The 57,671-nt window shown below is 28.0% G+C and carries 52 protein-coding genes, 1 other RNA gene and 1 pseudogene (2 of these 54 only partly in view); 46 read left to right on the top strand and 8 right to left on the bottom strand.

Annotated elements, in window-relative coordinates; translation table 11 throughout:
* From NT01CX_RS08045 to holA, 5 genes are all read left to right on the top strand, one after another.
* Window positions 1-616: the 3' portion of a helix-hairpin-helix domain-containing protein gene (locus NT01CX_RS08045; protein WP_011722570.1), read on the top strand. The gene continues 59 nt to the left of window position 1, outside the view; 616 of the gene's 675 nt are visible here — the last part of the coding sequence; its start codon lies beyond the left edge, outside the window; it ends in the stop codon at window positions 614-616.
* Between the two features lie 91 nt (window positions 617-707).
* On the top strand, window positions 708-944 hold the full coding sequence (locus NT01CX_RS08040) for a hypothetical protein (RefSeq protein WP_003368011.1): 237 nt from the start codon (window positions 708-710) through the stop codon (window positions 942-944).
* 125 nt (window positions 945-1,069) lie between these two features.
* A complete protein-coding gene (locus tag NT01CX_RS08035) occupies window positions 1,070-3,667 on the top strand; it encodes an HAD-IC family P-type ATPase (protein ID WP_011722569.1) in 2,598 nt (865 codons plus the stop codon).
* A gap of 85 nt (window positions 3,668-3,752) precedes the next feature.
* A complete protein-coding gene (locus NT01CX_RS08030; protein ID WP_011722568.1) occupies window positions 3,753-5,093 on the top strand; it encodes a ComEC/Rec2 family competence protein in 1,341 nt (446 codons plus the stop codon).
* Between the two features lie 27 nt (window positions 5,094-5,120).
* The gene (gene holA, locus NT01CX_RS08025; RefSeq protein WP_011722567.1) at window positions 5,121-6,143 is read left to right on the top strand and encodes a DNA polymerase III subunit delta; all 1,023 of its coding nucleotides are present in this window, start codon (window positions 5,121-5,123) and stop codon (window positions 6,141-6,143) included.
* A gap of 69 nt (window positions 6,144-6,212) precedes the next feature.
* On the opposite strand, the gene rpsT is transcribed toward holA, so the two are convergent.
* Window positions 6,213-6,479: a 30S ribosomal protein S20 gene (gene rpsT / locus NT01CX_RS08020; protein WP_011722566.1), complete on the bottom strand. Its 267-nt coding sequence runs from the start codon at window positions 6,477-6,479 to the stop codon at window positions 6,213-6,215.
* A 197-nt stretch (window positions 6,480-6,676) separates the two neighbouring features.
* On the opposite strand from rpsT, the gene gpr reads away from it, so the two are divergent.
* From gpr to NT01CX_RS07895, 25 genes are all read left to right on the top strand, one after another.
* Window positions 6,677-7,651 carry a GPR endopeptidase gene (gene gpr / locus NT01CX_RS08015; protein WP_011722565.1) on the top strand — a complete coding sequence of 325 codons (975 nt, stop codon included), beginning with the start codon at window positions 6,677-6,679 and terminating at the stop codon, window positions 7,649-7,651.
* A gap of 63 nt (window positions 7,652-7,714) precedes the next feature.
* Complete coding sequence (locus NT01CX_RS08010) at window positions 7,715-8,821, top strand: stage II sporulation protein P (protein ID WP_011722564.1); 1,107 nt, start codon at window positions 7,715-7,717, stop codon at window positions 8,819-8,821.
* Window positions 8,822-8,872: 51 nt separating this feature from the next.
* A complete protein-coding gene (locus NT01CX_RS08005) occupies window positions 8,873-9,268 on the top strand; it encodes a hypothetical protein (protein ID WP_011722563.1) in 396 nt (131 codons plus the stop codon).
* Window positions 9,269-9,365: 97 nt separating this feature from the next.
* Window positions 9,366-11,171 (top strand): translation elongation factor 4, encoded by a 1,806-nt coding sequence (gene lepA / locus NT01CX_RS08000; protein ID WP_011722562.1) that lies wholly within the window; start codon window positions 9,366-9,368, stop codon window positions 11,169-11,171.
* A 27-nt stretch (window positions 11,172-11,198) separates the two neighbouring features.
* On the top strand, window positions 11,199-12,326 hold the full coding sequence (hemW, locus tag NT01CX_RS07995; RefSeq protein WP_011722561.1) for a radical SAM family heme chaperone HemW: 1,128 nt from the start codon (window positions 11,199-11,201) through the stop codon (window positions 12,324-12,326).
* A gap of 194 nt (window positions 12,327-12,520) precedes the next feature.
* Window positions 12,521-13,585, top strand: coding sequence for a heat-inducible transcriptional repressor HrcA (gene hrcA / locus NT01CX_RS07990; RefSeq protein ID WP_011722560.1), 1,065 nt, complete (start codon window positions 12,521-12,523; stop codon window positions 13,583-13,585).
* Window positions 13,586-13,596: 11 nt separating this feature from the next.
* Window positions 13,597-14,214 (top strand): nucleotide exchange factor GrpE, encoded by a 618-nt coding sequence (gene grpE, locus NT01CX_RS07985; protein WP_011722559.1) that lies wholly within the window; start codon window positions 13,597-13,599, stop codon window positions 14,212-14,214.
* A 55-nt stretch (window positions 14,215-14,269) separates the two neighbouring features.
* Window positions 14,270-16,123 carry a molecular chaperone DnaK gene (gene dnaK / locus NT01CX_RS07980; RefSeq protein ID WP_011722558.1) on the top strand — a complete coding sequence of 618 codons (1,854 nt, stop codon included), beginning with the start codon at window positions 14,270-14,272 and terminating at the stop codon, window positions 16,121-16,123.
* A 98-nt stretch (window positions 16,124-16,221) separates the two neighbouring features.
* On the top strand, window positions 16,222-17,352 hold the full coding sequence (gene dnaJ / locus NT01CX_RS07975; RefSeq protein ID WP_011722557.1) for a molecular chaperone DnaJ: 1,131 nt from the start codon (window positions 16,222-16,224) through the stop codon (window positions 17,350-17,352).
* 126 nt (window positions 17,353-17,478) lie between these two features.
* Window positions 17,479-18,417, top strand: coding sequence for a 50S ribosomal protein L11 methyltransferase (prmA, locus tag NT01CX_RS07970; RefSeq protein WP_011722556.1), 939 nt, complete (start codon window positions 17,479-17,481; stop codon window positions 18,415-18,417).
* 15 nt (window positions 18,418-18,432) lie between these two features.
* The gene (locus NT01CX_RS07965) at window positions 18,433-19,188 is read left to right on the top strand and encodes a 16S rRNA (uracil(1498)-N(3))-methyltransferase (RefSeq protein ID WP_011722555.1); all 756 of its coding nucleotides are present in this window, start codon (window positions 18,433-18,435) and stop codon (window positions 19,186-19,188) included.
* Window positions 19,188-20,489 carry a tRNA (N(6)-L-threonylcarbamoyladenosine(37)-C(2))-methylthiotransferase MtaB gene (mtaB, locus tag NT01CX_RS07960; protein WP_011722554.1) on the top strand — a complete coding sequence of 434 codons (1,302 nt, stop codon included), beginning with the start codon at window positions 19,188-19,190 and terminating at the stop codon, window positions 20,487-20,489. Before NT01CX_RS07965 ends, mtaB begins: the two co-directional genes overlap by 1 nt.
* Window positions 20,490-20,575: 86 nt before the next feature.
* Window positions 20,576-20,920: a histidine triad nucleotide-binding protein gene (locus NT01CX_RS07955; RefSeq protein WP_011722553.1), complete on the top strand. Its 345-nt coding sequence runs from the start codon at window positions 20,576-20,578 to the stop codon at window positions 20,918-20,920.
* Between the two features lie 139 nt (window positions 20,921-21,059).
* A complete protein-coding gene (rpsU, locus tag NT01CX_RS07950) occupies window positions 21,060-21,242 on the top strand; it encodes a 30S ribosomal protein S21 (protein ID WP_003368017.1) in 183 nt (60 codons plus the stop codon).
* Between the two features lie 27 nt (window positions 21,243-21,269).
* The gene (locus NT01CX_RS07945; protein ID WP_011722552.1) at window positions 21,270-21,713 is read left to right on the top strand and encodes a GatB/YqeY domain-containing protein; all 444 of its coding nucleotides are present in this window, start codon (window positions 21,270-21,272) and stop codon (window positions 21,711-21,713) included.
* 150 nt (window positions 21,714-21,863) lie between these two features.
* Window positions 21,864-22,151, top strand: coding sequence for a sporulation protein YqfC (yqfC, locus tag NT01CX_RS07940; protein ID WP_011722551.1), 288 nt, complete (start codon window positions 21,864-21,866; stop codon window positions 22,149-22,151).
* Entirely contained in the window at window positions 22,148-23,356 is a 1,209-nt protein-coding gene (gene yqfD / locus NT01CX_RS07935) for a sporulation protein YqfD (protein ID WP_011722550.1), read from the top strand. Before yqfC ends, yqfD begins: the two co-directional genes overlap by 4 nt.
* Before the next feature lie 53 nt (window positions 23,357-23,409).
* Window positions 23,410-25,437 carry an HD family phosphohydrolase gene (locus tag NT01CX_RS07930; RefSeq protein WP_011722549.1) on the top strand — a complete coding sequence of 676 codons (2,028 nt, stop codon included), beginning with the start codon at window positions 23,410-23,412 and terminating at the stop codon, window positions 25,435-25,437.
* A 24-nt stretch (window positions 25,438-25,461) separates the two neighbouring features.
* A complete protein-coding gene (gene ybeY, locus NT01CX_RS07925; protein WP_011722548.1) occupies window positions 25,462-25,962 on the top strand; it encodes an rRNA maturation RNase YbeY in 501 nt (166 codons plus the stop codon).
* Between the two features lie 124 nt (window positions 25,963-26,086).
* The gene (locus NT01CX_RS07920) at window positions 26,087-26,767 is read left to right on the top strand and encodes a diacylglycerol kinase (protein WP_039224010.1); all 681 of its coding nucleotides are present in this window, start codon (window positions 26,087-26,089) and stop codon (window positions 26,765-26,767) included.
* Between the two features lie 99 nt (window positions 26,768-26,866).
* Window positions 26,867-27,265 (top strand): cytidine deaminase, encoded by a 399-nt coding sequence (locus NT01CX_RS07915; protein ID WP_011722546.1) that lies wholly within the window; start codon window positions 26,867-26,869, stop codon window positions 27,263-27,265.
* 9 nt (window positions 27,266-27,274) lie between these two features.
* Complete coding sequence (gene era, locus NT01CX_RS07910; protein ID WP_011722545.1) at window positions 27,275-28,159, top strand: GTPase Era; 885 nt, start codon at window positions 27,275-27,277, stop codon at window positions 28,157-28,159.
* A 20-nt stretch (window positions 28,160-28,179) separates the two neighbouring features.
* Entirely contained in the window at window positions 28,180-28,950 is a 771-nt protein-coding gene (gene recO, locus NT01CX_RS07905) for a DNA repair protein RecO (RefSeq protein WP_011722544.1), read from the top strand.
* Complete coding sequence (locus NT01CX_RS07900) at window positions 28,943-29,569, top strand: DUF4342 domain-containing protein (protein ID WP_011722543.1); 627 nt, start codon at window positions 28,943-28,945, stop codon at window positions 29,567-29,569. The genes recO and NT01CX_RS07900 overlap by 8 nt, the downstream gene beginning before the upstream one ends.
* A 157-nt stretch (window positions 29,570-29,726) precedes the next feature.
* Window positions 29,727-30,359 (top strand): helix-turn-helix transcriptional regulator, encoded by a 633-nt coding sequence (locus NT01CX_RS07895; RefSeq protein ID WP_039224004.1) that lies wholly within the window; start codon window positions 29,727-29,729, stop codon window positions 30,357-30,359.
* A 68-nt stretch (window positions 30,360-30,427) separates the two neighbouring features.
* Here the strand turns inward: NT01CX_RS07895 and NT01CX_RS07890 are convergent, their stop codons facing one another.
* Window positions 30,428-31,483 carry a CotS family spore coat protein gene (locus NT01CX_RS07890; RefSeq protein WP_011722541.1) on the bottom strand — a complete coding sequence of 352 codons (1,056 nt, stop codon included), beginning with the start codon at window positions 31,481-31,483 and terminating at the stop codon, window positions 30,428-30,430.
* Between the two features lie 376 nt (window positions 31,484-31,859).
* Here NT01CX_RS07890 and dnaG point away from each other — a divergent pair, with 376 nt between their 5' ends.
* Both dnaG and rpoD read left to right on the top strand, forming a co-directional pair.
* Entirely contained in the window at window positions 31,860-33,653 is a 1,794-nt protein-coding gene (gene dnaG, locus NT01CX_RS07885; protein ID WP_011722540.1) for a DNA primase, read from the top strand.
* Between the two features lie 5 nt (window positions 33,654-33,658).
* On the top strand, window positions 33,659-34,765 hold the full coding sequence (rpoD, locus tag NT01CX_RS07880; protein ID WP_011722539.1) for an RNA polymerase sigma factor RpoD: 1,107 nt from the start codon (window positions 33,659-33,661) through the stop codon (window positions 34,763-34,765).
* A gap of 74 nt (window positions 34,766-34,839) precedes the next feature.
* On the opposite strand, the gene NT01CX_RS07875 is transcribed toward rpoD, so the two are convergent.
* Window positions 34,840-36,279: an IS1182-like element ISCno1 family transposase gene (locus tag NT01CX_RS07875; protein WP_011721434.1), complete on the bottom strand. Its 1,440-nt coding sequence runs from the start codon at window positions 36,277-36,279 to the stop codon at window positions 34,840-34,842.
* Window positions 36,280-36,477: 198 nt separating this feature from the next.
* On the opposite strand from NT01CX_RS07875, the gene NT01CX_RS07870 reads away from it, so the two are divergent.
* The 8 genes and pseudogenes from NT01CX_RS07870 to dut all read left to right on the top strand — a co-directional run bounded on the left by NT01CX_RS07870 (window position 36,478) and on the right by dut (window position 42,975).
* Window positions 36,478-37,368 carry a PH domain-containing protein gene (locus NT01CX_RS07870; RefSeq protein ID WP_011722538.1) on the top strand — a complete coding sequence of 297 codons (891 nt, stop codon included), beginning with the start codon at window positions 36,478-36,480 and terminating at the stop codon, window positions 37,366-37,368.
* Between the two features lie 10 nt (window positions 37,369-37,378).
* Window positions 37,379-38,068 (top strand): tRNA (adenine(22)-N(1))-methyltransferase, encoded by a 690-nt coding sequence (locus NT01CX_RS07865; protein ID WP_011722537.1) that lies wholly within the window; start codon window positions 37,379-37,381, stop codon window positions 38,066-38,068.
* Complete coding sequence (locus NT01CX_RS07860) at window positions 38,059-38,874, top strand: Nif3-like dinuclear metal center hexameric protein (RefSeq protein ID WP_011722536.1); 816 nt, start codon at window positions 38,059-38,061, stop codon at window positions 38,872-38,874. Before NT01CX_RS07865 ends, NT01CX_RS07860 begins: the two co-directional genes overlap by 10 nt.
* A gap of 52 nt (window positions 38,875-38,926) precedes the next feature.
* An RNA gene (gene rnpB / locus NT01CX_RS12020) (RNase P RNA component class A) lies at window positions 38,927-39,276 on the top strand.
* 177 nt (window positions 39,277-39,453) lie between these two features.
* Complete coding sequence (locus tag NT01CX_RS12090) at window positions 39,454-40,668, top strand: zinc ribbon domain-containing protein (protein ID WP_011722535.1); 1,215 nt, start codon at window positions 39,454-39,456, stop codon at window positions 40,666-40,668.
* Window positions 40,669-40,977: 309 nt separating this feature from the next.
* Window positions 40,978-41,175, top strand: a pseudogene (locus tag NT01CX_RS07850) (YdbC family protein).
* A gap of 163 nt (window positions 41,176-41,338) precedes the next feature.
* Window positions 41,339-42,190 (top strand): hypothetical protein, encoded by an 852-nt coding sequence (locus NT01CX_RS07845; RefSeq protein ID WP_011722533.1) that lies wholly within the window; start codon window positions 41,339-41,341, stop codon window positions 42,188-42,190.
* Between the two features lie 356 nt (window positions 42,191-42,546).
* Window positions 42,547-42,975: a dUTP diphosphatase gene (gene dut / locus NT01CX_RS07840; protein ID WP_011722531.1), complete on the top strand. Its 429-nt coding sequence runs from the start codon at window positions 42,547-42,549 to the stop codon at window positions 42,973-42,975.
* Between the two features lie 316 nt (window positions 42,976-43,291).
* Here dut and NT01CX_RS07830 read toward each other — a convergent pair whose 3' ends face one another.
* Both NT01CX_RS07830 and NT01CX_RS07825 read right to left on the bottom strand, forming a co-directional pair.
* Entirely contained in the window at window positions 43,292-43,681 is a 390-nt protein-coding gene (locus tag NT01CX_RS07830) for a DUF5412 family protein (protein WP_011722530.1), read from the bottom strand.
* A gap of 110 nt (window positions 43,682-43,791) precedes the next feature.
* Window positions 43,792-45,795 (bottom strand): FAD-dependent oxidoreductase, encoded by a 2,004-nt coding sequence (locus tag NT01CX_RS07825; protein ID WP_011722529.1) that lies wholly within the window; start codon window positions 45,793-45,795, stop codon window positions 43,792-43,794.
* 251 nt (window positions 45,796-46,046) lie between these two features.
* Here NT01CX_RS07825 and NT01CX_RS07820 point away from each other — a divergent pair, with 251 nt between their 5' ends.
* Both NT01CX_RS07820 and NT01CX_RS07815 read left to right on the top strand, forming a co-directional pair.
* Window positions 46,047-46,628: a TetR/AcrR family transcriptional regulator gene (locus NT01CX_RS07820; protein ID WP_011722528.1), complete on the top strand. Its 582-nt coding sequence runs from the start codon at window positions 46,047-46,049 to the stop codon at window positions 46,626-46,628.
* Window positions 46,629-46,826: 198 nt separating this feature from the next.
* Window positions 46,827-48,821, top strand: coding sequence for a methyl-accepting chemotaxis protein (locus NT01CX_RS07815; protein WP_011722527.1), 1,995 nt, complete (start codon window positions 46,827-46,829; stop codon window positions 48,819-48,821).
* A gap of 71 nt (window positions 48,822-48,892) precedes the next feature.
* Here NT01CX_RS07815 and NT01CX_RS12305 read toward each other — a convergent pair whose 3' ends face one another.
* A complete protein-coding gene (locus NT01CX_RS12305) occupies window positions 48,893-49,045 on the bottom strand; it encodes a hypothetical protein (RefSeq protein WP_187146693.1) in 153 nt (50 codons plus the stop codon).
* Between the two features lie 175 nt (window positions 49,046-49,220).
* Here NT01CX_RS12305 and NT01CX_RS07810 point away from each other — a divergent pair, with 175 nt between their 5' ends.
* On the top strand, window positions 49,221-50,711 hold the full coding sequence (locus NT01CX_RS07810; RefSeq protein ID WP_011722525.1) for a hypothetical protein: 1,491 nt from the start codon (window positions 49,221-49,223) through the stop codon (window positions 50,709-50,711).
* Between the two features lie 51 nt (window positions 50,712-50,762).
* On the opposite strand, the gene NT01CX_RS07805 is transcribed toward NT01CX_RS07810, so the two are convergent.
* Together NT01CX_RS07805 and NT01CX_RS07800 are read right to left on the bottom strand one after the other, a co-directional pair.
* Window positions 50,763-54,305 (bottom strand): S8 family serine peptidase, encoded by a 3,543-nt coding sequence (locus tag NT01CX_RS07805; RefSeq protein ID WP_011722524.1) that lies wholly within the window; start codon window positions 54,303-54,305, stop codon window positions 50,763-50,765.
* A 225-nt stretch (window positions 54,306-54,530) separates the two neighbouring features.
* Entirely contained in the window at window positions 54,531-55,757 is a 1,227-nt protein-coding gene (locus NT01CX_RS07800; RefSeq protein ID WP_011722523.1) for a cation:proton antiporter, read from the bottom strand.
* A 456-nt stretch (window positions 55,758-56,213) separates the two neighbouring features.
* Here NT01CX_RS07800 and NT01CX_RS07795 point away from each other — a divergent pair, with 456 nt between their 5' ends.
* From NT01CX_RS07795 to NT01CX_RS07785, 3 genes are all read left to right on the top strand, one after another.
* Entirely contained in the window at window positions 56,214-56,768 is a 555-nt protein-coding gene (locus NT01CX_RS07795) for a biotin transporter BioY (RefSeq protein ID WP_011722522.1), read from the top strand.
* Entirely contained in the window at window positions 56,762-57,154 is a 393-nt protein-coding gene (locus tag NT01CX_RS07790; RefSeq protein ID WP_011722521.1) for a DUF1284 domain-containing protein, read from the top strand. The genes NT01CX_RS07795 and NT01CX_RS07790 overlap by 7 nt, the downstream gene beginning before the upstream one ends.
* A gap of 210 nt (window positions 57,155-57,364) precedes the next feature.
* Window positions 57,365-57,671, top strand: the 5' portion of a protein-coding gene (locus tag NT01CX_RS07785; protein ID WP_011722520.1) for a hypothetical protein. It continues 272 nt past the right edge of the window; 307 of the gene's 579 nt are visible here — the first part of the coding sequence; its start codon is at window positions 57,365-57,367; its stop codon lies off the right edge, out of view.

The following is a 57,671-nucleotide window of genomic DNA, read 5'->3' as shown; positions in this document are numbered from 1 at the left end:
TTTAGTAGTAGGATATATTTTGTCTAAGCCAAAAGCTTTTAATGCTAATGAAAGTATGTTTGTTCAAGAAACAAGTGATAAAAATAATAAAGATTATAATTCTAAAAAAAGTGACAATGTATTAGTTGATAAAAATGACAATAAAAATATAAACAAAAGTGAGTTAAAAAAGATAATTGTTGAAATAAAAGGAGAAGTAAAAAAGCCAGATGTATATACAATGGATTATGGAAGTAGAGTAAATGACCTAATAGAAAAAGCAGAAGGATTTACTGAAAAAGCTGATAAAATGAGTCTTAATTGTTCCATGAAATTAAAAGATGAAGATTGTATAGTTGTTTTAAATAAGGATAACCCTAGAGAAAGTAATGTAAAACAAAATAGCGTACATAATGTTACTAGAGGTACAAGTAATAATGAAAGTAAAATCAATATAAATACTGCAACGAAAGAAGAACTTATGAAGCTTCCAGGGGTTGGAGAAGTTACAGCTCAAAACATAATAGACTATAGAGAAAAAAGTGGAGGGTTTAATTCGGTAGATGATATAACTAAAGTAAATAGGATTGGAACTAAGACATTAGCTAAATTTAAAGATAAAATAGAAGTTAGTTAAATTTAGTTTTTGAATTAAAGGAGTAAAAATGATATAATACTATTTATGCTATAAATTAAGAGAGAAAATAAAGATAAAGGGGTAATAACTTATGGAAGAAATCACAAGAGAGCCTAATCCTATAAAAAAGGTAATATTTAAACAAAATACTTTTGAAGAACTAGGTGTTGAAGTTAACTTAACAAAGGGCAAAGCATATGACCTATTAAGTGTTAAAATACCAGCTCAATATGAGGTTAAGCCTTCAATGAATAATGTAGTATTATACCTAATTGAAGATGACAATGGTGAGAAAAAATATTTCTTTAAGAACTTCTTTGAAAGATAAATAGCAATTATAAAAATATTAGTGAGCCTTTTGGCTCACTAATATTTTTATATTAAAGATTTAAAGATTTTATACGAAAATTATAAATATTATGTTTATAAATAAAAATAATGAGGTAGTAATAAATGAGATATTGGTATAATTACAGTTGGAATGAGGTAATAAAAGAATTAAATAGTAGCGTAAAATATGGCTTATCACTAGATAAAGTTAATAAAAGTAGAGATGAATTTGGGGATAATAAAACTTTGAATTTAAAGGCTAAGAGTTTTATTATTTTATTTTTGAAAAATTTCATTCAACTATATTCATTAGCAGCTATTTTTACAAGTATAATGTTATTTTTTAATGGAAAAATGGGACTAGCTTTTTTTATATTATGTATATCTTTAATGTGTGTAGCTATTTACTCTGTAAAAGAATATAAAAATGAAAATAGGTTAAATCAACTTACGAAAATAGTTCCAAGTAAAGCACTAGCTCTTAGGGATGGAAAGTCTATAGAAATTAGTGCGGATGAACTAGTAATAGGAGATATAATATATTTAGAAGAAGGGGATATTATTCCAGCAGATGCAAGACTTATAAAATGTTATAATTTAAAAGTTAAAGAATCTGCCATTACAGGTGACAATAAATTAGTTGAAAAATACGAAACTAAAATAGAAGATAGAGAGATACTTCCAAGTGAAATGAAAAACATGGTTTTTAAATCATCCTTTGTTATAGAAGGTACAGCAAAAGCTATAGTAGTTGAAGTGGGAGATAATACTAAAATAGGAAGCATAACTAAAGAATTATTAAAATCTCAAAATAGAGCAGATTTCTTAGATAAAAAGGTTTATAAATTAGTAAATTTATTATCTATATTTTTTATATTGTTTTCTGCTTGTGCAGTATTATATAACTTTTTAGAAAATATTAATATAAAGGAATCTTTTAAAATAATATCTATAGGTTGGCTAATTATAGTTCCTATTCAAATAATGATTATTGTAATTATAATATCGATTATTATACATACTAAAAATAAAAAACATGGAATAATACTAGAAGATTTATCATCACTAGAAACACTATCTAGTACAGATGTGATTATTGCAAATAAAGTAGGTTCTATCACAGAAGAAAGACTATTTGTTAGAAAAATTTATACCAATGGAAACACACTAGAAGCTAGAAGTGATGAAGATGAAGATAATAAACATAATATAGATAGAATAATAAATATAGGACTTTTGTGTAATGATGCTCATACTAATAGTGATGGAAAAATAGTAAAAGGTGATTTTGTAGATAGGGCCCTTATATTGTACGGAAAAGAAAATTCAATAAATAAAAATCAATTAGAACAAACCCAAGAGAGAATTTTTAAAGTTCCTTTTGATTATGAAAGAAAAATTAAGACCACATTAAATAAAGTAGAAGATAAATACAGAGCAAATGTAATTGGTTCTGTGGATAAAATACTTGCTAACTGCACACATATAATGAAAAATGGTATTGAAGTTGAAATAACTGCTAAGGACATTATGGATATAAAAAGCAATGACTTAAAATTGTCTAAGGAATCCTTATATGTTACAGGTTTTTCTTATAGAAACTTTAATTACGAACCAAGTGTAAATGAAAATATAGAAAGTAACTTAGTATTTGTTGGACTTGTAGGTTTTGAAAATCCTTGCAAGGAAAATGTACAAGGATATATGGATTATTGTAGATCTCTTGCTATAAAACCTATAATAATTACAGAAGATAATAAAATTACAGCTCAATCTATAGGAAGTAATCTTGGAATATTAAATAAAAATGATATGGTTCTATCAGGGGTAGAAATAGATAATATGGATGATGCTGAACTTGAAAAATTTATAGAAAAAGTAAGCATGTATTCTAAAATATCTTCAAAAATAAAAAGTAAAATATGTGATCAATTTAAAAAGCTTGGATATAAATTAGCTGTTACAGGAAGCAGATTTACAGATTTGCCTAGTTTTAAAGCAGCACATATAGGAATAGCTACAGGAAAGAATTGCACTAACATAGCTAAAAAATTAGGAGATATTTTTGTAGAAGATAATGATTTTAAAGTAATTTTAGATTTAATAAAGGATAGTAGAAAGCTATTAAAAGGCATAAAAAATATTATAGTATTTAATCTTATTATAGTTGCAATAGAATTTTTGGCGGTTTTAGGTTCAATTATTTTAAATAAGAGTATAGATGTGAAGTGTTCAGAAATAATATTTTTAAATTTTGTAACTTTGATTTTAAGTTCTCTTATGATATATAGCCAATTTAAAAATATAGAAAAAAGTAATTATGAAAAGGTGAATATCGATAAAACAGTATTTAAAAACTTTTCTTCTGGAATAAAATTTTACATATTGTTTGTATTTACAGCATCAATAGGTGCTGCTAAATTAAATATGGATGTAGGTGATAACTTGTGGAATATAAGTATGTTTACAGTTATTAACCTTAGTATTATGTTATTTACTTTTTATTTTGTAAACTATAAAAAAGTATTAAAAAATAAAGTATCAATGACACTATTACTAGTAAATATAATTGCTTATTTAATATTTGTACAAGTGTTTACTGGAAATGCTATTGATGTTTTAAGAAATATATTCTGGAATTCTAAAGTTATAATTGGAATACTTATGATTGAAATTCCATTAATAAGTTTTATAAAAGAATTAGATAATGATAAAAGATAAAAGTGATTAAGCCCTTATATATTTGGATAGATTAATATATAAGGGTTTTTTATGTAAAAAAATATTTGAAAGGTTGTAATTATATATGACGAGGCCTTTAATTTATTATGCATTATCTATATATTTAGCTTCTTTTACTTTAATTATGTGTGAAAAAAATATTTTAGTAGCCATTATTTTAGTATTAATGTTTTTTAGTCTTTTATTTTTCACTATGGATATGAAGTATTTTATGGTTATAGTTTGTTTCTTTTTACTTGGATGCTTTAGTTTTTATACATATTTTAATACGAGTTTAAGTGGTTTTGAAAATAAAGTTAGAGTAATTCAGATTAAAAGGGGAAATGTTGTAGGCGATTACAAGGGAAGAAAAATATTGCTACTAGGGGATATTAATGGAGTAAAAGAAGGAAATAGAATTATTGTAGATGGAAGCTTTAAGGATAAAAAAGATTATTACAAAGGAATAATAGGAGAAGTTAAAATATATAACCACAAAAAACTAAACAGTGATTTTATAGAGAAGTTATACAGATTTAGAGAAGGGTTATATAAAAAATATACAAAAGCATTAGACAAAAAGAAAGCAGCAATTATTATGGCCTGTTGTTATGGAGATACAAAATACATAAACTTTAATGTTAAAGATAATATAAATAAACTTGGAATATCTCACATAATTAGTGTTTCAGGACTTCACATAGCTTTAGTTTATAAAATGATAGAAAGGATCTTAGGGATAAAAGGAGGAATTGTTTTATCATTTATTTATATGATATTTACAGGAGGAAAGCCAGCAACAATTAGAGCTTATATAATGATACTTGCTATGAAACTCTCAAAGTGTTTTTATAGAACTTATGACAGCTTGTCTTCACTTAGTTTAGCAGCAATTATAATACTTCTTATGAAGCCGTACTATGTTGTTGATATAGGCTTTAATCTATCTTTTTTAGCTACGCTAGGGATTATACTATATAATAAAAAGATAAGAAGAGTGCTTTATAAATTGCCAAATAAAATAAATGAAAGTTTAAGTATGACATTTAGTGCACAAGTATTTTCTATGCCTTATGCTATGTGCACTCTAAATAATATAAGTGTATTTTTTATCTTAGGTAATTTGCTTTTAGTTCCTCTATACTCAATTATAATATTACTTGGTAATTTAGTCATAGTAGTATTAAAGTTTAAAATACCTTTTAGAATCATATGCAGTTTTATATATTCTATTATGACAGCTATTGAAGGGGGAACCTATTTGCTTTTAAAAATAACTCCGAGTATGGTACAATATAATTATTTTTATGGAGTAGCCATGCTTAGTATTTTTATGAGTTATATTTTGTTAAGACATGGATATAAAAAAGCAATATATTTTCCTTGCTTTGTTATGTGTTTTGTTTTAATGCATAGCATTACATAGAGTATATTTAAGATGGGGGAATAAGCGTTGATAGATTCATTTACTTTAGAGGATAAATTAAATAAAGGAAATTTTAGTAATGTATATATTTTTTGTGGAAGTGATGAACAGAGCATAAAAAAGGCTATAGATAAAATAGTTGATAAAGTTGTAAATAAAGACTTTAAAGAGCTTAATTATGTGCAATTAGATGGTATGACTGTAGATAATGATAGTATAATAAATGCCTGTGAAACATTACCTTTTATGAGCGAAAAAAGGGTAACACTAATATATAGGGCAAACTTTTTAAAGGATAAAGTTGATAAAAGCATGGATAAAGTTTTTAAAAACTTAACTAAGTATATAGAAGATATTCCAAAAGACTCTATACTAATCATGTATTATATCTTTGAAAATGATAGAGAAAAAGAAAGTTTAAAATTAAAAAAATTAGACAAAAAAGCAGAAGTTGTTAAGTTTTCTAAATTAAAAGGCATGGCTCTTCAAAGAAAAGTAGGAGAAGTGTTTAAAAGAAAAAATAAGGCTATATCAAAATCAGACCTAGCATTGTTTTGCAATATAGTAGAAAATAATATGGATATAATAGAAAATGAAGTGGAAAAATTATGTTGTTATGTGGACGACAGGGATATAGTTACAGAGGATATAACAAAACTTATAAGTGGAAAAAATGATAATGATATTTTTAACTTAGTTGATTTTGTATCACAAAGAAAGCCACAAAAATCTTTAGATATTTTAAATGAACTTGTATTTAAAGGAGAATCTGTAACAGGTATTCTTAGAATGATCCAAAGACAATTTAAGCTTATATTTGATATTAAAATTAATATGGACAAAGGAAAAAATAAGGATGATATAGCCCGTGAACTTAGATTACATCCATTTATATGTGAAAAAATGATGAATCAAAGTAAGAAATTTTCCGTTGGACAATTAGAAAAGATATTTAAACTTTGCATGGATACTGAAAAAACTTTAAAAAGTTCATCAGTAAATCAAAAGACGGAATTAGAACTTTTAATAATAAATACAGTAATAGTATAAAGCATAAAAATTATATAAATTATATAAATAGATAAAACAAAAACCGGTGATTCACCGGTTTATTATTTATTAAGCGTTTAATCCACTTAATTTTGTAGCTAATCTTGATTTTTTTCTTGCAGCTTTGTTTTTATGTAGAATTCCTTTAGCTGCAGCCATATCTAAAGCCTTAACAACTATAGTGTAAGCAGATTTAGCCTCATTTAAATCATTATTAGCAACAGCAACTTCAAAGTTCTTTATTTTAGTCTTTAAAGCTGATTTGATCATTTTATTTCTAAGTGTTTTAGTTTCGATAACTTTGATTCTTTTCTTAGCTGATTTAATATTTGCCATTTCATTTTCACCCCCTTGTGGTAATAGTAGGGTTAAGCAGCTTCGGGGAATCTTTATACGATTGCCTTACTCAACACATGATATTATAGCATTATTTAAAAGGCACTTCAAGTATAAATTTCTAATTATTTACGAATTATTAAAAGTGAATTAGGACAAAATACAGATTATAGAATTCAAAATAGGAGGGGCATGTTGTGAAAAATATAAGAACGGATTTAGCAGTAGAAGCTAAGGAGATTTATGAAGAAGAAAATAAAAAAAATATTAAAGGTGTAGAATTTACAGAAGACTTTGATTCAGGAGTTAAGATAGTAGATGTTAAAATATTAGATGAAGATGGGGAAAGAAGTATGGGAAAGCCTATTGGAAGATATGTCACATTAGAACTACCCGAATCTTTAAATTATGATAAAGACGTAATGGAAGATGTAAGCAAGGTTTTTGCTACAACATTATCCCATATGATAAATATAGATAAAGATATGACTACACTTGTAGTTGGACTAGGAAATTGGAATATAACACCGGATGCTTTAGGTCCAAAGGTGATTTCAAAACTTATGATAACTAGACATTTAAGAGAACTTGTTCCAGACAAAATAGATGAAAATATAAGACCGGTTTGTGCATTATCACCAGGAGTTTTGGGTCTTACAGGAATCGAAACTGGTGAGATTATAAAAGCTGTTGTGGAAAAAATAAAACCTAACTTAATAATATGTATAGATGCTTTAGCTTCTAGAAGCACAGAAAGAGTAAATAAAAATATTCAAATAGGTAATACAGGAATATCTCCTGGATCAGGTATAGGAAATAAAAGAATGGAAATAAGCGAGAGGACACTTGGAATACCAGTTATAGCAATAGGAGTTCCAACAGTTGTTCATGCAATAACTCTAGCAAATGATTCAATAGATTTAGCAATAGATGCATTTATAAATCAATCAAATAGTGGAAGTGAGTTTTTTAAAATGCTTAATTCTATAAATAGAGATGAAAAGCAGTCATTACTAAATGAAATTTTATATCCTTACATAGGGGATATGTTTGTAACCCCAAAAGAAATTGATATGGATATAGATGTACTATCTAAAATCATAGCAGGAGGAATCAATATATCTCTTCAACCTGCACTTGATATAGATGAAATAAATAAATACACAAATTAGGAATATTTAGAAACAATCTCTCATATATATTAATGATAACCATAAATATAAGGAGGGATTGTAATGAACTTAAGGAAAAATGATAATTATGATATAAGAATAGTTTTTATATTTGCCTTTGTTGCATTTTTTATTTTTATAGGATTGTTGGCAATTGTAAAGAAAACTTGCTTTACTTATGAAACTCCTGTTAATAAAGTATATTCTGGAATAATAAATAATACAATGCCTGTTGTTAATAGTAGAGATAAAGATTATGCTAAAATGGATAGTTCTTTTTCAAAAATTATAGGTATGAATAGTAAAGACTATTTAAGCGTACTTGGAAAAGAAATCGCTTATTTAAGTGCAGATGAAGAATATAAAAGCTTAGAAGATGAAAAAAATTTTAAAGATAGGGATCCTGAGCATATTTTCAATGAATTCATATTAAATGACGATCAAGTTTATGTAGAAAATGCAAATGAAAACAAATCAGATGGAAATGGGAATATGGCATCGGCACCTGTATTTAGTAAGGAGCTTCAAAAGAAGATGCCATCTAAACCAGAAGTGTTAATCTATCATACTCATACTTGTGAAAGTTACATGCCTTATGGTACATCTATTAATAGATGGAATACAACTGATCAAAGTAATAGTATTGTTGCAGTGGGGGAAGAAATAAAAAAAGAGCTAAATAAATATGGTATATCAGTAATACATGATACTACTGTCCATGATGTTAAAGATTATAATAATGCCTATAAATATTCTAGATTAACTTTAAAAAAATATCTAAAACAATATGGAGATTTTAAATTAATAATAGACTTACATAGAGATTCCGTTGTAAATAAGGAGAGGGTAACTACCACAATAAATGGTGAAAATGTTGCTAGATTTCAATTTGTATTAGTAAGAAAAAATCCTCATTCAGCTAAAAATATACAACTTGCAGAAACACTACAGGGTATATCAAATAAACTTTACCCTGGAAATAAGACGACTAAAAGCTATAATAGAGGTACATGGTTCTATGATTACGGAAAAAATTTATATAGTCAAGACCTTAGTAACAATGCACTTCTAATTGAAATGGGTTCACATGTTAATACATTACAAGAGGCAAAAGCTTCTTCAAAATATTTATCTAGAATAATTGCACAATATATAAATGGAAAGAATTGAATAAAATAATATAAAAAAGTACATCCTTAATACTAAGGAGGTATTTTTTTTATGAAAAAATATAAGATATCTTTTATAGCAATGTTTTTAGTTATATTAGTTGGTCTTTGTAAAATAAATATTAATTTAAACAGACAAATATACGAAAGCATAATGAAAGATATGAATACCAATAAAAGTATAAATCAAAGATATGAAAACAATAATTTAGATAACGTGGTGGACGTACTAAGTTATCCAGAAAAGTATGATATAAAAAGTGATATTAATATACCTAAAGTGAGAATTTTATTTGAAAAGAAACCATTTGATTTTAGAATTGATACAAATAAATACGAGTTTTTTATAAATAGTAATTCCATAGTAAATTTTAAAAGAGAAGTTAAGAATGAAGTTGTAGGTGTTAAGGAGTATATTTTAAAGTTGGTAAAAAAACAAAAAATATAGTACCATAAGGATAACTAAGATAGTTAATATTGACATGTGTCAATATTTATGTGATATAATTTACTTTGATTTATGATGTGCAATGGGGGTAAAATACATGCAGAATGATAGAAAAAAACATACGAGAAACTTTTCGATAGTAGCACATATTGACCACGGTAAGTCTACTCTTGCTGATAGATTACTAGAAGCTACAGGTACTTTAACTCAAAGAGAAATGGAAAACCAAGTGCTTGATAAGATGGAGCTTGAAAAAGAGAGAGGAATAACTATAAAATCTCAAGCAGCAAGATTAGTTTACAAGAGAGATGACGGTGAAGAGTACATATTAAACTTAATAGATACTCCAGGACATGTAGACTTTAACTATGAGGTTTCTAGAAGCCTTGCAGCTTGTGAAGGAGCAATACTTGTAGTTGATGCAACACAAGGTATCCAAGCGCAAACTCTTGCAAATTGTTATCTTGCATTAGATCATGATCTTGAAATAGTACCAGTTATAAATAAAATTGATTTACCTAGTGCAAGACCGGATGAAGTAAAAGAAGAAATAGAAGATGTAATCGGAATAGAAGCACATGATGCACCACTTGTTTCAGCAAAAACAGGACTAAATATAAAAGATGTATTAGAAGCTATAGTAGAAAAGGTACCAGTTCCAGATGGAGATGAAGAAGCTCCATTAAAAGCGCTAATCTTTGACTCTTATTATGACAGTTACAAAGGTGTTGTATGTTATGTAAGAATTAAAGATGGTGTAGTAAAGCCAGGAACAAAAATTAAATTTATGGCTACAAATAAAGAATATGAAGTAACAGAAACAGGTATATTCACTCCAAACTTCTTCCCAATGAAAGAACTTAGAGCTGGGGATGTTGGATATATAACGGCTTCAATTAAAAATTTAAGAGATGCAGGTGTTGGTGATACAATAACAGAAGCATCTAGACCTGCCAAAGAACCACTTGAAGGATACAGACCAGCAATTCCAATGGTTTATAGTGGAATCTACCCTGTTGACGGTGCAAAATACGAAGAATTAAAAGAAGCCTTAGAAAAGTTAAAATTAAATGATGCGGCATTATCTTATGAACCAGAAACATCTATAGCTCTAGGATTTGGATTTAGATGTGGATTTTTAGGATTACTTCATATGGAAATAATTCAAGAGAGAATAGAAAGAGAATTTAACTTAGACATTATAACAACAGCTCCATCAGTTATATACAACATATACAAAAGAGATGGGGAGATGTTAAAAATAACAAATCCTACAAATATGCCAGATCCAACTGAAATAGAAAAAATGGAAGAACCAGTAGTTAAGGCGTCTATAATAACACCATCAGACTTTGTTGGTGCAGTTATGGAACTTTGTCAAAATAAAAGAGGTACATTTATAGACATGGAATACATAGAAACTACAAGAGTTGTTGTTAATTACTATATTCCATTAAATGAAATAATATATGATTTCTTTGACATGCTTAAGTCTAAAACAAAAGGTTATGCATCTTTAGACTATGAACTAAATGGATACAAACAGGCTAAACTTGTAAAGCTTGATATGTTACTAAATGGAGATGTAGTAGATGCATTGTCCATGATAGTTCCAGAAGAAAGAGCATATAATAAGGGTAGAGCTATTGCGGAAAAATTAAAAGAAGTTATACCAAGACAAATGTTTGAAATACCAATTCAAGCAGCCGTAGGAGCTAAAATAATAGCTAGAGAAACAGTAAAAGCTATGAGAAAAGACGTTCTTGCAAAATGCTATGGAGGAGATATTTCAAGAAAAAGAAAGCTTCTTGAAAAACAAAAAGAAGGTAAGAAGAGAATGCGTCAAATTGGTAGCGTAGAAGTACCACAAGAAGCATTTATGTCAATTTTAAAAGTTGATTAATTATAAAGTGAAATGGAGATAATAAGTATGTATAATGACACATCATTATATATTCATATCCCTTTTTGTAAACAAAAGTGCTTATATTGTGACTTTACATCCTATTGTGGTAGAGAAGATACAATGGTAGAGTATTCAAAGGCACTTTCAAAAGAAATAGATAACGTAAAAAATAAAAAAATAAGCACGATTTTTATAGGTGGGGGAACTCCCACCTATTTGTGTTTACAGGGATGGAATATATTAAAACAAAGTATAGATAAACTATCAAAAACTAGTAATTTAGAGTTTACTGTAGAAAGTAATCCTAAAACATTTGATGAAGAAAAGCTAAAATTCTTAAAGAGTATTGGAGTTAATAGATTAAGTATAGGGTTACAATCTTGGCAAGATAAGCATTTAAAATCCCTTGGAAGAATACACACAAAAGATGAATTTTTAAAAAGCTATCATATGGCAAGAAATATGGGGTTTAAAAATATAAACGTAGATTTAATGTTTGGAATACCAAATCAAACACTAGATGATTGGAAAGAAACATTAGATGAAGTTACAAAATTAAATCCAGAACATTTATCTTGTTATAGCTTAATAATTGAAGAAGGAACGCCTTTTTATGATTTTTATGAAAAGAATAAAATAGAGCTTCCAAGTGAAGAACTAGAAAGAGAAATGTATTATTATACATTGAAGTTTTTAGAAGGTAAAGGATATCATCAATATGAAATATCAAATTTTGCGAAGAAAAACTATGAATGTAGACATAATCTAGTTTATTGGGATCTAAATGAATATATAGGATGTGGTGCAGCAGCACATTCTTATGTAGATGGCTATAGATATAGAAATGAAAATGATATTGAAAAGTATATAGAGTGTATGAAAGAAAACAAAAGTCCTATTACAGAAAAATTAAAAAGTTCTTTTAAAAGTGACATAGAAGAATTTATGTTCATGGGACTTAGAAAGATAAAAGGAATTTCTAAAAAAGAATTTTACAAAAGATTTAATAAAGAAATTTATGATTTATATGGAGAAGTAATAAAAAAATATAAAGCTAATGGATTGCTTGTAGAAAAGGATGATTATTTATCTTTATCCCATAAGGGAATTGAAGTTTCCAATTATGTTTTAAGTGATTTTATTTTAGATTAAGAAAAAATATATATAAAACATAGTAAAACAGAGAATTTTAGAGCAAATCCATACTTATTTAAAATATTTATTCAAATAAATAAATTTTGGAAATAGTATAATGTTGACAAAAAAATAGTGTAGTGATAAGTTTAAAACGTAGTAATTAGCACTCAACTAAAACGAGTGCTAATAAAAGAGGTGATGAATTAAGAATGGATTTTAATATAGATAGTAGAAAGATTAAAATATTACAAGCTATTATTCAAGATTATATCATCACTGGTGAGCCTGTAGGTTCTAGGACTATAGCTAAGAAATACGATTTAGGAATAAGTTCAGCTACTATAAGAAATGAAATGTCTGATTTAGAAGAAATGGGCCTTATAGAACAATTGCATACTTCATCAGGAAGAAAACCATCTGATATGGGATATAGATTATATGTAGATAAACTTATTAAATTACCCACTTTAACTCAAGAAGAGGAAATAAAAATAAAAAGTCAGCTTATTACAGAGGCATTATATGAAGTGGATGAAATAGTTAAAAAGTCTATAGAATTGCTTTCAGAACTTACTAATTTAACTTGTATAGTTAAAACTACGTCTCCAAGAAATAGCTACATAAGGTTAATACAGTTATTAAATATAGATAAGAATAATATTCTTGCTGTAATAATAACACAAAATGGTATGATAAATAATAATGTTATTAAGGTAAACAAAGATATAAGTAACAATGTATTACAGAAGCTATCAAATTTTCTTAATGAAAAGTTACGTAATTTAACAATACAAGATATAAATTTAGAAGTTATAAATGAACTTAAACATGGTTTAACTGGATACGAGGATATCTTTGATGCGATTATAACTGCTTTATACGAGACACTAAACAAAAGTGATAATAGTGAGATTTATTGCAAGGGAGCTACAAATATATTTAATTACCCAGAGTACAATGATATAGAAAAAGCAAGGCAATTTTTAGCTTTATTAGATAATAAAAAAGTATTAAATGAATTACTTAAGCAAGAAGAAAATTTAGTTCAAGATGGTACTAATGTGTCTATAAGCATAGGAAGAGAAAACCTTATAAAAGATGCTCAAGACTGTAGTATACTTTCAGCTAATTACAGTTTTAAAAATCAAGTGCTAGGAACTATAGGAGTTATTGGTCCAACAAGGATGCAGTACTCAAAGACTATATCCTTGCTTACACAGTTTGTTAGAATACTAAATGATAATATTGGGCAAATATATTTTGATCATAAGTAAGAGGTGAAATTATGATAAAAGATGAAAAAGATAAGAAAACTTCAGACGTAGAAGAAACGTTAAATGAAGAACAAAAAAATGAAAGTTGCAATGAAAACTGCGACAAAGCTTGCGAAGAAACTAAGGAAGAATGTAAAGAAGAAGCTAAAGAAGATATTATTGAAGGTTTAAAAAATCAAAACAATGAATTAATGTCTGAAAATAAGAAATTACAAAATGAAGTGAAAGCTCTACAAGATAGACTTTCTAGAATAGATGCTGAATATGAAAACTTCAGAAATAGAACTGAAAGAGAAAAGAAAGAAATATACAATACTTCTTGCTCGGATGTTCTAAAAAATATTCTTCCTGTATTTGACAACTTAGAAAGAGCTATGATGGCTGAAGGTAATGCAGAAGACCTAAAAAAAGGTATTGAAATGACAATGAAGCAATTTGAAACAGCTTTTGAGAAGCTTGGAATTGAAGAATTACCTTCAGAAGGAGAATTTGATCCAAATTATCATAATGCAATAATGCATGTTGAAGATAGCAATTATGGTAAGAACCAAGTAGTTGAGGTATTTCAAAAAGGGTTTAAAAGAGAAGATAAAGTTTTAAGATTTAGTATGGTTAAAGTTGCTAATTAAGATAAAGAGATAGTTAAATATATGAATATATTTATATTTTAGGAGGTAAATAATAATGGGAAAAATAATAGGAATTGACTTAGGAACTACAAATTCATGTGTATCAGTTATGGAAGGTGGAAATCCAGTTGTTATACCAAATGCTGAAGGTTCAAGAACAACTCCTTCAGTTGTAGCATTCAAAGAAGACGGAGAAAGACTTGTAGGTCAAGTTGCAAAAAGACAAGCAATTACAAACCCAGATAAAACAATTATCTCAATAAAAAGACATATGGGAACAGATTATAGAGTGAACGTTGATGGAAAAGACTATTCTCCAGAAGAAATATCAGCAATGATACTTCAAAAATTAAAAGCAGATGCTGAAGCATACTTAGGTGAAACTGTAACAGAAGCAGTTATCACAGTTCCAGCATACTTTAATGATAGTGAAAGACAAGCAACTAAAAATGCCGGTAAAATAGCAGGATTAGATGTAAAGAGAATAATAAATGAACCAACTGCAGCATCACTTGCATATGGTCTTGATAAAATGGATAAAAGCCATAAAATATTCGTATATGACTTAGGTGGCGGTACTTTCGACGTATCTATACTAGAACTTGGAGACGGTGTATTTGAAGTTAAAGCTACAAATGGTAACACAAAATTAGGTGGAGATGACTTCGACCAAAAAATCATGGATTATATAGCTGAAACATTTAAAGCTGAAAATGGAATTGATTTAAGAAATGATAAAATGGCTCTTCAAAGATTAAAAGAAGCTGCTGAAAAAGCAAAAATAGAATTATCTTCATCAACTAAAACAAACATCAACTTACCATTTATAACTGCTGATGCAACAGGTCCAAAACACATAGATATGGATCTTACAAGAGCTAAATTTGAAGAATTAAGTGCAGACCTAGTTCAAGCTACAATTGAACCAATGAAAAAAGCATTAGCTGATGCTGAGCTTACAATCAATGATATAGATAAAGTAGTACTTGTTGGTGGTTCTACAAGAATTCCAGCAGTTCAAGAAGCTGTTCAAAAATTCACAGGAAAAGAACCATCTAAGGGAGTTAACCCAGATGAAGTTGTTGCTATGGGTGCAGCAGTTCAAGCAGGGGTATTAACAGGAGAAGTTAAAGACATATTACTTCTTGATGTAACTCCACTTACTTTAGGAATTGAGACAATGGGAGGAGTTGCAACTCCATTAATAGAAAGAAACACAACTATACCTACAAGAAAGAGCCAAATATTCTCAACTGCAGCAGATAATCAAACTTCAGTTGATATCCATATAGTTCAAGGTGAAAGAAAAATGGCTGGAGATAACAAAACACTTGGAAGATTCCAATTAAGCGGTATAGCACCAGCTCCAAGAGGAATCCCTCAAATAGAAGTATCTTTCGATATAGATGCTAACGGTATATTAAATGTTTCTGCTAAAGATAAGGGAACAGGAAAAGAAGCAAACATCACAATTACAGCTTCAACAAATTTAAGTGATGATGAAATAGATAAGGCTGTAAAAGAAGCAGAAAAATTTGCAGCAGAAGATGAAAAGAGAAAAGAATCAGTAGAAGTTAAAAACAATGCAGATTCAGCATTATATCAAACTGAAAAAGCATTAAAAGATCTTGGAGATAAGGTAGAAGAAGCTGATAAGAAAAACGTTGAAGAAAAATTAGAAGCCTTAAGACAAGTTAAAGATGGAGAAGATTTAGAAGCTATTAAAAAAGCTACAACTGAATTAACTGAAGAATTCTACAAAGTATCATCTAAATTATATCAACAAGCAGGAGCAGAAGCACAACAAGGAGCTCAAGGAACTCAAGGAGCTGATATGGGTGGAAATGCTCAAGGAAAAGATGATGATAATGTAGTAGATGCAGATTTTAAGGTTGAAGACGATAAATAAATTAGTTATACTAAAACAAGTTTATAGTTAAGGGATGGTTTATTAGCCTTCCCTTAATTTATCTTAGGAAATACAGCATTAGGTGGTGGTAAGTAGGGATGGCTAGTAAAGACTATTATGAAGTTCTTGGACTATCAAAAGGTGCTAGTGATGATGAAATAAAAAAAGCTTATAGAAAACTTGCAATGAAATATCATCCAGATAGAAACCAAGGAAATAAAGAAGCTGAAGAAAAATTTAAAGATATAAATGAAGCTTATCAAGTATTATCAGATCCACAAAAGAAAGCTAACTACGATCAATTTGGAAGTGCTGACTTTAATGGCGGTGGCTTCGGCGGATTTGGTGGAGGCGGTTTCTCAGGTATGGGAGGCTTTGAAGATATATTTGATTCATTCTTTGGAGGGGGATTCTCTTCTAGAAGAAGAAATGGTCCTGAAAGAGGAGCGGATCTTGAGTATACTGTAAGCTTAACATTTGAAGAAGCTGTTTTTGGTGTTGAAAAGGAAATATCAATAACTAGAAATGAAAAATGTGATACATGTGCAGGTAGTGGAGCAAAACCAGGCACAGATTCAAAAACTTGTGACAAATGTGGCGGAACAGGTCAAGTAAGAGTGCAAAGAAATACCCCACTTGGAAGTTTTGTAAGCACAAGCACTTGTGACAAGTGTGGTGGTAGTGGAAAAGTTATTGATGAACCATGTACAACTTGTCATGGAAAAGGAACAGTTAGAAAGAATAAGAAAATAAAAATAAATATACCAGCTGGTGTTGATACAGGAAATGTTCTTCCATTAAGAGGTCAAGGTGAACCAGGTAAAAATGGCGGACCTAATGGAGATTTATATATAAACATTAGAGTTTCATCACACAAGAATTTTGAAAGAAGAGGCTTTGATATATATATAAAAGAGCACATAAGTTTTGGAAAAGCAGTGCTTGGAACAGAAATCACTGTACCAACTGTAGATGGTTCAGTTAAGTATAAAATTCCAGCAGGAACTCAATCAGGAACTACATTTAGATTAAAAGGAAAAGGTGTTCCAAGAGTAAATGGACATGGTAGAGGAAATCAATATGTAAAAGTTATAGTTGATGTTCCAAAAGCTATAAATGAAAAGCAAAAGGCAGCGTTAATTGCTTTTATGGAGGCTAGTGGCGAGAAACTAGGATCTGATTTAGGCAAGGAAACTATTGTAGATAAGATAAAAAAGAGCTTTAAATAAAAAAACTTGTTTCTCTCGTATTAAGGGGGAAACAAGTTTTTTAAGTTTACAATTTAAACATATATGATTATAATTAAATAATATACATAATCGTAAAAAAGAGAAAAAAGGAGCGATTCTTTAGATATGGATAAAGAATGGATTGAAGTTGAGATTTTAACTAGTAGTGAAGCTGCTGAAGCAGTTACAGGAATTTTATATAATACAGGGGTTAAGGGAGTTTCAATTGAAGACTCAAAGGACATAGAAGAAAGGGAACAAAGTGAAGATAACTTATTTGATTGGGTTGAACTTGAAGAATTAAATGTAAGAGAAGGTGCTACAATTAAAGCATACTATAAAGATGATGAGAACTTTGAGCATTACTTCCAATACATAAAAGACAGTGTGTTAAATTTAGATAGATTCGGATTAGATAAGGGAGAAGGCAAAGTTACAGCTAAAAAGGTTGATGAACAAGATTGGGCTAACAACTGGAAGAAGTATTATAAGCCTACAAAAATCGGTAATGAAATAGTTGTAAAGCCTACATGGGAAGATTACAATAAAAAAGATAATGAAATCGTAATAGAATTAGATCCTGGTATGGCATTTGGTACAGGGACTCATGAAACTACTCGTCTTTGTGTTAAAGCTCTAGAAGAGTATGTTAATGAAGATTCAGTTGTATTTGATATAGGAACAGGTTCAGGAATACTATCTATTGCAGCAGCAAAATTAAATGCAAAACATGTAGTGGGGGTAGACCTTGATCCAGTAGCCGTTGATGCTGCAAAAGAAAATGTAGAATTAAATAATTTAGACAATATAGAAATACTTTATGGAAATCTAATGGAAGTAGTAGACGGAAAAGCTAATATTGTAGTTGCAAATATTTTAGCAGATATAATAAAAATACTAGCTGAAGATGTAAAGAAATTCGTTGTAGAAGGTGGATATTTTATATCTTCAGGAATAATATTAGACAGAAAAGATGACGTAATTGAAAAGCTTCAACAATGTGGATTTGAAATAGAAAAAATCAATGTTGATGGAGAATGGTGTTGCATAATTGCAAGAGCGTAAAAGGAGAGCGAAAAAGTGCATAAGTTTTTTGTAAGTGAGAATAATATACTTTCAGATATTGCTGTAATTGAAGGAGAAGATGTAAAACACATATATAAAGTGTTACGTCTTAAAGAAGGAGATAAGGTAAATATAAACGACTGTAATGGTAAAGAGTTCTTAGGAACTATTGATTATATAGATAAGTCTAAAGTTGAAGTTAAATTATTAGAAGAACTAGAAATTAACAATGAACCACCTATTGAAGTTTATCTTTATCAAGGACTTCCAAAAGCTAGCAAAATGGATTTGATTGTTCAAAAATGTACGGAGCTTGGAATAAGAGAAATAACACCTGTTGTAACAGGCAGAGTAGCATCTTCTATAAATGACATAAAAAGAGAAAGTAAAAAGTTAGATAGATGGAATAGAATAGCTTTTGAGGCTTGTAAACAAAATAAGAGAACTTTAATACCAAAAGTTAATGATATAATGAATATGGATGAATTAAAAGAACAATTAAAAGAAATGGATTTAATTGTTGTTCCATATGAAAATGCTGAAAATTATGGAATAAAACAAATGATAAAAAATGTAACAGGTGAAGTTAAAAAGGTAGGAATAATAATTGGACCAGAAGGTGGCTTTGAACAAGAAGAAATAGAAGAATTAAAAAATATGGAAGCTCAAATTGTAACATTAGGTCCAAGAATACTTAGAACTGAAACGGCTGGATTTACTTGCCTTGCTTTACTTATGTATGAACTAGGAGATTTAGGAGGAGTTAGTTAATGAAAGTTGCTTTTGCTACATTAGGATGCAGAGTAAATATGTATGAATCAGAGGCAATGGCCGAAAAATTTATAAAGAATGGTTATGAAGTAGTAGAGTTTGATGAAATGGCAGATGTATATGTAGTAAATACATGTACTGTAACAAATATGAGTGATAAAAAATCTCGTCAAATGCTTTCTAGAGCTAAGAGAAAGAATCCAGAATCTATAATTGCAGCTGTAGGATGTTATACTCAGATAGCTCCAGAAAAAGTAAAAGAAATTGGAGATGTTGATGTAATACTAGGCACTAGAAACAAAGGTGATATAGTATATTGGGTAAATAGAGCTAAAGAAGAAGGAAAAACTATAGTAGAAGTAAATGATGTCCTTAGAAATAAAAAGTTTGAGGAATTAAATATAGAAGAGTATCAAGATAAAACAAGAGCATTTTTAAAGATACAAGATGGGTGTAATAATTTCTGTTCTTATTGTTTAATACCTTTTGCAAGAGGGGCAGTTTGTAGCAAAAATCCTGAAATTATAATTGATGAAGTTAAAAAGTTAGCAGCACACGGATTCAAGGAAATCATATTATCGGGAATTGATATATCTTCTTATGGAGTAGATTTAGAAGGAGATTGGAACTTACTAACTATACTTAAGAAAATAGACGAAATAGATGGAATAACTAGAGTTAGAATAGGTTCAATTGGACCAGAATTTTTTAACGAAGATAGAATAAAAGAAATAGGAAAACTAAAAAAATTATGTCCTCATTTCCATTTATCTCTTCAAAGCGGATGTAATGAAACATTAAAGAGAATGAATAGAAAGTATACTACAGAAGAATTTGAAAATGTGGTAAAACTACTTAGAAAATATATTAAAGATATTTCTATAACTACAGATATAATTGTTGGATTCCCTGGAGAAACAATAGAAGAATTTGATGAAACATATGAGTATTTAAAGAGAATAGAACTATCCAAAATGCACATATTCAAATACAGTCCAAGAACAGGAACAAGAGCTGAGAAAATGGAAAATCAAGTAGATGGAAATATAAAAGAAGAAAGAAGTAAAGCCCTTATAAAATTAAATGAAATAAATGAGAAAAAGTTTATAGATAAATTTATAGGGGAAGACATGGAAGTTCTATACGAACAACAATGCAATAATAAAGAAGGATATTATGAAGGATATACTCCTAATTACATAAAAGTAATATCAGAATCTAAGGAAGACTTAAGTGGAAAGATAGTAAACACTAAGCTTATTGAAACAAAAGATGAGTATGCTGTTGGAAAAATAATATAATTTTATAATATAAATTATATTAAATTAGAAGGAAACTCTACACTTTTGTTGAATATATAAATGATGATGATAAGGAGGTGAGAAACATGGAAGAGTGCATATTTTGTAAAATAGCAAAAGGCGAAATACCTTGCAAGAAAGTATACGAAGATGATCTAGTGTTAGGATTTGAAGATATAAATCCAGCAGCACCGGTACATGTTCTCGTAATACCTAAACAACATATAAAAAGTCTAAATGAAGTATCTGATGAAAATAAAGACATAATGGCACATGCATTAAATGTCATAAAGGATATTGCAAAGAAGATGAATATCTATGAAAATGGATACAGAGTAGTCATGAATTGTGGTGAAGATGGAGGACAAGAAGTTCAACATATTCATTTTCATATATTAGGTGGCAAAAAATTCGGTTGGCCTCCAGGCTGATGGTATGAAATTTGAGTTAAGCGTTGAAAATAGTTGACAGGTTGTAAAAAAATGTTGTATAATTACCAATGTGCTATTTTGCCCTCAGTAACTGCAAATTACTTAGGTGTGAATACTGCTAGGGAGGGAGGGATAACCGATGTCAGAAGTTAAAGTTAGAGATAATGAATCATTAGAAAGCGCATTAAAAAGATTTAAAAGATCTTGTGCTAAAGCAGGTGTTCTATCTGAGGTAAGAAAAAGAGAACACTACGAAAAGCCAAGTGTAAAAAGAAAGAAAAAATCAGAAGCTGCAAGAAGAAGAAAGTCAAAAGTTAGATAAGAATTATTGAAAGAAGGTAGCTCAAGTATGTCTCTTAAAGAAAAAATACAACAAGATTGGAAGGACGCTATGAAAAGTAGAGATAAGTTCCGTTCCAATACTTTAAGTATGGCAAAAGCCGCTATTTTGCAAGTTGAAAAAACTGATAACAGAGTTTTAGATGATGAAGAAATTATAGGAATTTTATCTAAGGAAGTGAAAAGCAGAAGAGATGCTCTTGTCGATTTTGAAAAAGGAAATAGACAGGATTTAGTTGAAGAAGCTAAATCTGAAATAGAGATTTTATTAGAGTACCTTCCTAAGCAGTTGACCGAAGATGAAATTGCTGAAATAGTTCGTCAAATTATTTGTGAGACAGGGGCAAGTAGTGCTAAAGACATGGGAAAAGTTATGACAGCTGCTATGGCTAAATTAAAAGGTCGTGCAGATGGAAAACTTGTAAGCTCAATTGTAAAACAAAACTTAAATTAAAATAAACGCTTATAAAGCTAAAATTAGAGCTCAGTATTGCTGAGCTCTTTTATTTTGTCCAAAAACTTATACATATTGTTTATATATAGTAATTTATTATAGCAAACATTCATAAATTAGTATGAAAGAAATTTTAAGGGAGATTGCAAATTGAAAGAGAGTATATACAATGCTAAAGAGAATGTTGCAGAAAAGTTAGGCTTGCCTAGAGACACGGTTTTAGACATACCTCAAATAGTTGTAACTGGCGATAGTGAAATTGTCATAGAAAATCATAAAGGAATAGTAGTATTTAGTGAAAATGAAATAAAAATAGATTCAAATGTAGGCATTATATCCGTAACTGGTAAAAAGCTTGAAATCTTATTTATAGGGGGGAGCACTGTAATACTAGGAGGTAAATTTAAAGGTATCAATTATGAAGGGAAGATAGTATGAGTAAATTTAATTTTGAGAAGTATAAAAAAGGAACAATAACTCTTGAAATTCAAACTTTTCGTCCAGAAAGGTTTATAAATTTACTATGGAAAAATGGAATTAATGTTAAAAACTTAAGAAGAAAAACCATAACAACACTTATTTTTGAAGTAGGATTAAAGGATTATAATAAAATTAGAGATATAGCAAAGAGAACTGACACTAAGATAAAAATTTTAGGCAGAAGTGGTGTTTCATTTTTACTTATAAAAAGTAAGAAAAGAAAAACTTTGTTAATAGGGATAGGTATATTTGTGGGAATAATATACTATTTATCAGGATTTATATGGAATGTAAATATTATAACAGAAAATAATGTAACACCTTATGAAATAAGAAGTCAGTTAAAAGATATGGGAATTAAGCCAGGAATACGAAAAAATAAAATTAATGTTTATAATATAGAAGAACAAATAGTAAGAAAAAATGGCGCAATAATGTGGTCAAGGGTAAGGGTTGAAGGAGTAAAATTAAAGGTTAAAATAGCAGAAAGACAAGAGCCTCCAGAAATAGAAAAAAAGGAATCTCCAAGTAATGTTGTAGCAAGTAAGGATGGAGAAATAAGAAGAATATATAGCACATCAGGAACCGCTGTAGTAAAAGAAGGAGATATAGTAAAAAAAGGAGATATATTAGTAAAGGGAGAACAAGGACGAGAAGAAAGCACCTATTTAGTTCATGCAGATGCAAATGTTATAGCTAGAACATTTTATGAAGCAAAAAAAGAAGTCCCTATAAAGACTGTAAAGACTGTAAAAACTGGGAATGTAGATAAGGATGTTTACTTGCAGGTGTTTGGGAAAAAAATATATATAAAGAAATATAAAAATAAGTTTCAAAAATGTGATAAAATACATAAAGACAAATCTATATTAAAAGAGGATTTATACTATGAAGTAGTAGAAAAAGAAGAAAAAAATAATCAAAAAGAAGTAGTGGAAAAAACTGCTAGTGAACTTTCTTCAAATATAATTGTAAAATTAGATAAATCTGTTAAAATAGTAGATAAGATAGTGAATTCAGATATAAAAGGGGACAATTATAGCATTAGAGTTGTCTTAGTTGTAGAAGAAAATATAGCTGAAAATCAAAGCATAGAGGGTAATATTGGGGATACTCCATATAAAGAAGAAAAAGAAAACAAAGATGAAAGTGGAGAAAGTTAAATATCTTAGACAACGCATGATAAATATTTGATTCAAGGACGTGATATGATTAAATGAATATCAACATGGAAAGTAATAATTCTAAAAGAATATTAACATTTGTATGTACTGTGTTTTTTATATCTATAGTTTTAATAACATCTTTAGTTACTCGAAAATATGATTTAAAAGAGGGAGATATATCGAAAATGGATATTAAAGCTCCTAAAGAAGTTACAGATACTCTTAAAACTAAAGAGAAACAAGTACAACAGGAAGAAACAGTACCACTTCAATATAATAAAAATTTAGAAATAAAAAAAGAAACTTTGCAAGAGATAAACAATTTATTTTTTCAAATAAATAAATATGTTGAAACTGCAAATGGATCACAAGAAAAATTAGGTCAGATAAAAATTGATACTAAAATAAATTTATCTGATGAAGAATTAAAAGCTTTAACTACTTTAAATAAAGATAAATTAAAGCTACTTCAAGAAAAACTAGTAGGAATAATGACTAAAGTATTAGATTTGGATATAAGAGAGGACAATGAGGAAGATATTAAAAAGGCTCAAGATGCAGTGGCTGTAAAATTTAATAGCTCTAAATTGTCTAGAAGTTTAAGAGACTTAGGTATTAGGATAGGTACTATAGTGATTAAACCTAATTTCTTTTATGATGAAGCTAAAACAAATGAACTAAAAACAGAAGCAAGAAAAGCTGTTCAGCCAATAATTATTAAAAAAGGGCAAACAATCGTAAAAGAAGGAGAACCTATAACACAAAGGGATATAATACTACTAAAGGATTTAGGATTATTAGATAACAATACAAATATTTATGTGTATTTAATAGTATTTGCATTGGTAGCCTTTGTTATGTTTTTACAGTGGTTTTATATCTGTAGATACTTTAAAGAATTATATGATGATTATAAAAAGCTAATTTTATTAAGTATACTTACATGTATATCTGTAGTATTTGCTAGAACATTATCTATAATTTCACCGTTTTTGATACCATTAGCTTGTGTACCAATGCTATTTGCACTTTTAATTAACTATAAGGTTGCTATTACTTATAATGTGATTAATTGTATTTTAATTAGTGCTGTAGTGCAATTTAACATTGAAATAACACTACTTGCTATATTAAATAGCATTTTAGGTGCTATTGCTCTTAAAAAGTTACAGCAAAGAAATGACATATTATATGCATCTATATTTATTGGTGCAATGAATGTAGTTTTGACATTAACAGTGGGATTTTTGTTAAGCAATAATGTTTTAGAAGTTCTTAGAAAAGCGGGATTTTCATTTATAGGAAGTATAACTTCTGCAATATTAACTGTAGGATTTTTACCTTTCTTTGAAAGTACATTTGATATAGTTACTACAATAAAGCTTTTAGAGATATCAAATCCTAATCATCCTGCTCAAAAGAGATTATTGTTAGAAGCGCCTGGTACATATCATCATAGTGTGCTTGTGGCAAATTTAGCTGAAGTTGCAGCAGAACAAGTAGGTGGAAATCCAGTGCTTGCCAGAGTTTCGGCATATTATCATGATATTGGAAAAATAAAAAGACCTATGTTTTTTAAGGAAAATCAAATAGGACCAGACAATCCTCATGATAAAATAAATCCTAATTTAAGCACTCTTATAATAACATCTCATGTAAAAGACGGTGTTGAAATGGCAAAAGAATACAAGTTGCCTCAAGTTATAAGAGATGCTATACAGCAACATCATGGTACTTCACTTGTAAAATACTTTTATATAACCGCAAAAAATAATAGTGAAAAACCAGAAGAAATAAAAGAAGAGGACTTTAGATATCAAGGACCTATTCCTGAAAGCAAAGAAATAGCTATTTTGATGTTAGCAGACAGTGTAGAAGCTGCAGTAAGGTCTATAAAGGAACCTACAAAAGGAAAAATTGAAGAGATGGTAAATAATATAATAAAGGCTAGACTTAACGAAGGACAATTAGATAACTGTGATTTAACCTTAAAAGATTTAGAGAAAATAAGAAAATCTTTTTTAAAGACTTTATCAGGAATTTATCATCAAAGAATTGAGTATCCAACAGAAAAATAGTTGAAAGTCAAAGGAGAATAAACAATGATTTATATTGATAACAGACAAGATAAAATAAAAATAGATGAAAAGACATTAAATACTTTAGATGAAATTATAAAGTATGCTTTAAAGGAAGAAGAAGTATATGTAAACACTGAAGTTAGTGTTATATTAATTGATAATGATACAATAAAAGAAATTAATAAAGAGACTAGAGACATTGACAAAGTGACAGATGTATTATCATTTCCTATGTTAGATTATCCTAAGGGAAAAACTTATAAAGAAGTTTACAAAGATTACGAGTTTGATGCTTCTTATTTAGATGAAGGGGAACTTGTTTTAGGTGATATAGTATTATCATTAGAAAGAGCAGAGGAACAAAGTAAGGAATTTGGGCATTCCTTTTTAAGGGAAGTATGTTATCTTACAATACACTCTGTACTTCATCTTTTAGGATATGATCACATGGAAGATGATGAAAAGGCTATAATGAGAAAAAGAGAAGAAGAAATATTAAATAAGTTTAGCATAAAAAGATAAATAAGTTTACACAATATTGACATGTACTATTTAGTGCATGTCAATATTTTATAGGTTATTATTACTGAAATAATAGAGAATACTAGTAGAGAAGGTGTTTTACATAAAAAAAATAAATAAGGTTATGGATAGTTTTAATTATGCAATTGAGGGGATTATATATGCTGTTAGAACTCAAAGAAATATGAGAATACATCTAGTAGCTACACTTGTGGTGTTGAGTTTATGTTTTTTTTATGATTTAAGTAGATTAGAGCTTTTGATTCTCACTATAACTATAACCATGGTTTTAGTAGGAGAAATGATAAATACAGCCATTGAATTTGCAATAGATGCTACTACTAATTATTATCATCCATTAGCTAAACTTGCAAAAAATGTTTCTGCAGGAGCTGTACTTATAACAGCTATAAATGCACTTTTTGTTGGATACATTGTATTTTTAGATAGATTAAAACCAATTGCTTTTACTGTTATAAAAAAGATAAAAAACTCGGATCCATATATGATTTTTTTAATACTAGCAATAGTATCTATAGCTACATTAATAGTTAAAGCCATATTTGGAGAAGGTACACCATTAAAGGGTGGAATGCCTAGTGGACATAGTGCCATAGGATTTTCTATAGCCACAATAATAGCAGTTATTACAGAAGAACCAACAGTTATAATATTAAGTTATTTAATGGCATTACTTATAGCTCAAAGTAGAGTAGATTCTAAAGTTCATTCTATAATTGAAGTTATAGCAGGAGCTATTTTTGGAATACTACTAACTTTACTGATATTTAGAGTATTTTATTAAAATAAAATTGTTTTAAGTGTTTAATTTTCAATAATACATGATATAATTTATATACTACGATATTATATTAAGTACAATATTATACGGAGGTGTAGAGATATGGATTACAAAGAATTAATAAAGGAAGCCTTAAAGTATAGAGAAACTGCATACTCTCCTTATTCAAAGTTCAAAGTTGGTGCGGCTGTGATAATGGATGATGGAAAGATATATGGAGGATGTAATATAGAAAATGCTTCATACGGAGCAACTAATTGTGCTGAGAGAACTGCTATATTTTCAGCAGTAGCACAAGGAAATAAAAAGTTAAAAGCTATAGCTCTAGTAGGTGACTTATCTACGTATACAACACCTTGTGGAATCTGTAGACAGGTAATAAGTGAATTTAGTGATGAAAATACGGATATAATTCTTATAAAAAATGAAAATGACTATAAGATAAAAAAATTAGAAGATTTCTTCCCGGGAGGATTTACTAAAGAAGACTTATTAAAATAAGGAGGATACATGTTTAAATCAGGATTTATATCAATTATAGGAAGACCAAATGTTGGTAAATCAACACTTACAAATGAAATACTAGGAGAAAAGTTATCAATAGTATCTTGTAGACCACAAACTACAAGAAATAATATACGTGCAGTATTAACAAGAGATGACTATCAGTTAGTATTTTTAGATACACCAGGAATACACAAGCCAAGACATAAACTTGGAGAATACATGGTTAAAGCAGCTGAAACTTCAACAGATGAAGTTGATTTAATAGTATTTATAACAACACCAGAAGGTGAAATATCAAAAGGTGATGAATTAATATTAGAAGGCTTAAAAAACTCAAAGAAACCAGTATTTTTAGTTATAAATAAAATAGATGAAAATCCACAAGAATTAGTTGCTAAAACACTAAAGCAATATTCTGAATATATGGATTTTGCAGAGATAATACCAATATCAGCTAGAAAATCTAAAAATGTGGATACATTACTTGAATTAATGATTAAATACATGCCAGAAGGACCTAAATATTATCCAGAAGATATGATAACAGATGTTCAAGAAAGGTTTGTAGTTTCAGAGATAATAAGAGAAAAGGCATTAAAATTATTATCAGAAGAAGTACCACATGGTATAGCAGTTGAGATAATCTCTATGAAACAAAGCAAAAGAGGAACTTATCATATAGATGCAAATCTTTTATGCGAAAAGGATTCTCATAAGGGCATAATAATAGGTAAAGGCGGACAAAAACTAAAGACAATATCAACCTATGCAAGACAAGATATTGAAAAGTTTTTAGATGCTAAAGTTAATCTTAAAGTATGGGTTAAGGTTAAAAAAGAGTGGAGAGATAGTAACTTCATGTTAAAGGAATTAGGATATAAAGAATAGTTATATTCTTATAATATTATTTGGGAGATGGTTTTCTGTCAATTTTTAAAACAAAAGCCTTAATTTTAAAAACTCAAGATTATAAAGAAAATGATAAGCTTGTATGGCTTTTTACAGAAAAGATAGGGAAAGTATGTGCCATTGCAAAGGGTGCAAAAAAGAGCAAAAGCAAATTTATAGCTTCAACCCAAACATTTTGTTTTGGAGAGTATGTTCTTTATAGAGGAAAGAGTTTATACAGCATAAATGAAGTAGAAATAATAGACTCTTTCCAAAGTCTATTAAGTGATATGGATACAATAACTTATGGTTCATATTTTTGTGAACTTATTTTAATAGCATTAGAGCAAGAACAAAGTGATAGGGAGCTTTTTAAAGATTTTATTAAAAGTTTTTACTTTTTAAAAAATCAAGCTATGGATTTAGAAATTTTAGCTAGAACTTTTGAATTAAAACTCCTAAAAGCTACAGGTTATGGATTTGATTTTGAAAAATGTTGCATATGTGGGAAAAGGATAAATAAAACTAATTATTTAAGCATACAATACTATGGAGGTGTTTGTGATAACTGTGAAAAAACAGGTGGATTTAAGATCAGTTATGCGGCATATGGTGTGCTTAAATTTTTATATAAGACATCTATAGAAAATGCTCATATAATTTCTGTAAGCAATGAAATAAAAGAAGAAGTGTATAAAGTCTTAGACATGTTTATATCACAAAGTTATTCTAAAAAACCTAAAAGCTTAGAGATTTTTAATTATTTAAAAAGGAGTGAGTATAATGAGTGATATTACTCTAGAAAAGATTGACATATTAAGAGAAAGAACTGGAGTTAGTTATACTGAAGCAAAAGATGCTCTGGAAAAATGTGATGGAAATATTGTAGATTCACTAATATATCTTGAAAATACTATAGAAGAAAACAAATGCAGTATAAAAGATGATATCTGTACTACTAAAGAAGAATTTGTTAGTTGGATTAAGGGAATAGCTAAAAAAGGAAATGTAAACAGAATAAGAGTTAAAAAAGACGATAAAGTAATTATGGATATACCTGTTAATGCAGGACTTGCAGCAGGAGTTATTGCACTTGCTTATCCAGCTCTTATAGCTGTTGGAGTATTAAGTGCGGTTGTTACAAAGGTTACAGTGGAAATAGTAAAAGACGATGGTTCAGTTGAAGTTGTAAACAAGTTAATAAAAAGCACTGCAAAAGAAGTAAAAGATAAAATGAATGATATTACAGATGATATGAAAGAAAAGATGGAATCTATGACATCAGAAGTAAAAGAAAAGTTTGATAACGAGAAAGAAATGTCATCTGAAGATAATAATATGTACAAATATACTGTTAAGTTTGACGATATCAATAATCAAAATAATACAAACAATAATGACGACAGGTAATACTGTCGTTTTTATTTATATAATACAAATAACCTTAAATACATACTAAATTCAGGAAAAAATTACATAAAAGCTACACGAATGCGAAAAATAGTATATAATTATACCTATTATATGATATAATATAATTGTAATATAACAAAGGAGGTCGAAAACCATTAATTTATCGACTAGGCAAAAAGAAATTATTAAATTGGTTAAAGAAGGACAGCCTATAACAAGTGAAAATTTAGCTAGTAAGATAGGAGTTACAAGAGCGGCTTTAAGACCGGATCTTGCAATATTGACTATGCTTGGAATACTAGAAGCTAGACCGAAAGTTGGATACATATATTCTAATAAATCAACTTCTAGTGTGGTACTAGATTATATAAGAAAAATAAAAGTAGAAGATATAATGTCAAAACCTACTATCTTAGACGAAGAAACCACTGTATATGATTCTATAATAAATTTATTCCTAAATGATGTTGGAACTATTTTTGTAGAGAATCAAGGATTCTTGGTAGGAGCTGTTTCAAGAAAAGATTTCTTGAAAATAGCAATAGGGGGTACTGATATAAATAAAGTACCATTAGGTATAATAATGACTAGAATGCCTAATATAGTATGTGTAGAAAAAGATGATTGTGTTTATACAGCTGCTAAAAAGATTATAGAACGCGAAGTGGATTGTCTTCCAGTAGTAGAAAAAGTATCAGAACAAGATGGCGATAAGGTTAAAGTTATAGGAAAACTTTCAAAAACTAACATAACACGTTTATTCCTTAAACTAGGTGAAGAAAATTAAAATTATTAAGTAGAAAAAGTGTTACGAAAAAAATCGTAACACTTTTTTACTATGAAATTTAAAATTTTTTAATTAAATCGTTTATTTATATAATTAGCAAATTTGTATGAAAAGTCGATTTGTTTATCAAAGTCCCTAGATGATTTAGAAAGCATATTTACAAAAGCTTTTTTGTTACATTTCTTTATGTTCTTATAGTAATCTCTTGATAATTTCCAATATTTTTGAGGAAAAGATAAATAACCAAGAAGATAGTTATACTCATCAACATTTAGAGGAAGAATTTTTTCATAGGATTCTAAACACATGAGAAGTATATCTAAATCCCAATTAGTTTCATATCGACGAAGAAGTCTTCTGAAAAAATAAGCAAGATCGTGAATGCAGTAATCAATTCGACACTTATCTAGATCTATAATCCAAAGGTTATCATCTTTATCAAAAATTAAATTTTTATTTACATAGTCCATATGACAAAGTGAAGTTTTTAAGTTTTTAAAATTTACTTTAGATAAAGCTTCAGTAGAATTTTTCCCTAGAATAAATCCTTCATTAAATTTATTTAAGAAAGATTTAGAAAAATAATCCTTATATTTAAAAGCGTGATTAGAATTTGAAAGTAAATTTTCAAAGTGTTTACACATAGATTTATGAAGATTTCCACACCCTTTTCTATAAGTACTACCTGGAATAGGGAAAAAATCAAAAGATCTTTTATGAATCTTTGCAAGATTACTACATGCTTTGGTTATATGTTCTTCGTAATTGTACTCACATTTAACTCCATCTATCCAAGGAGTTAATATAAACAACATGTCATTATATTCAACAAACCTTCCAAAACTACTACTAGGTAGAAGTCGAGGAATGTTTATATCATGTCTGTATAGCCATTCTATGGCTGAGTATACGAAGAGTAACTCTTTTTTTTGAAAATAAACTTTCTTTAGGCAATACTCATTTTTATCGGTAGTTATTCTATAAACAGCTCTTTGCTTTGCAGTATCTTTAAATTTTATTGCAGTAACTTCTGCATCATCTAAATTGTAGTGTGGAAGTACAGATTTTTTTATATTTTCTTCTGAAAATATACTACTATTGTATAATTTAGCTGTATCAGCCATAGTAACACTCCTTAAAAAAAGTCTTACTATAAATGTATTAAACATGCACAAAATTTATACATAATATAAGGTATAAAGAGGATTTTTAATGCGTATATAGAAATACTAAATATAATATATAAATATAATATATTAAAATAAGTTGTACAATTTGTATGTTTTATTAAACTATGCATAATTATTGAAAGTTATGGAAAAATACATATATAAATAACAATTGGCGAAAAAGAATATAAAAAAAATGAAGGATATTTGTATTTTATAAAGAATATATATAAGTGACTAAGAAATTTTAAAATTAAAGAAGGATTATTAATTTTTTTGTCGAATACATATAAGGTTGGCTTAAAAATAAAAAAATGGGTGGTATGCTTTATTGATAAGTGAAGAAATAATTGAAAAGATTAAAGAACAAACTGATATTGTGGATGTTATTTCTGAAAGTGTTAAACTCAAAAGAGCAGGAAGAAACTTCTTAGGACTTTGTCCATTTCACAATGAGAAAACACCTTCCTTTAGCGTATCTCAAGATAAGCAAATTTATAAATGCTTTGGATGTGGTGAGGCAGGTAACATTTTTACTTTTGTAATGAAAACGAAAAATCTTCCTTTCGTTGAGGCAGTAAAATATCTTGGTGATAAAGTTAACATACATATAGAGGATAATGATTATAAAAATCAAGCCTACAAAAATAAAAATGATAAATTATATAAAATAAACGTTGAAGCAGCAAGATATTATTTTAAAAATTTACAAATAAATAAAAAGGCAACTGAATATTTTACAAACAGAGGTATAGTTAATAAAACCATAAGAAGGTTTGGACTTGGATATGCACCTTCAGGATGGCATAATTTAATGAATTATTTAAAAAACAAAGGATACACTGAATTGGACTTATTAAATGCAGGTTTAATTATAAGGGGAAAAAATAATTCTACATACGATAGATTTAGAGAGAGAGTTATATTTCCTGTATTCGACTATAGAGGTAGAGTTATTGGATTTGGAGGAAGAGTTTTAGATGATTCTAAGCCTAAATATCTAAATTCTCCAGAAACTGACATATTTAAAAAGGGCACCAATCTTTATGGTCTTAATTTTGCCATAAAGAACAATAAAAGTAGGACAATAATAATAGTTGAAGGATACATGGATTGCATATCTTTATATCAACATGGGATTGACAATGTTGTAGCATCACTTGGAACTGCTTTAACATACGAGCAGGGAAAACTTTTAAAAAGATATGTAGATAAAATAATAATATCATATGATGCAGATTTTGCAGGACAAAGTGCTACTTTAAGAGGACTTAAAATATTAAAAAAACAAGGTTTTGATCTTAAAGTTTTAGATATACCAGAAGGTAAAGATCCAGATGAGTTTATTAAAAATCATGGTAAAGAGGCTTTTATGAAACTTATAGATGAATCTTTACCTTTAGTTGACTATGAACTTAAAATGGCTAAATTTGGTTTAGATATAAGTAATGAAGAAATGCTTATGAAATATGTAAACAATGCCTGTGAAATTATTAATAAATTAAATCCTATAGAGAAAGATATTTATATAAGAAAATTGTCTCAAGAGACAGGGCTTAAAGAACAAGCAATTTATGATTTATTAAATGTTAAAGATAGAAAAAATCATATTAAAGACGAAAAAAGGTATACTAAAGGTAATTTTGGACAGAAATTATATGTAGAGCCTGCTTATATGAAGACTCAGAGAAAATTAATTAAAATTATGATGTTAAATATAGAAAGCTATGATTATGTAATGCACAATATCTATGAAGAAGATTTTATAGTAGATAGTCATAAGAAAATATTTAAGCTAATAAAAGAGCAAGTAAATAATAATGAAGACAATATAAGAGACATAGAAAAATCTATAGAGACAAAATGTGATGATGTAGAAAGTTCGAGAGAATGGACAAAAATACAACAAATAAATTTTAGTGAAGATATAGATTACAAAGAACTTGTAAATGCCTATATAAAAGAGATTAAAAAATTCAAACTAGAGGAGTCGAAGGAAGAAGTTATGAAAAAAATTAAACATTATGAGGCTCAAGGATTATTTGAGGAATCTTTAAATCTTGTAAAAGAGCTTGAGAAGATTCAAAATAATATAATGGAAATGAACCACTGCGAAAGGAGGTAATTTTAATGACAGAAGCTAAAAAGAATAATAGTAAGAAAAATAATGTAAAAGATAATAAAGATAAGATGAAGATTATAAAAAGTCTTATTGATAAAGGAAAGAAAAAGGGTAGTTTAACATATAAAGAAATAATGGATGAACTTGATAATGTTGAATTAAGTCCAGAACAAATAGAAAAAGTTTATGCTGTTCTAGAATCAATGGATATAGAAGTTATTGGTGATATGAAAGATATGGAGACAGAAGAAGAGGAAGAAATAGATCTTTCAGTACCAGAAGGAATATCAATAGATGATCCAGTTAGAATGTATCTAAAAGAAATAGGAAAAGTACCTCTTTTAACTCCAGATGAGGAAATAGATCTTGCTCAAAGAATAGAAGAAGGCGAAATGTATGCAAAGAAAAAGCTTGCAGAAGCAAACTTAAGACTTGTTGTAAGTATAGCTAAAAGATATGTAGGTCGTGGAATGTTATTCCTAGATCTTATTCAAGAAGGAAATTTAGGACTTATAAAAGCAGTAGAAAAATTTGATTATAGAAAAGGATATAAATTTAGTACCTATGCTACATGGTGGATTAGACAGGCAATAACAAGAGCAATTGCTGACCAAGCAAGAACAATTAGAATTCCTGTGCATATGGTTGAAACAATAAATAAACTCATAAGGGTATCAAGACAACTTCTTCAAGAATTAGGACGTGAACCACAGCCAGAAGAAATAGCGAAGATAATGGAAATGCCTGTGGATAAGGTTAGAGAAATCATGAAAATAGCTCAAGAACCAGTATCACTTGAAACTCCTATTGGTGAAGAAGAAGATAGCCACTTAGGTGACTTTATACCTGATGATGAAGCTCCAGCTCCAGCAGAAGCAGCTGCATTTACTATGTTAAAAGAACAATTAATAAATGTTTTAGATACATTAACTCCAAGAGAAGAAAAGGTTCTAAGATTAAGATTTGGTCTTGATGATGGTAGAGCAAGAACTCTTGAAGAAGTTGGAAAAGAGTTTAATGTAACAAGAGAAAGAATAAGACAAATTGAAGCAAAAGCTTTAAGAAAACTAAGACATCCAAGCAGAAGTAAAAAATTAAAAGACTATTTAGATTAATTTTGTTATAAAGAGTAAAGTTTAACTTTACTCTCAGATTGTTCAAAAAGCCCCCAACAATTGGGGGCTTTTGTTTACGCCAAAATTCTTTTATGCGATAGCATTCGAAAAATATTTATTATGTATGTTAATTTGGAATAAATTTGAATTAATGTACACAAAAAATAATGCGATAGCACCATGGCTATCTTTTTCATATTCTGAACTGCCGCTGTAAGTAGGCACTGTTCAGAAACATTTTTAATTCCTCGCATGCGACAATAACGTAGCCCATGTAATTCTTTTGAATCAGCAAAGCTACGCTCAATCTTTTCTTTACGTCGTTTGTAAATATTTTTACCTTTTTCTGTTTTAGTAAATCTAAAAATTTGATCTTTATAGTCTTCCCAAACATGACGACGTATAGTTCTATTAATGGATTTATCAGATGTTAAGCAATTATTTTTATATTTGCAAGAAGCACAATGCTCCGCATTACTTACGTATTCTTTATAACCTTCCCTTGTAGTAGTTCTATATTTTAAAAAGCAATTATTAATACACACATATCCATCTAATTCTTTAACATACTGAAATCTATATTTTGTATATTTTCCTTTAACATGGGGTCCTAAACGGAACCCAAAAACACCTTGATAATTTTTGTCTGAAATTTGTTTACAAATAGGATTCGTAGAATATCCGGCATCTGCTACTAAATATTTTGTATTAAAATTAAACTTTTCTATTTGAGTTTCTATTCTTTTAACATAAGGATCTACATCGTTTATATTCCCGGGAGTAACATGAACGTCCGTTATAATATTATACTTTCCGTCAACAGTTCTATGATCTAAATAAAAAAAGCCTTTAGGTTTTCCATCTCTAACCATATATCCACTGTCTGGATCAGTTGTACTTACTTTTATTTCCTTAGTTTCAGCTATTTTAGTCTTTTTTTTTAGAGGTTTTTTATTATGATTAATTCTATCTTTATTAATGTCATTCTCTAATTCATCAAAGTATTCCTTTGTGGATTTAGTTATTTCTTTTTTAATAAATTTATGTTTATTAGCGTTAGCTTTTAAGTGAGTAGAATCAGTATATAGAATTTTGCCATCAACCAAGTTTCTATTAATAGCTTGAAATACAATATTATCAAATATTTCTTGATGTATATTTGTATTACTAAATCTTTTTGTTCTATTCTGGCTTATAGTGGAATGACTTGGTATTTTATCAGTAAGTCCATATCCCAAAAACCATCTGTAAGCTACATTTACCTGGATTTCTTTTACAAGCTGACGCTCTGAACGTATACCAAATAGGTATCCGATAAAAAGCATTTTAAATAATACAACTGGGTCTACTGAAGGTCTTCCATTATCAGGACAATATAAATCCTTAGTTAAATCTCTTATAAATGAAAAGTCTATGTATTTATCTATCTTTCTAAGTATGTGATTTTCAGGTACTAAATTTTCTATATAAACTAGTTCTAATTGATTTTGTTTTCTTTCATTATTAGTAAGCATTTTTCCTCCGTAGGAGCCCTAACGGGCTAAAAGATTTATTGTTCTAAAATATATATTCTACATAAACACTAAAAATCCTTTTTGTAATAAATGTAAAAAGGCTGTTGACAAATTATGTTTATCAACAGCCTGAGAGTAAAGTTTAACTTTACTCTTTTTTTGTGGTATAATTGTTACAAAATATAGAGAGGTGATAATATGGATACATATAAATCAAAAAAGGGAATAAGTTCTATTATTATATTATCCGCTATATTATTCATAGATATATCATGTTTATTCTTAACTCGTTTAATTGATCAATATATGGTTTTGTCATTTATAGAGGCATCTTTAGTTATATTAAATATTTACGGAATATATTATTTTTTACTATCATTATCTTTGAAATACATAATAGATGATGAATATTTGCACATTGTAGGGATATATGGATTAAAGAAAGTAAAGATATCTTTTAAAGATATAGGAGGATATAAAGATTCTAAAGATAAAATAAGAGGGGTTAAATTAAGGGGAATTGGTGATGGAAACTTTGCTTTTGGAAGATATTATATATACAAAATAGGGACAACAAGAATGTTTATAACATCTAGAAGAAATACTTTATACCTAAAAAATGATGATATAAATTATGCAATTTCACCAGAAAATCTAAATGATTTTATAAATAAATTAGAGGAAAAAGGTGTAAAACCAGCTGATTGGGAATACATTAAGAAAAAACCAGTTGTATTATATAAGGAAAAATCATTTATGTTACCATTTATATTGGTAAGTGTAATTATAGTTATATTTACTGTAACGCCACTATTGTTATATGTAAATGGTACATTACCTGATAAAATGCCACTAAGTTTCAATGCTGCTTTTAATCCAATACGAATGGGAACAGGAAAGCAATTTGCATTTAAACAGGCTATCTATGGTGTTTTAAATATGGGAATATTATTTTGTATGTATTATGCAGCTCATTTTCATGCAAAATATGATAAGAAGAGTGCAAAAACATATATATATGTGTCACTTTTTATAGCTATTGTATTTTTTTTAATGCAATTTAAAACTTTGGCTAATTTTATGTTATAGGAGAGAATTTATGAATATAAGCTTAAGATTAAAAACTATCGGACTATTAGTAGATAAATGTGAGAGTATTTCGGATATAGGTACAGATCATGCATATCTTCCTATATATTTAATAAAAAATGGAGTTTGTAATGCTGCTATTGCATCAGATATAAATAAAGGACCAGTAGAAAAGGCAAAATCTAATATAAGAAGAGAAGGATTAAGTGATAAGATAACTTGTAGACTTGGTGGAGGTCTTACTACCATAAATCCTAATGAAGTTAATGGTGCAATAATTGCGGGAATGGGCGGAAATTTAATAAGAGATATAATTGAAGAGAGCAAAGATGTGTTTAAGTCACTGGATTATTGTATACTTCAACCAGTTCAAAATCCGGATATATTAAGAAAGTATATATATGAGAGTGGATATGATGTTTTAGATGAAGAATTATGTTTTGATGAAGGAAAATATTATGAGATTATAAAAGTAAGATTTAACAATAATCCTAAAAAATTAGACGATATATACTATGAAATAGGGGAAAAATTAATAGATAAAAAACATCCTTTAGTTAAGGAATACATTAATTTTAAAATAGATAAATATAAAAATATTGTTAAATACATTAAGGATGATACTGAACTTGCCAAAGAAAGAAAAATGGAATTAAAACAAAACATTAAAAAATTGGAGGAATTAATTAAATGTCTTTAAAAGTAGTTGATTTTAAAAATATAGTAGAAGAATTTGCTCCTGTTAAGTTAAAGTTAAGTTATGATAATGTTGGACTTATGGTAGGAGAACTTAATAATGAAATAGGTAATATTCTTGTAACTTTAGATTGTACATTAGATGTTATAGAAGAAGCTAAAGCAAAAAACTGTAATTTTATTTTTGCTCATCATCCATTATTATATAAAAAACCATCATCTATTACGTCTGAAACATTAGTTGGAAGAAAAATATTAGAACTTATAAAAAACAATATAAGTCTATATTCTGCACATACTAATTTAGATTCAGTTAAAGATGGAATAAATGATACAGTTATGAAATTACTAAAGATTAAAAACTGCAAGACTATAGAGTTTTCAGAAGGAAAAGACGAAGATGATGATGTAAGTGGATTAGGTAGAGTAGGTACTTTAGAAAGTCCTATAACAGTAAAAGAAATGTGTAATAGAGTAAAGGAAGTTTTAAACACACCTTTTGTAAGATACATAGGAGAAGATTCTAAAGAAATAAAAACAATTGCAGTTATAAATGGTAGTGGACAGGATTATTTTAATAGAGCTAGAAACATGGGAGCAGAGTGTATAATTACAGGGGATACTACTTACCATGTTATAAGTGATTATAATGAAGATGGAGTGGTAGTTATTGATGGAGGACACTTCCCAACAGAATGGATAGCTTTTAAGGATATCTGTGTAAGACTACAAGAAAAAATTAAAGAAGCGGGATTTGAAAATAAAATAATATTTTCAGAAGTTATTAAAGATCCTTATAAAATAGGATAATTGCCAAAAATTCATTTGATTTTTAAGCAATTGTGTGTTAATATAAAATCTGCGAGTAAGCCAGATGATCGCTGCTACATTTTATGTAGGAGAGGAAAGTCCGAGCTCCATAGGGCAGGGTGCTGGGTAACTCCCAGTGGAGGCGACTCTAAGGAAAGTGCAACAGAGATATACCGCCATAAACTTTGTTTGTGGTAAGGGTGGAAAGGTGAGGTAAGAGCTCACCAGCGCAATGGTGACTTTGCGGCTATGTAAACCCCATCTGGAGCAAGATTGAATAGAGGGACATTAAGGAGCGGCCCGTTCCGTCCCCGGGTAAAATCGCTTGAGTCTAATGGTAACATTAGGCCTAGATAGATGATCATCAAATACAGAACTCGGCTTATAGACTTATCTCGTATATGAAAACCACCAGGTTAATGCCTGGTGGTTTTGTTTTTTTTGTGTCTGTGAGTTTAGAAGGATAAGTTAAAAGATATATGACTATAAAAATTATGGTTTTATGTAATAATATTCATTTTTAAGAAAATATAGTAGATTAGTTAGATTAAATCATAATTTTGTAGACGAGGTGATTGTATGTTTTGTCATAAATGTGGTACTGAAAATGATAATTCTAGTGTTTATTGCTCTAAGTGTGGTAAAAAGTTAAAAAAACAAGATTCAAAAAATAAAAATAAAATTTTAGTATTATTTAAAAAAGTAATTAGTAAGTTAGATAAAGTAGTTGAAAGTTTATTAAAAGACAAAAAGAAACTATGTATATCTTTAGGGGTTATGATAGCAATTATAATTCTTAACATATGTATATGTGTTCATATAAATAATAAAGATATAAATGCATTTAAAAAGGCATTTAATGCTGAAAAATATGAGGATGCAAAACAAGTATATTCTAATGTTATAAATAATAATGATAAGAATAAACAAGATAAATTTGATAAAAAAATAGGAAAATACCTAACAAATAAGATTAGTCACTTACAAAATGATTTCATTAATGATAAAAATAGAAGTGATTGTAATAAGGAATTAGATGTATTGGATCAAATGTACTATTATAAATTTAATTTTGAACAAATAAATAAATCTAAAGAAAAGATAAAAAAATATAGTGATTCAAGAAAAGCTTTTAAAAATGGTATTAAGCTTGAGAAAAATAAAAATTATTTTTATGCGTTAGAACAATTTAATAATGTTATTAAGGATGATACAAACTATAGTGAAGCTCAAAATCATATGAAAGATATTTTATTAAAAGCAAAAGAGGACATGCTAAAGAAATCGGAAGAGTATTTATTATCAAAGGTAAATAAATGTAAAGATAAAGTTAGTGAGGATGTTACATATATGCCTAAACCTTATGGAGAATTAATTGATATTGGAGAGGGGAGCGTTATATTCTATCCTTATCTGAGAGGAGAAGTTGGAATTGATGTATTAAAATTAATTGCAGGATTTAATAGATCAGAGTGGGTATTTACAAAAAATATTAAATGTAACGCAGATGGAGAAATTTTTGATCTAAAATTTGATTATTTTGATAGAAAATCAAATGTTGGATTCGGAACGGGAATATATGAGTGGATTGAAATACCTGTTCTTGAAGATACCATACTTAGTGATTATAATACTAATTTAAATATGATTGATAATTTAAAAAAACTAGGAAAGGCTAAAAAAGCGTTGATAAGATTTGAAGGAGATACTCAGTTTTTAGATTATGAACTTACAAGTAATCAAAAAAATACTCTTCTAGAGGTTATAGAGTTACATGAGATTTGTAAGGGATAATAGCAAAGTAGATTATTAGAAAATTAGATTTAAATTAAAATAATAAAATGGACTAGCTTAACATCTGAAAGTAAAGGTATTGCGAGTTTAAGGTTATACCAATTCAGATCTAAAGCAGGTCCATTTATAAATTTAGAAAACAACCTATAACTCATTAAGAGGATATTATATATATAAATAGAATATAAAATTATACAAAAAAAGGAATCAATAAGTTACTTGAAACCGAAAAGGTAGCTCCATCAATATTATGTTTTTGTTGACAGTAGAAAGTAATTTTGAAAATTAGGTAATAGGGAAGTGATTAAGTTGGCAAATATAAAGAATGAAATAAAAGAAAACATAGGGGTGATTTCTGAATCATCAAAAGGGTGGACAAAAGAATTGAATTTAATTACTTGGAATGATAAATAGCCAAAATATGATTTAAGAGATTGGTCACCTTAACATGAAAAAATAGGTAAGGGAATTACACTAACATTAGATGAACTAAGGGAACTTAAATAGATTCTTAATAATATGGAGTTATAAGAATACAGTATATATTTGATATCTATACTTAAAATATATAAGTATTGGAACTAAATAGTTAGTGTAAATTCAAAATAAATACAAAATATGTTATAATTTTCATAAGTTCACTTAAAGATATAAGGGAGAGATGAAGAAGATGAAAAAATCATTTTGTGTAAAATCAATATTTACACTTGGGTTATTATTATCAATTTCTAGTCATGCAAATGCTCTAGATATTATTCAAAATCAAGTTGTTGATTGTAATAAAGAATGGAATATAACTTTTTCTGATGAGGTTGTTTTTGATAGTAATATAAAAAATAATATTATTGTGAGAGATAAAGATGGAGTTAAAGTTGATGTAAAATTTATTTTAGGAGAAAATAATAAGTCAATATATGTTATTCCACCAAAGGATGGATATGTGTCATCTAAAGAATATGAACTAATTGTAGATAAAAATATAAAATCTGTATTAGGAAAGAGTATGAAAAAATCACAAAGATGTAAATTTCGTATAAAGGATAAAGTTGTACCTACAGATATTTTAATAAAAGAAACAAATTTACCACCTATATCAACAGGTTTAGGTGATATAGAAAATAATCAATTATGGTTAAAGTATTCTAATGGACAAGAAAAATTACTAGTTAGTTCTAGAGAGGAGGAAGATGTAAGGTATGTTATAGCCGGTATATCTAATCCTAAATTTACATCAGATAAAAAAAGTATATACTTTTTATCCGAAGCTTGGGCTGTTTCTGCTGCTGTGCATAAGGTAGATGTAGAAACTGGTGAAGAAAAATTTATTTGTGACGGAAATTACTTTGAAATTATAGAAAATGGAAAATATAAAGGGAAACTACTAGTAATTAAACACAAATATAGGGCATATCCTATGAATGGTTCATATGAAGGCGTTTGTGTTGTAGATGAATATGGAAATGAAATATTGAGTTTAGGAGAAGAATTTGATAAAGATTTATTTTATAAATTGAAAAATTAACTTTAATATATACATAATTACACAAATTAAGGTTTTTATTATATAATTGTTTATAAAATGATTATTATAAGGAATATGAATTAAATTAATATTAGTTTAAAATGCGCTAATTGGTCTATAATCTTAAATAATTTAGAAGAATAATTAATAAGAGAGGTAGATTAAAATGAATTTAGAAAATAAAATAGGATTAGCACTAATTACTGGTATAATTTTATTAATGTTAGCGTATGGATCACAATTTTCTAAAGTAATACAAAATGTAGGATTAAAATAATAAAAGGATGAGTAAAAACTCATCTTTTTAATAATGCATTAATAATATAAACTCATTGAAGAAATTAGGAGGACTTAGGATGAAACTTTTAGTAGAAAAAACTAATGAGAAAGCTATAATACCATTTCAAGCCCATGAAGGAGATGCTGGAATGGATTTATTTTCTGTAGAGGAGATAACTTTAAAGCCAATGGAAAGAAAACTTATACATACAGGAATTAAAATTCAATTACCTAAAGATACAGAAGCACAAATTAGACCAAGAAGTGGGTTAGCATTAAAACATGGTATTACTGTTTTAAATACTCCAGGAACTATAGATGAAGGATACAGGGGAGAAATAGGTATAATATTAATAAATCTTGGTAGTGAAGAATTTAAAGTAGAAGAAGGAATGAAAATAGCACAAATGGTTATAAAACCAACATTAACTTTAAAAGTAGAAGAAGTTGTTGAGCTGACAGAAACAACTAGAGGTGAGAATGGATTTGGCTCTACTGGGGTTTAGTAAATCATAAATATATAGTGTATAAATACAAAAGCCTAGATTTATAACTAAAAAATATTAGTTATAAATCTAGGCTTTTGTAATTTAAATTTATTCAGTAAGATTTGCGATATGTTATACATAAAATCAAGGACCAAAAATGAGTGTTCCTAAATAAAAATATATATATGGTAAAATAAGAGATATTATATTACATATACAACCTATCTTAGCAAGTTTATTACGATTTATTAAATTAGATATAACCCCCATTTAGGGTTATTGCTCGATGTTGGCATATAATTATCCTCCTTATAATGCAATTATAAAAATAAATTTAGTTATTATCATCAAGTTTTATGTATTCAATATTAATATTTTTAAGTTTAGTTTCTTTTTTATGTATTTCTTCTTTTGGACATTTGTGTTTTATAATCAAAGTGTTTTCATTTTTCCATTCTATATCTATAAAATCAGAGTTATTTCCTATAAAAATATTTCCTGTATCCGAATCAGTTAAGTTGTGTCCAACTTTAAATAATGAAACTTGTGGACTAAATGCAGTGGTAGCACCAGCATCTCTGATAAAAGCTATTGCAGTATATTTATTATCAGAAGTGGTAATTTGTTTTAGTAATTTATTTCCACATATATTATTACATGAAGTTAATATGCAACATAGTAAAGCTAAAAGTGAGCTAATTACAATAAATTTAAAAGTATTCATAAATACTCCTTAAATATGAAAAATAGTATAAAATTATTATACTAAATTATTGATATTAAATCTATAAAGTATAAAAAATGAGTAGCACATGTTGGCTACTCATTTTTTATTTATATGTTTCTTGCTACTTCAAATGCATCCCATATGGCTGTCATAATATTTTGTACTTGTCTTGCATCTCCCAATAGATACATTTCTTTATTATTAAATTTTAATTTTTCATATAAGTCTTTTTCAGAAGTATATCCAACAGCTAAGATAACAGAATCACAAGGGATAGAAGCTTCATTGTTATTTTCTTTTATTATAATACCTTCATCAGTTACTTTTGACACTAAAGAATTAGTTCTTATATCAACTTTATGGAACTTTAAAAGATCTTTTAGCATTTGGCTATTTGCATGACATATTGCTGGTCCTGAAGCAAGTATATCATCAAGAGCTTCAATAATTGTAACTTTTTTACCTTGTTTTATAAGCCAAAGAGCAGTTTCACATCCTACAAGTCCACCGCCGAGTATAACTGTTGAATCTCCTGGTTCTTTAGTGTTTAATAAAACATCTTGGGCAGTATAAACTTTGTCCATATCACCATCTAGTTTTAATATTCTAGGTTTTGAACCTGTAGCAATAATTATAACATCACAGTTTAATTTGCTAATTAGTTCTTCTGTAACTGTAGTATTAAAATGAATATCAACATTATTTTGTTTTAATTCATTGTAATACCATTGAACAAGGGCTCTGTCATCTTCTTTAAAGTCTGGAACTCCACCAGGAATAATATTTCCGCCTAGCTTGTCTGTTTTTTCATATAAGGAAACTTTATGACCTCTTATAGCACAAACTCTAGCAGCTTCACATCCGGCAACACCACCACCTATAATAAGTACATTTTTAATTTTAGTAGCAGGTTGTAGCTGGAATTCTTTTTCTCTTCCTGTAGCTGGATTTACAGCACAAGAAAGGCCTCCACCTAATGCAAGTCTTCCCATACATCCATCATGACAAGATAAACAAGGACGAATATTTTCAAGTTTGTCTTGTTTTATTTTTTCTGGGATATAAGCATCTGCTAAAAGTGGTCTACCTAAAGCTATCATATCTGTTTTGTTTTGAGATATAGCATTACTTGCTAAGTCTGGATTATCCATTCTTCCAGCAGTAATTACTGGAACTTTTAATACTTGTTTTAATTTTTCATTTAATGAAAGGTACATTCCTTTTTTAAAGTACATAGGTGGATGATTCCAATACCAAGAGTCATAAGTACCAGCATCTGAGTTGAAGGCATCATATCCAGCTTCTTCTAAGATTTTAGCGGCTTTAAGTCCTTCATTAAGATCACGACCTTTTTCTTCGAATTCTTCTCCAGGTAAAGCACCGTCATTTAATCCTTTTACATAGCTTTTAACACTATAACGAAGAGATACTGGGAAATCTTGTCCACATTTTTCTTTGATTTCTTTTAAAATTTCTATTGGGAATCTAAGTCTATTTTCTAAGGAACCACCGTATTTATCTGTTCTTTTATTAAATAGAGTCATAGTAAATTGATCAAGAAGATAGCCTTCATGAACAGCATGTACTTCAACTCCATCAAAGCCAGCTTCTTTTGCGATAGCTGCAGATTCACCAAATTTTCTTATATAAGTTTCAATTTCTTCTATAGTAAGTGGTCTACATGTTATTTCAGGAAGCCATTTATGAGGAATAGGGGATGGGGCAATTGGAGTAATATCTCCAACTATACCAGGAATACTAACACGTCCAAAACCTGCTGTTAATTGAAGAAAGATTTTTGAATTGTAAGCGTGAACTCTTTCAGTTAGCACTTTTGCAGATTTTATGAAGCTACTAGGATTAAGTGTTGGACAAGGCATAGAGGGCATAGCGCACTTTTCTATGTCATTTTCAACATAAGTAACACCAGTTATTATTAATCCAGTGCCACCTTTAGCTCTTTCAACATAGTAATCAATTCCTTTTTCATTAAAACTACCATCTTCAGAACATAATCCAGCAGGACCCATAGGTGCCATTGCAAATCTGTTCTTAATTTCTACATTACCAATTTTTATTGGCTCAAATAAATTTGAATATTTCTTATTCATATAACATCCTCCCTATTTTAATATACAAAACTTACTAAATAAATACGTTTAACTATAATGTACTCACTGAATGTACTCACTGAATGTACTCACTGAATGTATTCACTGAATATATTCAGTATAATGTATTAATATCTGTTTGTCAATAAAATAATTGGTTTAATTTGAAAATAATGCAATAAATTTGACAATATATAATTGTAAAGTATAATTAATAATATGGCTAAATTTTTAAATTAGGAGAATAAAAAATGCAAGAACCTACAAGAAGGCAGATTCAGGCAATGAATACAAAGAAAAAAATATATGATATCGCAACACAACTTATGAAGAAAAAGGGATATGATAATGTTACTATTCAAGAGATTTGTAAAAATGCAGGAGTATCGGTAGGTACTTTTTATCATTACTTTGAATCTAAGAATGAAATTTTTACGGAACTTTATAAAATAGCGGATGACTTTTTTTATGATACCATTAAAGAAAGACTTTTTAGTGAAAATACCATAGATAAAATAATAGAATATTTTAATTACTATGCAGAATACAATGAAAAAATGGGAATTGATATGATGAAACAATTGTATAATTCTAATAATAAGATGTTTATTACTAAAGGAAGACATATGCAGACGATATTAGATGCCATAATAGAAGAGGGACAAGAAAAGAATGAAGTAAAAAATAGCATGACATCACAACAAATTACAAGATTTATATTTGTTTTAATGAGAGGTGTTGTATACGACTGGTGCTTACATGATGGAGAGTACAATCTTAAAGAAGAAATGGGATCGATATTAAAACAAATCATAAACACAATTAAACCCTAATGATATATAACAATATATCATTAGGGTTTAATTTTTATTGAAACGCATTTAAGGAATATTTATGCTGATTATAAATTTCAAGAGATACACCCTCCACAAGTCTATCAATGGTTTAGATTCACAGTGTTAGTTAAAAATTATGTGTTTTTTTCGATAATAAATAGGATAAAAAATTAAACTAATAGGGGGACAGAGCAAGTGAAACAAAATAAGAGAAGTTTGTATAAACAAATGCTAATTTTATTATTTGTATCAATTTTAGTACCATTGTTATTGGTAACTGGAATAAATTATCATATTATGGAGGGAGAACAAAAAGAAGATTTTAATCAGATAGCAATAAGTAGTATAAAAACTATAAATCAGTATATAAATCATCTAAATAATTCAAGTAAAGAATCTGTAAATATGTTATCTTTAGAACCAAATGCAAAAGTTATATTAGATGGTTCAGATCATGAACAATGGCTTAACAATAATTTAAAATCATTTTTAGAATCGCATGAGGGTATAACAGCCGTATATATGGGAGCTAAAAACGGAAAAGTAATTGCCCAACCAGAACAAAATATAAGTGAAGATTTTGATGTAACTAAAACTCAGTGGTATAAAAAAGCAATAGAAAATCCTAATGAAGCCATATTAACAGATCCTTATATTTCGAGAGGAAAAGATAAAGAATATGAAGTTACATATGCAAAAGCGGTTAAGGATGGTTCAGGAAATATAGTTGGGGTAATAGGACTGGATATAAAGTTAAGATACATAGATAAAATTACTAAAAATATGAGAATAGGTAAGAATGGTTTTGCTATGGTTATAGATAAAAATGGAACTATACTATCTCATAGAGATAGTAATAAGATAGGTAAAAAGGACAAGGATGCATTAGATATCTTAAATTCAAAAGAAGATGTATTTGAACAATATATAAATGGAACTAAAATGGTCATATTTAAAGGGGTAGAGAAAAGTAATGGATATATTACAGTAGGATTAATACCTAAGAAAGAATTAACAGATACCATATTTAAGTCAGCTATAATAAATATTATAATAGCCTTTTTATCTATTGGTGTGGCAATATGGGGTGCATCTAGATTTACTAAAAAGAAGATAATTAATCCTATAAATTATGTTGTTAATATATTAAATGATTTTAGTAATGGAGATTTTACAAAAGAAATAGACAAAAAATCAGGATTAACTATAGAAATAGAATATATGGTTGATGCAATTAATCTCACTAGGGATAATGTAGTTAATATAGTAAAAAATATTAAAAATGCATGTTATAATTTAAAAGAAAATTCTAATACACTTTTGTCAATAACGGAGCAGTCAAATGTAGCAAGTGATGAAATTGCAAAGGCAATTCAACAAATAGCTGATGGATCTGTAAGTCAATCGGAGAAATTAAATGAAAGTGTTCATTTAACAGAAATATTAAATGATATTGTTGTAAATTCAATTACAAATTCTGAAAAAATGATGAAAGCTTCTGAAGAGGTTAGAAATGTAAGTGATGAAGGAAAAAGTTTATTAAAAAATCTAGAGGGTACTTTTAATGAAGGTAAAGAAGCAAATTTGGAAGTTATAAGAGAAGTTAAAAATTTAGGGGATAAATCAAAAGAAATAGAGGAAATAACAGAAGTTATAAAAGGTATAACAGAACAAACAAAATTACTTGCATTAAATGCGTCTATTGAAGCGGCAAGAGCAGGAGAAGCTGGAAAAGGCTTTGCTGTAGTTGCTGAAGAGGTTACAAAGCTTGCTGAACAATCTTCAAATTCAGCAATAAAAATAAAGAATGTTATAGATGATATTAAGTCTAGCATGATTGAAGTATTTAATAAGTTAGATAATGCAATAAAGTTTAGCAGTAAAACTGGTGAGGATATAAATGTTACAGAAAAAAATTTCAATGATATAAGAGAATCTATTGAAATATTAAAAGAAAACATAGATAATGTAAATTCTGATTTAAAAGATATAAAAAAGAATAAGGATAGTGTTTTATATAATATTGGAAAAATATCTTCTGTAGCACAAGAAACAGCAGCTACATCAGAAGAGGTAAGTGCATCATCAGAAGAACAAGCATCAGGATTACAAGAAATAGTACTTTCAGCAGAGAAGTTAAATAATCTTTCTGAAAAACTAGAAGATATAATTGAAGTATTTAAAATATGATAATATATAAATATTAATTAAAAAATAACAACATTACTTCACTTAAAAATCGAAGTAATGTTGTTGAAGTTTTATTTGTTATCATCAACGTTATTTTTTAGAGTTGAAGTCCATTGATTATCAGTGGCTGTTTTAGGTTTTTTATTACAACATGATTTTTTGCAAGGTTGTTCTGGAACTGAAGTCCATTGATTATCATTTTTAGTTTTTGCTATTTTTGACATGCTTATTTCCTCCTTATTATTTAGCTGTACTTTTAGTATTTCATTAATATAGAAAATAATTCTAAGAAACATATTCATAAAATGTTACCAAAATGTAAATATAAATATATGTATTACAATTAATATTATATATGAGGATATAATTATGAGTTGTGATGAATTATGGAGGCGAAATATGGGAAAAATATTTAGAATATTATTAGGTTGTGCTTTGGGAATTATAGGAACTTATATATTTATGAGTAATCCAATAGGAAAGGTTGATAATGAAACTTTGGTTACTCAGTATAAAATAAAAGAAAAGAAGAAACTAGCTAGTATGGCGTATGCGGAAAGTCAAAGTGATGGTTATGGATTAAATGTACGAAATGCACCTAGACCATTATATACACCAACATATGATGGATCTAATCAAGCTGTTCACCCTAAAGTTTTATATTTTAAGAACGGATGGAATGGTTATAAATATTGGATGGGACTTACTCCATATCCTTTTTCAAATGATGATTACGAAAACCCACAAATATTAGTAAGTAATGATGGGATAAAATTTAGATCTCCAAAAAAAAATAATAAACCATTATTTGTTCCAGAGGATGTAGCTAAAGGTGGTCATTATTCGGATATACATATGTGCATGGTAAATAATACATTAGAAGTGTATTTTAGATATAATCCAGCTAAGACAGAAAAAAATCAACCTGATAATAATAAAAATTACATATATGTAACAAAGAGTAAGGATGGATTACATTGGACTGATAAGAAGTTAGTTTTAAATAATGATACTTTTAAAGTAAAATGTGCATATTTATCACCAATTATAAATTATGAAAATGGAAAATATAAAGTATGGTTTACAAATTATGATGGAGAATTATATTACACAGAAACTGCTGATTGGAAGAGTTTTTCAGAGTTAAAGAAATGTAATTTTGTAGGCAAGGGCAATAAGTTAAAAATATGGCACCAAGATTTAATAAAAACTGATGTAGGTTATGAATTTGTATGTTGTGCTTACGGAGAAGTTTTTTTAAATCAAAATTTATATTATGCTTGTTCAGAAGATGGAATTAATTTTAAGCCATTAAAAAAGATAATGGAACCAACAGACAAAGTGGGAACTTTTGATGAGAAAACTTTATATAGACCTTGTTTATTAAAGAAAGACGGACAATACCTATTATATTATTCAGCTATGGATTCGAAATTAAAATGGCGTATAGGGGTTATTAAGGATACTAAGGGAATAAATATAGTAGATAAAGAATATGACAAGTATATAAGTGGTGAAATTGATATAGACAAGAATATTAAGAAGAATGACAAAAAGATAAATAACCACAATATTAACATTAATAATAAAAATGTTAATAACAAGGATATAAAAAATAATAAAGACATAAAAGATAAAAATACAAATATGAATAATAACATGGTTAATAATCCAAAGGCTAAGGTAATAAAGCCTAATAATAAAAATATTAAGGTAGTAAATCCTAAACAAAATAAGAAGCATGAGCCTAAGATTAATAATAATCTAAATAAAGAAGTAATCAATAAGGAAGAAAATAACAAAGAAGAGAAAAATACAATAAATAAGGAAATACCTAATAATAAAAATGTTCCAAATGGTATAGAAAGTAATAATGTAGAAATAAGATAAAAAAGAAACCATAATATAGATAATTTATATTATGGTTTCTTTTTTATTTAATTATTGACGATTTACAGTTATCTTTTTAATAGTTGTATTTCCGGCTCTATCTACAGCTTTAATTTCTATAATATTTTTTCCAGCATTCAATTTAACATCAGTTTCATATTCGCCAGATTTATCATACAAATCTTTGTTTGAATCAATTTCATTACCATTTACAAATAATTTAAATCCGTAGTTATTATCTTTAACGGAACATTTAACTTTGTAAGATGTAGTATTTTTATCAACTGTTATAACTTCATCTTTTTCTTCCATAGTTAATTCTGGATTAGTTAAGTCACAATAAAGATTTAAAGCATATTTATGTTCTTTTCCTTTTAAATCAGTAGCTAAAACTTCAACTTTATTTTGACCGTCTTTTAAGTCTATTATTTGGCTAAAGGTTAAGTCTTTATTAACTTTAACATCTTTTCCTTGAATTTTAAATGATTTAACTTTTGTAGATAAATCACCTCTTACTACAGCGGCAGGGTATTTGTAGAATACACCTTCTCTTTTTAATCCTGTGAAGTTTATATATAAGTTATCATTTTCTACAACAGTATTTATAGAAGATGTGCTTAATTTATTATTGTCTTTATCATAAGCTTCAACAGTAATAGTGTGTTTTCCAGCAGTTACATTTTTAAGCTTGTATGAAAGAGATTTAGTATTCTTTTCTACAACATTATTGTCTACTGATATTGAGTAGTGATCAGCTTCTTTAAGAAGTTTTTCATCTCCAGTATAGTTTAAAGTGAATTCTCCAGAGGATAGTGAAGAATCAGTTTGTGGTGAAGTTATTCTTAAAGAATTTGCAGTTATTGACATTGGAAGTTCACTAGTATTTCCAGCATTATCAGTACCATATATAACTACATTATTTTTACCATCTAAAAGTTTTAAGTTAACACAGTATTCATTTTTTACATTAGTTTTTAATTTTAGTTCAGTATTATTATTTTCATCTTTATAAAAATCATTATTTACCTTTATTTTAAAGTTTTTAATGCCTGATAAATTTTCATTTGCTTTAAATCTTAAAGTATAGTTACGATTATCAGTTTCTGTAGATGATTTATATATTAATTGAGGCGCTGTAGAATCTACTTTTACAGGTAATTTAACAGTTTGATATTTAGCGTCTTTATAGTCTATAGCTGCTTTTATTTCAAAATAGTATTGTCCATCAGGAACTTTTTCATAAATTCCTTTAGATGAATTATAATAAGTTAAATCCCATCTCCATGGAGATAATTCTTCAAAATTGTCATCTAGAAGTGGATCATGAGGGGATGGAGACCACTTATCTTTATTTACGTTTTTATCAATATTTAATGTTCTAATTAAGTTTCCTTTGCTATCTAAAACATTAACAATTATAGTTTTAGCATTTCTAAGAAGTGCCATTTTAGGTGTTACATAAACATCTTTATCTTTTGAACTTATGGCGATAAGGTCTTTATTTACTATTGGATCTTCTGTTTTTTTATCTTTACCAATAACACCTAATAAAATTTCATCTTTGTTTGAGATTTTATAAACACCTGTTGTTTTTAAGTATGAATCTTTTTCCCAAACAGGTTTATCTATAATGGCTGATTCATCCCAGTTACCATAGAATCCCATGTAAGGTATGCCAATTGATGCAGTATCAGTGGATTTTGACATGAAGTTTAAGAAACCTTCTACAAATATTCCTTTAGGGCAATCTTTAGGAAGTGTTAATGTAACAGTTACTTTAGTTTCGCCATTTGCTGGTACTACTATTTCTTCTTTATCAAAAGAGATTTTGGCATCTTTTATATTCATTTCTCTTGTCTTATCTTTTTGCTCAGTTAATACACCGTACACGTCTTTAGGCATATAGATTTCTTCTTTGTTTCCGTAGTTTTTAAATGTTAGAGTGAATTTTTTTGTAGTTTCATTAATTTGTTTTAATGCTACAGTTGATTCATTGTTTTCATCTAAAATTACTACGTTGTTTTTCATTAAGTTTAAAGCATTTATAAGTCCTGCTCCTTGTTGTCTTGGAGAGAAGGGTAGTTTACCTTCTGTAGAATCTTCATCAACTTGAGGTATAGATGTATTTATGGCAAGATTTTTTACAAGTTCTACTTTATCTTTTGGAGATAGTTTTAAATCTAATGAATTAATACGTTGTAATATAAGTGCCATTATACCGGAAGTATGTGGTGCCGCCATTGAAGTTCCGGACATATATTTATAGTTATTATCATTAACTGTTGATAATATGTTTCCACCTGGTGCTGTTATTTGTGGTTTAAAATCAAGACTTGGAGCAGGTCCCCAAGATGAGAATCCAGACATATTATCTTTATTTGGATTATCTATACGGATTTTTTTATTATCAAACTTAATTTTTCCACCTTTAGAGATTGAATCTTTAAGTGCTTTACCATCTTCATTTGTTATAAACATAGAAGGAATAGTTACGTTAGGATCTGTAGCCATGCCAATATATCCTTTTTCACCATTTTTGTTATATATAATTGCTGCAACTGCACCTGCATCTTGAGCATTTAGTTTCTTTTCGATGAATGTATTTTCTCCCCTTTGAATAAGAGCGATTTTTCCTTTGACATCTTTATTTTTAAAATCATCTTTAGTACCTAAGTTACAGTCAACTAATTCATATTCATTTTTTAATTTATCTATAGGACTTACTTCTGATACTAGGTATGCAAAGTCTTTAGCTCTGTCACCAATTTTACATGTTAATGCTGATTGATTTAGTTTACTATTTTCAAAAGATGCAACACTAAGAGCTTCCTTTGCTGTAGAAGGTGCTCCTATAATTGCTGTATCAACTATATCTGGTACTTTAACTGGATTTGTTGAATAGCTAGAGTTACCAGCAGATATTACAACAACAACTCCATTTTCTTCAGCCATTTTTACAGCTTTTTGGATAGGTTCAGTCATTTTTACAAAGCCTGCATCAGAACCTAAACTCATATTTATAACATCAGCACCAAGTTTTACAGAATCAGTTATAGCAGCAACTACATCTTCATCGTTACAGCTTGGATAATCTGGATCATTAGAGAATACTTTCATAGCAAATAATTGAGCTTCAGGTGCTATTCCTTGAATAGCTTCAAATTTTGAAACTTCATCACTGTTACCGTTAGCAGCTACTATACCAGATACATGCATTCCATGCATACTGCCAGTATCTATAATATTTTGATTTTTGTCAGCATAGTTGTATCCATAAGGAACTTTATCTGTAAAGTATTTACCTTTTCCTTCAGGATTTTTATTTTTTATTTTTGCTTTTGAAGGATCTGAAAGTTTCATATCTTTATGTCTATAATCAATACCACTATCAATTATAGAGATTACCATACCTTCACCCTTATATTTGAAATTTTTCCATTCCTTTAATACATCTGTTAAATCTTTTGCAGATGACATATTAGAATTAACTTTACCTATGTAAGGTAGTTCTATTGCATTAGCCCCTATAGCAAATAGATTAGAAGATGCAATTGATGCCGCTATTATTAGGCTCAAAATTTTCTTTTTTTTCATATAGATGCCCCCTTGTGAATGTAATTTTTACCTATTTTATCATAAATATATTTAAAAAACAAATTATTTATTAATATGAAAAAAAATCATATAAATTTTAATATAATAAACAAGAGGATAACTATATGATTTCCAATTTTATATTTTTAAATATAAATAAAGTGCTTAAATAAAAAAATAGTGGTGATAAAGAAATCATCTTTATCACCACTATTTAATAATATATTAACTTTCTAATTTTAAAGCTTTTGCTAAAAGTTTAGATGTACTTGCTTGTAGTGTTAATGTAATTATTATTGTTGCAAATGTAACCGAAGAAATTATATCAGAATGTTGGAATTTTACTGAAACAAGCATTCCAGCAAGTGCAGCAGGAATTACACCAGTTTCACGTATCCACATAAGGTATATTATTTCTCTAAAGTTCCATTTAGCTTTTCTATCAAGTAAAACTGATATTAAAACAGATATAGGTCTAGATATAAATATTAGAATAAATACTACAAGTAGAGCACCTTTCCAATATTGAGCTAATACATCGAATTGTATGTGAGTTCCTAAAAGTACAAAGATCATCATTCTAAGAATTATAGTTAAAACTTCTTTAAATCTACTATTAGTAATGTAGTATTCTTCAGGAACGTGACAGTTTAGCATTTTCTTATTTCCACAAATCATTCCTAAGATAAATACTGCCATAAATCCACTAAATCCAAAGTGTTCAGCTATAATATAAGAAGCCATAACAGCAGCTAGTGAAGTTTCAGATGAAAATTCTTGAAGATAGCCAAATCTACCTTTAGAAATAAGTTTAGTAGTTACATAACCAATTATTACACCAACTAAAATTCCGCCACCAGCAGATTTAAGTAATTGTAGTAAGCTAGTGCCTACTGAAACAGCTTGACCACTTAAAGCACCTATAATTGAAAATGTTATAATTGCTCCAGCAGCATCGTTAAATGCAGATTCAGAAATTATAGTTTGTTTTAATTTGCTACTAATGTTCATATTTTTAAATAAAGGAACTAAAACAGATGGATCTGTTGAAGCTATTATAGAACCTACTAAAAGGGCGTACATTATATTTATATTAAATATTTTAGCTGCAAAGAATCCAGTTATTCCAGTTGATATTGCAACTCCAACTGTTGCTAAAAGAAGAACCGATACTTTTACTTTGTTTAATACTTTTAATTCAATTTCTCTACCGCCATCATATAGAATGTAAGCAGCACCAATAGTTAAAATTAATTGATTTCCCAAAGGATATTTATCTATATTAATTAAATTAAAAACATGAGGTCCTAGTATTACACCAGATAATATAAATAATACTACATCAGGAAGTTTAATTTTTTGACTGACTTTAGCACTAATTACCCCTGATAAAATAACTAATACTAATAACTTTAATAATTTCTCTGTTAATATTACAGTAGTTGATTCCATAAAACTCACTCCTTCATATTTAAAACATATTTCAATAGCACTAATCCTACTACTTTTTTAAATCTATTTCAATAGAATTTTAAATTAACATAAAATTAAGTTAATTTAAGGATATTAGATATATTTATTAGTAGTAAAACCAATATTATAATGTAGTAAAATGTACTTAATAATATATAAAAGATAATTATGTATAATTTTGCAGAAAAAAATTAAAGGCTATTTAGATACCAATTATTATATTATTATGAAATAATAAAAAGTTACCTAGTTATTTTAAAATAATATGGATAAATTTTTAACATAAGAAAGAGTTTTTATAAAGTATTTTTAAAATAGAAATAGATGATATTGTTAACAAAATTAAATAGATTTGTTGACAATATAAAAAGTAGGGAATATAATTTTATTGTAAACTAAATAATATAATTAGGTTTACAATAAAGGGGGAGTTTTATGAAAAATATATTTTGTACTAAAAACATAACTATTGTAGCTATGTTTACAGCCATAACAGCAGTGCTTTCTCAAATAGCAATACCATTACCATTTACTACTGTACCAATTACAATGCAGGTATTTGCAATATATTTATCAGGAATAATATTGGGGCGTAAGCTTGGATTTTTGTCTCAGATAGTGTATTTATTATTAGGAGCTATAGGGGCACCGGTATTTGCACAATTTGCAGGAGGAATGCAATGTCTAGTTGGACCTACAGGAGGGTTCTTAATAGGATTTCCAATAGTAGCTTATATAATAGGTATAATTCCAGATAAAAAACTTTCAGTTATAAAGAGTTTAGCTCTTTTAATAGCATCTATAATTTTATTGTATGCTATGGGCGTTATTCAATTATCTGTAGTAGCTAAAATTTCTTTAAGTAAAGTGATAATGATAGGGGCTTTACCTTTTATACCATTAGATATTGTAAAAATTGTAGTAGCTTATAGAATAGGCATGAAAATAAGAGCAATGCTACAAAAGGGAAATTTGATTAAGTTATGTTAAATTTAAGAGCACATCATTTATTTTGTATTCAAGGGTATTTAGGAAATGGGTATAGTGAAAAGTTTACTAAAAATATGGATAAGATAGTTGAAAAATTAAAAGCTAATCCAAATATAACTTTGAAAGTTATAAATAAAGTAGATGATGTATGTAAATGTTGTCCGAATAAATTAGAAAACAATTTATGTGAAAGTCAAGAAAAGGTAAACGATCTGGATTTAAAGGTATTGGAGTTTTTAAAAATAGAACCAAACAGGGAATATGTGTATGAGAAATTAGTTAAATATATAAAAGAAAATTTAACATATGATACGTTTTATGATATCTGTAAAAATTGTGGATGGTTTACTATGGGATATTGTAAATCTCAACTGTTTAGGGAATAAATATACAAAATATAAAGTAGTATTAATAATTTATTGATACTACTTTTATTTTACTACATTTTATATTAAAGATTTTATAAGAAAATTATAGAAGTTTTGAATGTATTTTGAATAATACATGTTGTTAGTATATAATTATTATAAATAAGTTTAAAGAAGATATTAGGAAGGTTTGGGATAAATATGTTGGGGGAAAAACACAAAACTAATATGAATAAAAACTTAATAAAGTTAGTTAGTATATTTATAATAGCACCATGTATAATAGGTAGGTATAATAAAGTATATCATATAAAAAATAATACTAATGACATTCAAAAGGCTATTGAAGATTTTAGAAATAGAGGTCTGCCTAAAAAAGATTTTAATTGTGAAGTAATAAACACTAAAGATATAGATGACAAAAAAATTGTTTTGTATAAGGATAATAAGTCTTTAGGATATGGTGAACTAAAAAAAGGCATAAATAACAAATATAAAGTAGAAACGACAGGAGCTAGTTCAAATGAGTTTATAG

This window comes from Clostridium novyi NT, from assembly GCF_000014125.1.
In the GTDB taxonomy this organism is placed as follows: Bacteria; Bacillota; Clostridia; order Clostridiales; family Clostridiaceae; genus Clostridium_H; species Clostridium_H novyi.
Note: the sequence above shows the minus strand (reverse complement) of the source record. Positions and strands in the feature narration are given on the sequence as shown.

Coding starts and splice junctions, on each gene's coding strand:
- NT01CX_RS07830 (WP_011722530.1), bottom strand. CDS start 43,681: ATGAATACTTTTAAATTTATTGTAATTAGCTCACTTTTAGCTTTACTA.
- dut (WP_011722531.1), top strand. CDS start 42,547: ATGAAACTTTTAGTAGAAAAAACTAATGAGAAAGCTATAATACCATTT.
- NT01CX_RS07845 (WP_011722533.1), top strand. CDS start 41,339: ATGAAAAAATCATTTTGTGTAAAATCAATATTTACACTTGGGTTATTA.
- dnaJ (WP_011722557.1), top strand. CDS start 16,222: ATGGCTAGTAAAGACTATTATGAAGTTCTTGGACTATCAAAAGGTGCT.
- NT01CX_RS07790 (WP_011722521.1), top strand. CDS start 56,762: ATGTTAAATTTAAGAGCACATCATTTATTTTGTATTCAAGGGTATTTA.
- prmA (WP_011722556.1), top strand. CDS start 17,479: ATGGATAAAGAATGGATTGAAGTTGAGATTTTAACTAGTAGTGAAGCT.
- NT01CX_RS07915 (WP_011722546.1), top strand. CDS start 26,867: ATGGATTACAAAGAATTAATAAAGGAAGCCTTAAAGTATAGAGAAACT.
- NT01CX_RS07805 (WP_011722524.1), bottom strand. CDS start 54,305: ATGAAAAAAAAGAAAATTTTGAGCCTAATAATAGCGGCATCAATTGCA.
- lepA (WP_011722562.1), top strand. CDS start 9,366: ATGCAGAATGATAGAAAAAAACATACGAGAAACTTTTCGATAGTAGCA.
- NT01CX_RS12090 (WP_011722535.1), top strand. CDS start 39,454: ATGTTTTGTCATAAATGTGGTACTGAAAATGATAATTCTAGTGTTTAT.
- NT01CX_RS08030 (WP_011722568.1), top strand. CDS start 3,753: ATGACGAGGCCTTTAATTTATTATGCATTATCTATATATTTAGCTTCT.
- NT01CX_RS07800 (WP_011722523.1), bottom strand. CDS start 55,757: ATGGAATCAACTACTGTAATATTAACAGAGAAATTATTAAAGTTATTA.
- rpoD (WP_011722539.1), top strand. CDS start 33,659: ATGACAGAAGCTAAAAAGAATAATAGTAAGAAAAATAATGTAAAAGAT.
- rpsU (WP_003368017.1), top strand. CDS start 21,060: ATGTCAGAAGTTAAAGTTAGAGATAATGAATCATTAGAAAGCGCATTA.
- NT01CX_RS07810 (WP_011722525.1), top strand. CDS start 49,221: ATGGGAAAAATATTTAGAATATTATTAGGTTGTGCTTTGGGAATTATA.
- yqfD (WP_011722550.1), top strand. CDS start 22,148: ATGAGTAAATTTAATTTTGAGAAGTATAAAAAAGGAACAATAACTCTT.
- NT01CX_RS08005 (WP_011722563.1), top strand. CDS start 8,873: ATGAAAAAATATAAGATATCTTTTATAGCAATGTTTTTAGTTATATTA.
- NT01CX_RS07870 (WP_011722538.1), top strand. CDS start 36,478: ATGGATACATATAAATCAAAAAAGGGAATAAGTTCTATTATTATATTA.
- NT01CX_RS07875 (WP_011721434.1), bottom strand. CDS start 36,279: ATGCTTACTAATAATGAAAGAAAACAAAATCAATTAGAACTAGTTTAT.
- NT01CX_RS07900 (WP_011722543.1), top strand. CDS start 28,943: ATGAGTGATATTACTCTAGAAAAGATTGACATATTAAGAGAAAGAACT.
- NT01CX_RS07955 (WP_011722553.1), top strand. CDS start 20,576: ATGGAAGAGTGCATATTTTGTAAAATAGCAAAAGGCGAAATACCTTGC.
- NT01CX_RS07890 (WP_011722541.1), bottom strand. CDS start 31,483: ATGGCTGATACAGCTAAATTATACAATAGTAGTATATTTTCAGAAGAA.
- era (WP_011722545.1), top strand. CDS start 27,275: ATGTTTAAATCAGGATTTATATCAATTATAGGAAGACCAAATGTTGGT.
- NT01CX_RS07860 (WP_011722536.1), top strand. CDS start 38,059: ATGTCTTTAAAAGTAGTTGATTTTAAAAATATAGTAGAAGAATTTGCT.
- NT01CX_RS08010 (WP_011722564.1), top strand. CDS start 7,715: ATGAACTTAAGGAAAAATGATAATTATGATATAAGAATAGTTTTTATA.
- dnaK (WP_011722558.1), top strand. CDS start 14,270: ATGGGAAAAATAATAGGAATTGACTTAGGAACTACAAATTCATGTGTA.
- NT01CX_RS07795 (WP_011722522.1), top strand. CDS start 56,214: ATGAAAAATATATTTTGTACTAAAAACATAACTATTGTAGCTATGTTT.
- NT01CX_RS07825 (WP_011722529.1), bottom strand. CDS start 45,795: ATGAATAAGAAATATTCAAATTTATTTGAGCCAATAAAAATTGGTAAT.
- grpE (WP_011722559.1), top strand. CDS start 13,597: ATGATAAAAGATGAAAAAGATAAGAAAACTTCAGACGTAGAAGAAACG.
- ybeY (WP_011722548.1), top strand. CDS start 25,462: ATGATTTATATTGATAACAGACAAGATAAAATAAAAATAGATGAAAAG.
- NT01CX_RS07945 (WP_011722552.1), top strand. CDS start 21,270: ATGTCTCTTAAAGAAAAAATACAACAAGATTGGAAGGACGCTATGAAA.
- rpsT (WP_011722566.1), bottom strand. CDS start 6,479: ATGGCAAATATTAAATCAGCTAAGAAAAGAATCAAAGTTATCGAAACT.
- NT01CX_RS12305 (WP_187146693.1), bottom strand. CDS start 49,045: ATGTCAAAAATAGCAAAAACTAAAAATGATAATCAATGGACTTCAGTT.
- hemW (WP_011722561.1), top strand. CDS start 11,199: ATGTATAATGACACATCATTATATATTCATATCCCTTTTTGTAAACAA.
- NT01CX_RS08035 (WP_011722569.1), top strand. CDS start 1,070: ATGAGATATTGGTATAATTACAGTTGGAATGAGGTAATAAAAGAATTA.
- NT01CX_RS07920 (WP_039224010.1), top strand. CDS start 26,087: ATGGATAGTTTTAATTATGCAATTGAGGGGATTATATATGCTGTTAGA.
- NT01CX_RS07820 (WP_011722528.1), top strand. CDS start 46,047: ATGCAAGAACCTACAAGAAGGCAGATTCAGGCAATGAATACAAAGAAA.
- NT01CX_RS07865 (WP_011722537.1), top strand. CDS start 37,379: ATGAATATAAGCTTAAGATTAAAAACTATCGGACTATTAGTAGATAAA.
- hrcA (WP_011722560.1), top strand. CDS start 12,521: ATGGATTTTAATATAGATAGTAGAAAGATTAAAATATTACAAGCTATT.
- mtaB (WP_011722554.1), top strand. CDS start 19,188: ATGAAAGTTGCTTTTGCTACATTAGGATGCAGAGTAAATATGTATGAA.
- NT01CX_RS07930 (WP_011722549.1), top strand. CDS start 23,410: ATGAATATCAACATGGAAAGTAATAATTCTAAAAGAATATTAACATTT.
- NT01CX_RS08040 (WP_003368011.1), top strand. CDS start 708: ATGGAAGAAATCACAAGAGAGCCTAATCCTATAAAAAAGGTAATATTT.